This is a genomic window from Alcaligenes sp. NLF5-7, from assembly GCF_024266725.1.
In the GTDB taxonomy this organism is placed as follows: domain Bacteria; phylum Pseudomonadota; class Gammaproteobacteria; order Burkholderiales; family Burkholderiaceae_B; genus Alcaligenes; species Alcaligenes phenolicus.
Map to the genome: position 1 here is coordinate 864,227 of NZ_CP100755.1, position 57,482 is coordinate 921,708.

General features: G+C 57.6%; 53 protein-coding genes and 2 pseudogenes (2 of these 55 running past the window's edge). 22 read left to right on the forward strand and 33 right to left on the reverse strand.

Translation table 11 applies throughout. The annotated features are described in order from the left end of the window. From MID00_RS04065 to MID00_RS04080, 5 genes and pseudogenes are all read left to right on the forward strand, one after another. Positions 1-19, forward strand: partial view of a molybdenum cofactor biosynthesis protein MoaE gene (locus tag MID00_RS04065; RefSeq protein ID WP_254499735.1) — the 3' end only. Its footprint begins 461 nt before the window's first position; only the last 19 of its 480 coding nucleotides appear in the window; its start codon lies off the left edge, out of view; its stop codon occupies positions 17-19. After that, complete coding sequence (gene moaB, locus MID00_RS04070) at positions 12-554, forward strand: molybdenum cofactor biosynthesis protein B (protein ID WP_254499736.1); 543 nt, start codon at positions 12-14, stop codon at positions 552-554. Before MID00_RS04065 ends, moaB begins: the two co-directional genes overlap by 8 nt. A 103-nt stretch (positions 555-657) precedes the next feature. Beyond that, positions 658-1,863, forward strand: a complete 1,206-nt coding sequence (glp, locus tag MID00_RS04075) for a gephyrin-like molybdotransferase Glp (protein ID WP_254499737.1) — start codon at positions 658-660, stop codon at positions 1,861-1,863. Positions 1,864-2,135: 272 nt separating this feature from the next. Next, a pseudogene (locus MID00_RS20655) lies at positions 2,136-2,204 on the forward strand (ESPR domain-containing protein); the annotation flags it as partial. Between the two features lie 126 nt (positions 2,205-2,330). Further along, positions 2,331-12,794, forward strand: coding sequence for an autotransporter-associated beta strand repeat-containing protein (locus tag MID00_RS04080; RefSeq protein WP_254499738.1), 10,464 nt, complete (start codon positions 2,331-2,333; stop codon positions 12,792-12,794). A 34-nt stretch (positions 12,795-12,828) separates the two neighbouring features. Here MID00_RS04080 and mobA read toward each other — a convergent pair whose 3' ends face one another. From mobA to MID00_RS04095, 3 genes are all read right to left on the reverse strand, one after another. Beyond that, positions 12,829-13,428 carry a molybdenum cofactor guanylyltransferase MobA gene (gene mobA, locus MID00_RS04085; RefSeq protein WP_254499739.1) on the reverse strand — a complete coding sequence of 200 codons (600 nt, stop codon included), beginning with the start codon at positions 13,426-13,428 and terminating at the stop codon, positions 12,829-12,831. Beyond that, positions 13,425-14,669 (reverse strand): GTP 3',8-cyclase MoaA, encoded by a 1,245-nt coding sequence (gene moaA / locus MID00_RS04090; RefSeq protein ID WP_254499740.1) that lies wholly within the window; start codon positions 14,667-14,669, stop codon positions 13,425-13,427. The genes mobA and moaA overlap by 4 nt, the downstream gene beginning before the upstream one ends. Positions 14,670-14,738: 69 nt before the next feature. Beyond that, complete coding sequence (locus MID00_RS04095; protein WP_022983231.1) at positions 14,739-15,845, reverse strand: substrate-binding domain-containing protein; 1,107 nt, start codon at positions 15,843-15,845, stop codon at positions 14,739-14,741. A 200-nt stretch (positions 15,846-16,045) separates the two neighbouring features. Here MID00_RS04095 and MID00_RS04100 point away from each other — a divergent pair, with 200 nt between their 5' ends. From MID00_RS04100 to MID00_RS04120, 5 genes are read left to right on the forward strand one after another with little or no spacing between them, the layout of a single operon-like run. Next, positions 16,046-16,552, forward strand: a complete 507-nt coding sequence (locus MID00_RS04100; protein ID WP_009463883.1) for a formate dehydrogenase subunit gamma — start codon at positions 16,046-16,048, stop codon at positions 16,550-16,552. After that, a complete protein-coding gene (locus tag MID00_RS04105) occupies positions 16,549-18,117 on the forward strand; it encodes an NADH-quinone oxidoreductase subunit NuoF (protein ID WP_254499741.1) in 1,569 nt (522 codons plus the stop codon). Before MID00_RS04100 ends, MID00_RS04105 begins: the two co-directional genes overlap by 4 nt. Before the next feature lie 13 nt (positions 18,118-18,130). Continuing rightward, on the forward strand, positions 18,131-21,052 hold the full coding sequence (gene fdhF / locus MID00_RS04110; protein WP_254499742.1) for a formate dehydrogenase subunit alpha: 2,922 nt from the start codon (positions 18,131-18,133) through the stop codon (positions 21,050-21,052). A 32-nt stretch (positions 21,053-21,084) separates the two neighbouring features. Continuing rightward, positions 21,085-21,951, forward strand: coding sequence for a formate dehydrogenase accessory sulfurtransferase FdhD (gene fdhD / locus MID00_RS04115; protein WP_022983232.1), 867 nt, complete (start codon positions 21,085-21,087; stop codon positions 21,949-21,951). Further along, positions 21,948-22,199: a formate dehydrogenase subunit delta gene (locus MID00_RS04120; protein ID WP_009463888.1), complete on the forward strand. Its 252-nt coding sequence runs from the start codon at positions 21,948-21,950 to the stop codon at positions 22,197-22,199. Before fdhD ends, MID00_RS04120 begins: the two co-directional genes overlap by 4 nt. 60 nt (positions 22,200-22,259) lie before the next feature. On the opposite strand, the gene MID00_RS04125 is transcribed toward MID00_RS04120, so the two are convergent. Beyond that, a complete protein-coding gene (locus MID00_RS04125; RefSeq protein WP_009463889.1) occupies positions 22,260-22,721 on the reverse strand; it encodes a universal stress protein in 462 nt (153 codons plus the stop codon). Between the two features lie 87 nt (positions 22,722-22,808). Then, positions 22,809-23,150 (reverse strand): TIGR01244 family sulfur transferase, encoded by a 342-nt coding sequence (locus MID00_RS04130; RefSeq protein WP_009463890.1) that lies wholly within the window; start codon positions 23,148-23,150, stop codon positions 22,809-22,811. Between the two features lie 50 nt (positions 23,151-23,200). Between MID00_RS04130 and MID00_RS04135 the strand changes: the two genes are divergently transcribed. After that, complete coding sequence (locus MID00_RS04135; protein WP_022983233.1) at positions 23,201-23,797, forward strand: GNAT family N-acetyltransferase; 597 nt, start codon at positions 23,201-23,203, stop codon at positions 23,795-23,797. 9 nt (positions 23,798-23,806) lie between these two features. On the opposite strand, the gene MID00_RS04140 is transcribed toward MID00_RS04135, so the two are convergent. Beyond that, entirely contained in the window at positions 23,807-24,565 is a 759-nt protein-coding gene (locus MID00_RS04140; protein ID WP_254499743.1) for a ChbG/HpnK family deacetylase, read from the reverse strand. Between the two features lie 60 nt (positions 24,566-24,625). Here MID00_RS04140 and MID00_RS04145 point away from each other — a divergent pair, with 60 nt between their 5' ends. Then, positions 24,626-25,003, forward strand: a complete 378-nt coding sequence (locus tag MID00_RS04145) for a GtrA family protein (RefSeq protein WP_022983235.1) — start codon at positions 24,626-24,628, stop codon at positions 25,001-25,003. Here MID00_RS04145 and MID00_RS04150 read toward each other — a convergent pair. Together MID00_RS04150 and MID00_RS04155 are read right to left on the reverse strand one after the other, a co-directional pair. Next, positions 24,942-26,612: a glycosyltransferase family 39 protein gene (locus MID00_RS04150; RefSeq protein ID WP_254499744.1), complete on the reverse strand. Its 1,671-nt coding sequence runs from the start codon at positions 26,610-26,612 to the stop codon at positions 24,942-24,944. The genes MID00_RS04145 and MID00_RS04150 overlap by 62 nt on opposite strands. A 142-nt stretch (positions 26,613-26,754) precedes the next feature. After that, complete coding sequence (locus tag MID00_RS04155; protein WP_009463894.1) at positions 26,755-27,774, reverse strand: glycosyltransferase family 2 protein; 1,020 nt, start codon at positions 27,772-27,774, stop codon at positions 26,755-26,757. A gap of 343 nt (positions 27,775-28,117) precedes the next feature. Between MID00_RS04155 and MID00_RS04160 the strand changes: the two genes are divergently transcribed. Together MID00_RS04160 and MID00_RS04165 are read left to right on the forward strand one after the other, a co-directional pair. Further along, the gene (locus MID00_RS04160) at positions 28,118-28,522 is read left to right on the forward strand and encodes a group III truncated hemoglobin (protein ID WP_009463895.1); all 405 of its coding nucleotides are present in this window, start codon (positions 28,118-28,120) and stop codon (positions 28,520-28,522) included. A 2-nt stretch (positions 28,523-28,524) separates the two neighbouring features. Then, positions 28,525-28,977, forward strand: a complete 453-nt coding sequence (locus MID00_RS04165; protein ID WP_009463896.1) for an Rrf2 family transcriptional regulator — start codon at positions 28,525-28,527, stop codon at positions 28,975-28,977. A gap of 84 nt (positions 28,978-29,061) precedes the next feature. Here MID00_RS04165 and serA read toward each other — a convergent pair whose 3' ends face one another. The 7 genes from serA to MID00_RS04200 all read right to left on the reverse strand — a co-directional run bounded on the left by serA (position 29,062) and on the right by MID00_RS04200 (position 36,358). Further along, positions 29,062-30,270: a phosphoglycerate dehydrogenase gene (serA, locus tag MID00_RS04170; protein WP_022983236.1), complete on the reverse strand. Its 1,209-nt coding sequence runs from the start codon at positions 30,268-30,270 to the stop codon at positions 29,062-29,064. Positions 30,271-30,490: 220 nt separating this feature from the next. Continuing rightward, positions 30,491-31,492 (reverse strand): cytochrome-c peroxidase, encoded by a 1,002-nt coding sequence (locus MID00_RS04175; protein ID WP_009462237.1) that lies wholly within the window; start codon positions 31,490-31,492, stop codon positions 30,491-30,493. 274 nt (positions 31,493-31,766) lie between these two features. Beyond that, positions 31,767-32,471, reverse strand: coding sequence for an ABC transporter ATP-binding protein (locus MID00_RS04180; protein WP_009462239.1), 705 nt, complete (start codon positions 32,469-32,471; stop codon positions 31,767-31,769). Next, positions 32,464-33,285, reverse strand: a complete 822-nt coding sequence (locus MID00_RS04185; protein WP_009462241.1) for an ABC transporter ATP-binding protein — start codon at positions 33,283-33,285, stop codon at positions 32,464-32,466. The genes MID00_RS04180 and MID00_RS04185 overlap by 8 nt, the downstream gene beginning before the upstream one ends. Then, complete coding sequence (locus MID00_RS04190; RefSeq protein WP_254499745.1) at positions 33,282-34,244, reverse strand: branched-chain amino acid ABC transporter permease; 963 nt, start codon at positions 34,242-34,244, stop codon at positions 33,282-33,284. The genes MID00_RS04185 and MID00_RS04190 overlap by 4 nt, the downstream gene beginning before the upstream one ends. A 3-nt stretch (positions 34,245-34,247) precedes the next feature. Next, complete coding sequence (locus MID00_RS04195; protein WP_022983237.1) at positions 34,248-35,168, reverse strand: branched-chain amino acid ABC transporter permease; 921 nt, start codon at positions 35,166-35,168, stop codon at positions 34,248-34,250. A 20-nt stretch (positions 35,169-35,188) separates the two neighbouring features. Next, positions 35,189-36,358, reverse strand: a complete 1,170-nt coding sequence (locus MID00_RS04200) for an ABC transporter substrate-binding protein (RefSeq protein ID WP_254499746.1) — start codon at positions 36,356-36,358, stop codon at positions 35,189-35,191. A gap of 325 nt (positions 36,359-36,683) precedes the next feature. Here MID00_RS04200 and MID00_RS04205 point away from each other — a divergent pair, with 325 nt between their 5' ends. The 4 genes from MID00_RS04205 to MID00_RS04220 all read left to right on the forward strand — a co-directional run bounded on the left by MID00_RS04205 (position 36,684) and on the right by MID00_RS04220 (position 39,551). Then, positions 36,684-37,121, forward strand: a complete 438-nt coding sequence (locus MID00_RS04205) for an Ivy family c-type lysozyme inhibitor (protein ID WP_009462247.1) — start codon at positions 36,684-36,686, stop codon at positions 37,119-37,121. Between the two features lie 74 nt (positions 37,122-37,195). Next, positions 37,196-37,390, forward strand: coding sequence for a heavy-metal-associated domain-containing protein (locus MID00_RS04210; protein WP_022983238.1), 195 nt, complete (start codon positions 37,196-37,198; stop codon positions 37,388-37,390). Between the two features lie 229 nt (positions 37,391-37,619). Continuing rightward, a complete protein-coding gene (gene ada, locus MID00_RS04215; RefSeq protein ID WP_254499747.1) occupies positions 37,620-38,684 on the forward strand; it encodes a bifunctional DNA-binding transcriptional regulator/O6-methylguanine-DNA methyltransferase Ada in 1,065 nt (354 codons plus the stop codon). Between the two features lie 117 nt (positions 38,685-38,801). Beyond that, entirely contained in the window at positions 38,802-39,551 is a 750-nt protein-coding gene (locus MID00_RS04220) for an SDR family oxidoreductase (RefSeq protein ID WP_254499748.1), read from the forward strand. A gap of 11 nt (positions 39,552-39,562) precedes the next feature. Here MID00_RS04220 and MID00_RS04225 read toward each other — a convergent pair whose 3' ends face one another. The 10 genes from MID00_RS04225 to ccmA are packed head-to-tail and all read right to left on the reverse strand — an operon-like array spanning position 39,563 to position 46,781. After that, positions 39,563-40,300, reverse strand: coding sequence for a cytochrome c biogenesis CcdA family protein (locus MID00_RS04225; protein ID WP_254499749.1), 738 nt, complete (start codon positions 40,298-40,300; stop codon positions 39,563-39,565). 1 nt (position 40,301) lies between these two features. Next, the gene (gene ccmI, locus MID00_RS04230) at positions 40,302-41,177 is read right to left on the reverse strand and encodes a c-type cytochrome biogenesis protein CcmI (protein WP_022983240.1); all 876 of its coding nucleotides are present in this window, start codon (positions 41,175-41,177) and stop codon (positions 40,302-40,304) included. Continuing rightward, entirely contained in the window at positions 41,174-41,647 is a 474-nt protein-coding gene (locus MID00_RS04235; protein ID WP_009462259.1) for a cytochrome c-type biogenesis protein, read from the reverse strand. Before MID00_RS04235 ends, ccmI begins: the two co-directional genes overlap by 4 nt. After that, positions 41,644-42,174 (reverse strand): DsbE family thiol:disulfide interchange protein, encoded by a 531-nt coding sequence (locus MID00_RS04240; protein ID WP_009462261.1) that lies wholly within the window; start codon positions 42,172-42,174, stop codon positions 41,644-41,646. The genes MID00_RS04235 and MID00_RS04240 overlap by 4 nt, the downstream gene beginning before the upstream one ends. Continuing rightward, on the reverse strand, positions 42,171-44,138 hold the full coding sequence (locus MID00_RS04245; RefSeq protein WP_088451144.1) for a heme lyase CcmF/NrfE family subunit: 1,968 nt from the start codon (positions 44,136-44,138) through the stop codon (positions 42,171-42,173). Before MID00_RS04245 ends, MID00_RS04240 begins: the two co-directional genes overlap by 4 nt. Then, the gene (ccmE, locus tag MID00_RS04250) at positions 44,135-44,584 is read right to left on the reverse strand and encodes a cytochrome c maturation protein CcmE (protein ID WP_022983242.1); all 450 of its coding nucleotides are present in this window, start codon (positions 44,582-44,584) and stop codon (positions 44,135-44,137) included. Before ccmE ends, MID00_RS04245 begins: the two co-directional genes overlap by 4 nt. Next, entirely contained in the window at positions 44,577-44,762 is a 186-nt protein-coding gene (gene ccmD, locus MID00_RS04255) for a heme exporter protein CcmD (RefSeq protein WP_009462365.1), read from the reverse strand. Before ccmD ends, ccmE begins: the two co-directional genes overlap by 8 nt. Beyond that, a complete protein-coding gene (gene ccmC, locus MID00_RS04260) occupies positions 44,762-45,493 on the reverse strand; it encodes a heme ABC transporter permease CcmC (protein WP_009462363.1) in 732 nt (243 codons plus the stop codon). Before ccmC ends, ccmD begins: the two co-directional genes overlap by 1 nt. A 5-nt stretch (positions 45,494-45,498) precedes the next feature. Then, entirely contained in the window at positions 45,499-46,167 is a 669-nt protein-coding gene (gene ccmB / locus MID00_RS04265; RefSeq protein WP_022983243.1) for a heme exporter protein CcmB, read from the reverse strand. Beyond that, complete coding sequence (ccmA, locus tag MID00_RS04270) at positions 46,161-46,781, reverse strand: cytochrome c biogenesis heme-transporting ATPase CcmA (RefSeq protein WP_088451148.1); 621 nt, start codon at positions 46,779-46,781, stop codon at positions 46,161-46,163. Before ccmA ends, ccmB begins: the two co-directional genes overlap by 7 nt. 222 nt (positions 46,782-47,003) lie before the next feature. Here ccmA and MID00_RS04275 point away from each other — a divergent pair, with 222 nt between their 5' ends. Continuing rightward, a complete protein-coding gene (locus MID00_RS04275; protein WP_250756713.1) occupies positions 47,004-47,540 on the forward strand; it encodes an ureidoglycolate lyase in 537 nt (178 codons plus the stop codon). 45 nt (positions 47,541-47,585) lie between these two features. Here MID00_RS04275 and cynR read toward each other — a convergent pair whose 3' ends face one another. Further along, positions 47,586-48,473, reverse strand: a complete 888-nt coding sequence (gene cynR / locus MID00_RS04280; RefSeq protein WP_254499750.1) for a transcriptional regulator CynR — start codon at positions 48,471-48,473, stop codon at positions 47,586-47,588. Positions 48,474-48,581: 108 nt separating this feature from the next. On the opposite strand from cynR, the gene MID00_RS04285 reads away from it, so the two are divergent. Continuing rightward, entirely contained in the window at positions 48,582-49,232 is a 651-nt protein-coding gene (locus MID00_RS04285; RefSeq protein WP_022983244.1) for a carbonic anhydrase, read from the forward strand. Positions 49,233-49,490: 258 nt separating this feature from the next. Next, positions 49,491-51,290 (forward strand): autotransporter outer membrane beta-barrel domain-containing protein, encoded by a 1,800-nt coding sequence (locus MID00_RS04290; protein ID WP_254499751.1) that lies wholly within the window; start codon positions 49,491-49,493, stop codon positions 51,288-51,290. An 85-nt stretch (positions 51,291-51,375) separates the two neighbouring features. Here MID00_RS04290 and MID00_RS04295 read toward each other — a convergent pair whose 3' ends face one another. After that, positions 51,376-52,017 carry a DsbA family protein gene (locus MID00_RS04295; protein WP_254499752.1) on the reverse strand — a complete coding sequence of 214 codons (642 nt, stop codon included), beginning with the start codon at positions 52,015-52,017 and terminating at the stop codon, positions 51,376-51,378. A 491-nt stretch (positions 52,018-52,508) separates the two neighbouring features. On the opposite strand from MID00_RS04295, the gene MID00_RS04300 reads away from it, so the two are divergent. Beyond that, on the forward strand, positions 52,509-54,122 hold the full coding sequence (locus MID00_RS04300; RefSeq protein ID WP_254499753.1) for an ABC-F family ATP-binding cassette domain-containing protein: 1,614 nt from the start codon (positions 52,509-52,511) through the stop codon (positions 54,120-54,122). 88 nt (positions 54,123-54,210) lie between these two features. On the opposite strand, the gene MID00_RS04305 is transcribed toward MID00_RS04300, so the two are convergent. The 6 genes and pseudogenes from MID00_RS04305 to MID00_RS04335 all read right to left on the reverse strand — a co-directional run. After that, entirely contained in the window at positions 54,211-54,561 is a 351-nt protein-coding gene (locus MID00_RS04305; RefSeq protein WP_254499754.1) for a DUF4111 domain-containing protein, read from the reverse strand. Positions 54,562-54,570: 9 nt separating this feature from the next. Then, positions 54,571-54,987, reverse strand: coding sequence for a nucleotidyltransferase domain-containing protein (locus MID00_RS04310; RefSeq protein ID WP_254499755.1), 417 nt, complete (start codon positions 54,985-54,987; stop codon positions 54,571-54,573). Positions 54,988-55,148: 161 nt separating this feature from the next. Further along, positions 55,149-55,466: a DNA-binding transcriptional regulator gene (locus MID00_RS04315; RefSeq protein ID WP_009462341.1), complete on the reverse strand. Its 318-nt coding sequence runs from the start codon at positions 55,464-55,466 to the stop codon at positions 55,149-55,151. Beyond that, a pseudogene (locus MID00_RS20660) lies at positions 55,444-55,853 on the reverse strand (type II toxin-antitoxin system RelE/ParE family toxin). Before MID00_RS20660 ends, MID00_RS04315 begins: the two are co-directional and overlap by 23 nt. A gap of 79 nt (positions 55,854-55,932) precedes the next feature. Continuing rightward, positions 55,933-57,024: a redox-regulated ATPase YchF gene (gene ychF / locus MID00_RS04330; protein ID WP_009461081.1), complete on the reverse strand. Its 1,092-nt coding sequence runs from the start codon at positions 57,022-57,024 to the stop codon at positions 55,933-55,935. A gap of 131 nt (positions 57,025-57,155) precedes the next feature. Continuing rightward, positions 57,156-57,482: the 3' portion of a CPBP family glutamic-type intramembrane protease gene (locus tag MID00_RS04335; RefSeq protein WP_009461082.1), read on the reverse strand. It continues 495 nt past the right edge of the window; 327 of the gene's 822 nt are visible here — the last part of the coding sequence; the start codon falls outside the window, past its right edge; its stop codon occupies positions 57,156-57,158.

Below are 57,482 nucleotides of genomic sequence, written 5' to 3' on the forward strand. Positions count from 1 at the left end.
CACCGACAAGCATGTCTAAAGCCAAGACCGATTTACCCGCTGTTCGCCTGAACGCTGCTGTGCTGACCATTTCGGACCGCCGTGGCCCGGATGATGACACCTCCGGCGATTATCTGGCGGCCAGCCTGACTGACAGCGGCCATTACTGTGTGCAGCGCGCCATCAGCAAGGACAATATTTACGCTATCCGTGCGCTCTTGAGCCAATGGATTGTGGATCCTGACATTCACGTCATCATCTGCAATGGCGGCACCGGCTTCAGCCACAAGAAATCCACGATTGCGGCCGTCACCCCCTTGCTGGATCAGGTCATTACCGGCTTTGGAGAACAATTCCGCTACTTGTCCTATCAGGACATTGGCTCCTCGGCGCTGCAGTCCGATGCGCTGGCAGGAACGGCCAACCGTACCTTGCTGTTCTGCATTCCCGGTTCGGGCGGCGCCTGCAAGCTGGCCTGGGAAAAGATCCTGAAAGAGCAGCTGGACAGCCGACATCGGCCCTGCAATTTTGCCTCGGAATATCTGGAGCCACCCGCCCCTTCAGCCCAGGCTTGACCCCACATGCAACGGTACAGAGCAGCTTGCACGCACGGTGACGACCACACGGCCATCACTCGCTCCAAACCAGAACCCAGTTTTATCGAGTTTCCCCAAACCTATGATCGAATTTGACGTAGCTCAGCAGCGACTGGCCCAGGCAGGGCAAGTCCCCACCCAAACCGAAACCTGCGACTTGTCGCAAGCTTTGGGACGCATTCTGGCCCAGGATATTCAAGCGCAATTGGACATGCCGCCCGCCGACAATAGCGCCATGGACGGCTATGCTCTGCGCCTGGCTGACATTGCCGACGGCAAGGTACTGCCCATTCAGCAGCGCTGCTATGCCGGCGATATTCCTGAAACGCTGAAAGAGAACATGGCGATCCGTATCTTTACCGGCAGCATGTTGCCACCCGGGGCGGATACCGTGGTTATTCAGGAAAACTGCCAGGAAGACGAAGCAGGTGTGCGCATTCTGGAAATGCCCGAGGCTGGTGTGAACATCCGCCGCCGAGGCGAGGACATGCGCATTGGTGAAGTGCTGATCACCACAGGCACCAAGCTGACGGCGGCCCATATTGCCCAACTGGCTGCGCAAGGCCACGCTCAGCTGCAGGTCTACCCGCTGCTGACCGTCGGTATTCTGACCACCGGCGACGAGCTGACCCCTGCCGGCCAGCCTTTGAAAGCCGGCCAGATCTACAACTCCAACGCTCCCATGCTGCGTGCACAACTGCAAGCGCTAGGGGTTGAAACAGTCCACGCGGTTCATGCCAAGGACACGCTGAAAGCCATTCAGGACGCCCTGAAAGAGCTGCTGCAACGCTGCGATCTGGTGCTGACCGTTGGCGGTGTCTCGGTCGGTGAAAAAGACTTTGTGAAACCCGCCATCGAAGGCATAGGCGGCCAGCTGGATCTGTGGAAAGTGCGCATGAAACCCGGCAAGCCGCTGGCGCTGGCCTACATTGATCAGAAACCACTGGTGTGCCTGCCCGGCAATCCGGTGTCGTCCTACGCCGTGTTCTCCTTGATGGTCTCTCCCCTGATTCGTCGTCTGCAAGGTCGCCAGCAAGTCCTGCCCACCACACGCTACGGCATCCTGCAGGGCGAGCGTCACTTTGAAGGTGACCGCGAAGAGTTCATTCGTGTTCAGGTAGATAACGACGAGCAGGGCCGCCTGCTGGTGCGCCCCTTCGATAATCAGGGTTCAGGCGTGATCAGCTCCTTGCCTTGGGCACAGGCGCTGGCCCGCCTCCCTGCCGATACCCACACTGCCCCCGGCGACGTTGTGCGTCTGTATGAATACAGCCAGTGGCAGGCATAAGTTCAGACACTGATCCAAGCTTTGGCCTTGCCATAAGGAACCGCCCTGATCAGGGCGGTTTTTTTTGCTTGAACAAACAGTTCCAGGCTCTTGCCCGCCTGCCCGGCAGCTTCATTTTTTGCTGCGACATCGTCACGTTTAATTACCTGTCATTGCCCCTCTGAGCGTTCAACGACTCTTACCTATACTGGCCGACTGCCTGTCGGTCAGCCATTCACTCTGGCTGTCACTGACTATCCCTTCTTATCAATGTCTCACCCCGGTAGCAGCCAATGAATCACACCTATCGCCTTATCTTTAATCGCCGTCTCGGACTTTGGCAGGTCGTCAGTGAATTGGCTAAAGGGCATGGGAAAGGCCGGGGCCAATCAAGCACGGTATCAGCAACATCCTCAGGTACAAGGCTGCCCATCCAGGAGCGTCAAGCAACATGGCTGCACCATACGCTCAGGGCAGCCCTGCTTGCCATGGCCCTGTCAGGTCAGGCACATGCCGATAGCTTCCACACGGGAGAGATCTTGTGGGACCGTCAAAACCTCTTTGTGGGCAAAACTGGCACGGGTGCTCAACGCATCGAAACCGTCAATTATGGTACCGCTTACCACGAGAGTCGCAGCGTCATCCTGGGCCATGAGATCAGCGGCATTGGCACTATCAGCGTCTCGGGGCTCAACTCCTCCTACCACTTACAACCACCCGCCCCCCACCAGCCCACCGTACTAACCGTGGGCAACGCTGGAACGGGAGCAGTCAACCTGATGCAGTCAGGCGGCCTGAAAACTTACGGTAGCAAGATGATCCTGGGCGCCCAGTCCACAGGCCAGGGCACGCTCACTATCGGTGCCGCTCCCGGAGCGGAGCCCGTTGCCGCCGGTTACCTGGAGGCTGGCAGTGTTGAATTCGGATCGGGCAAGGGGACCGTCAACTTCAACACTTCCGATACCCATCTGTTTGCAAGCCCACTGGTGAGCCTGCCCGGCTCGGGACAGCATGACATCAATCAACTCGCCGGCGTTACCATCCTGACGGCTGACAGCCAGCACTACAAGGGCAAGACCACCGTCTCAGGCGGCACGCTGCTTATCAGAGGCACGCTAAGCGGTGATATGCAGGTAAACGGCGGCACCTTGCAGTTTGGAGATAAAACAGCGGGCCTTCATAACCTCGTCAACAGTGTGAGCGTTCAGGGCTCAGGAAGTACTCTGGCGATAGACTCATCGGCCCAGCTAAGCGTTGATCAGACCCTTGAGCTGGCGAGCAATACCATCCTGGACCTGGGTGTCGCGCAGTCGGGCCAATCCCTCTCTGCCAAACAGCTCAAGATCGGGCAAGGCGTCACACTTGAGCTGAACAATGTCGCCAATGTGGGCGAGAGCGTGCGCACTCTCATCCAGACCAGTGATGGCATTAACGGCGAGTTTTCAACCATCAATGTGGTGGATACCTCCCCCGACAAGGTGGATTACAAGACAGTACAAGTTACCAAGTCCGACGATAGCGCTCGCTTGCTGGCCGCCTCTATCCTTAGCTGGAATGCCAACACTACGGTGGCACATGGCACGTTCACCCTGGCCAAAGCTTCAGACAAATTTACGGTTTCCACAAACCTGAAAGACCAGTCTGGCAACAGCGCCACGAACTGGGACGGCCGCAGCTTGACCAAAGCCGGGCCAGGAACCCTGGTTCTCGCTGGTATCAATACGTATACCGGCGGCACCGTGCTGACAGGCGGGACCCTGGAGGTCGAGCGCGACGAAAATCTGGGTGCAGCCAGTGGCTCACTGTCTTTCAATCAAGCCACCTTGGCCACGACGGCCTCTTTTGACAGCAACCGAAAGGTCACACTCAATCAGGCTGGCGAATTCAACGTTGCCTCCAACACAACACTGGGCCTGAACAACACCATATCCGGTACAGGGGCGCTGACTAAAAGCGGAAATGGCATCCTCGTGCTGAACGCTCAAAACAGTTATGAGGGCGGCACGATCCTGAACGCTGGCACGGTGCAGGTTCAAAACGATGGCAACCTGGGAGACAGCAGCACAACCCTCACTTTCCAAGGGGGTTCGCTGAAGACGACTGGCTCGTTTAACAGCATGCGGAGCATCACCCTTGCGAATGCAGGAAGAATAGACACGGCCACAAACACAAGTGTCAACTTGCAAGGCACCCTCTCCGGGCCTGGCGATCTGATCAAAGCGGGTGATGGCACGCTGCGCTTGAGCGGTAACGCCAACGCCTACGGTAATACTTATATTCGAGCGGGCACACTGATCGGCAACACCAGCTCCATTTCTGGCCAAGTCTCCAACCTGGGCAAGCTGGTCTTTGATCAAGTCGCCAATGGCCGCTTTGACCAGGTCATTTCCGGCTCGGGCTCGGTGCACAAACAAGGCACAGGCACCCTGGAGCTGAATGCAGTCAATCTTTACAGCGGCGACACAAGGGTTTCCGAAGGCACGCTGAGCATCAAACACAACAACAACCTGGGCAGTGCCACGTCCAAATTGATCATGGATGGCGGCACCTTGGCCACCCAACAAGATCTCCACCTGGGACGCTTGGTCCAATTGGATCAGGACAGCCAGTTCAATATTGCTTCTGGCGGTACTCTGCACCTGAACCAAATCGTCTCGGGCACCGGAGCCCTGATCCTGCAAGGTGCAGGCATCCTGGAGTTGAACGCGGCGAACAGCTATAGCGGCGGCACTGAATTGCAAGGCGGGCAACTGCATGTCGCCCGCGATGCCGCCTTGGGGAATGCCACAGGCGGACTCAAGCTGAACGGGGGCACGCTGGTCGCAACACAGACGTTTGATAGCTCACGCGATGTACAGCTGGCGCAAACAGGGCAAATCGAGGTGCGTGCCGACAAAAACCTGGGGCTGAACGGCGTACTCGCCGGCTCGGGCAGCTTGTCCAAGCTAGGCTCGGGCACACTGACCCTAAGCGGTGACAACAGCTTTAGCGGCGGTCTGAACCTGTTGGAAGGCACCGTGAGCATTGATCGCGACGCTAACCTGGGAGACGGCCAAGGGGGGCTGCTCTTTAACGGCGGCGTACTGGCCACAAGCGCCTCTTTTAACTCGGCTCGCGCAGCCGAGTTCAAGCAAGATGCACAGTGGAACATAGCCGATCAGTCACAACTGCACTTGAGTGGCACACTCAGCGGCACAGGCGCCTTGCTGAAAACAGGCAATGGCACGCTACGTCTGAGCGGTCAAAACCAGTACCTGGGCGGCACAGCCATTCATGAGGGCACCCTGGAAGTGGCGCAAGACGCCAATCTAGGGGATGCCAGCGGCAGCATCCGCTTGCATGGTGGGACTTTGCACGCCACGAACTCCTTTACGAGCGCCCGCCAAATAGAGCTGGACCAACAAGAGACCATTACGATCAGCTCGGGTGCCACCCTGGCTCTGACGGGCTCCATTGAGGGCACGGGTGCGCTCCATCAAAAGGGCGGCGGTACGATGGTGTTGAGTGGCGATAATAGCTATCAAGGCGGCACCACCTTGCATGAAGGACGACTAGTCGTCAGCCAGGACAGCAATTTAGGCTCCGGCGCACTGAGCTTTCAGGGCGGCGAACTCGCCAGCACAGCCTCTTTTGACATGAACCGCCAGATCACCCTGAGCCAAACCGCTCATCTGGATGTGGCAGACAACACCGTACTGGGGCTGAACGGAAAAATCAGTGGTAGCGGCAAGCCGGTTAAAGAAGGCGCGGGCACTCTGCGACTGTCCAACACCGCCAACCACTATGAAGGCGGCACAACACTGGCCGACGGTCGCCTGGAAGTGTCCCAGGACGCGAACCTGGGCGCCGCCAGCGGTGAGTTACGTTTTCAGGGCGGCACCCTGGTCGCCGCAGACTCCTTCAGTACTGCTCGCGATATCGTCCTGCTGGATGCTGGAAAGTTTGAGATCAGCCAGGACAACTCGCTGGATCTGAACGGAACGGTATCAGGGGCGGCTGAGCTCATCAAAGACGGCATTGGAACACTGGCGCTGAGCGGTAACAATAACTACCAAGGCGACACCGTGCTCAAGCAAGGCACAGTACAAGTCGCTCGCGACGCCAACCTGGGGGATAGCAACAGCAAGCTGGTCTTCAAGGGTGGCACGCTGGCCACCACCGACTCCTTTAGCTCGGCTCGCGCGGCCAGCTTCCTGGAAGATGCAAGCTGGAAGGTAGCCGATGGCACCACGCTGAGCTTGAGCGGCACCTTAAGCGGCACCGGTGCCTTGAACAAGAGCGGTGCCGGCACCCTGGTACTGAGTGGGCAAAATAGCTACCAAGGTGGCACCCACGTCACTGATGGCACGGTGCAGGTCAGCCAAGACGCTAATTTGGGCGCTCTCCAGGGACAAGTCAGCCTGAACAATGGCACCTTGGCGGTGACTGACTCTTTTGCCAGCACCCGTCAGATTGAGCTGGAACAAACCGGCACGATCGCCGTTAACGCCAACACCAGCCTGAGCCTGAACGGAGCCATCACGGGCACTGGCTCACTGGAAAAAACCGGCACAGGAACGATGATCTTGGCCGGCACCAATACCTATGTAGGCGGTACCGCCCTGCATGAAGGGCGCGTCGTCGTCAGCCAGGACAGCAATTTAGGCTCGGGCGCACTGGACTTCCAGGGCGGCACCTTAGCCACGACGGACTCTTTTGGCATGAGCCGCCAGATCACCCTGAGCCAAACCGCTCATCTGGATGTGGCGGACAACACCGAACTGGGCCTGAGCGGCCAAATCGGCGGGAGCGGCGATCTGATTAAAGAAGGCGCAGGTACCCTGCGCCTGTCCAACACCGCCAACCGCTATGGCGACACACAGATTCTGGCGGGCACCCTGATTGGCAATGCCAGTTCCCTGTCGGGCAATGTGCTCAACCAGGGTACGCTCGTATTCGAGCAAGCCTCGGCCGGACAATTCCAGGGCGAACTGTCGGGGGCTGGCTCTCTGCTCAAGACCGGCGCGGGAGCCCTGACGCTATCAGGTAACAATAGCGGCTATACCGGCCACAGCACGGTGTCCGAGGGCACGCTGACCGTACTGGGGCAGCTCGGTGGCTCGGCCAGCGTCAAGAACGGCACCCTGCAGTTTGGTAACGGCGTAAACGGAGCCGCCAGCCACCTGGTGGGTGACCTGAATATCGAAGGGGCAGACAGCACCTTGTCCGTGCAAGGACCCGCTACCCTCCACGTGGACGGCACCGTCAATTTGCACGACAACACGGTATTGGACATTGCCGCTGGTCCCAACAGCCCCGCACTGGTAGCGGACAGCGTGATCCTGGGAGACCAGGTTGCCTTCACACTGGGTGGCATCAGTCACGAAGGCCAGCTGGACAAAGTGCTGGTGACTACACGTGACGGCATACAAGGCGACTTCGCCTCCATTCAGGTGGGCGGCTTCAATGGCACGGTGGACTATCTCAACCTGAACACACACAAGTCCGCTGACCAGACTCAACTACTGGCCAGCTATGGCCTGAGCTGGACCGCCAACAACAATCTGGCCCACGGCACCTTCACCTTGACCGATGCCAGTAATCGGTTCGTCGTCGGCACGGACTTGAAGGACCAGACAAGCAACAGCGCCACGGGCTGGGATGGCAGCAGCTTGCACAAGGCAGGCGCGGGCACCCTGGTGCTGAGCGGTCAGAACAGCTACACCGGCGGCACAACACTGGCCGACGGTCGCCTGGAAGTGTCTCAGGACGCGAACCTGGGCGCCGCCAGCGGTGAGTTACGTTTTCAGGGCGGCACTCTGGTCGCCACGGACTCCTTCAGTACTGCTCGCGATATCGCCCTGCTGGATGCAGGAACGTTTGAGATCAGCCAGGACAACACACTGGATCTGAACGGAACGGTATCAGGGACGGCTGAACTCATCAAAGACGGCAATGGCACACTGACACTGAGCGGCAACAATAGCTACCAGGGCGACACCGTGCTCAAGCAAGGCACAGTACAAGTCGCTCGCGACGCCAATCTGGGGGATAGCAGCAGCACACTGGTCTTCAAGGGCGGCACACTGGCCACCACCGACTCCTTTAGCTCGGCTCGCGCGGCCAGCTTCCTGGAAGATGCAAGCTGGCAGGTGGCCGATGGCACCACGCTGAGCTTGAGCGGCACCATAAGCGGCATCGGCGCCTTGAACAAGAGCGGTGCCGGCACCCTGGTACTGAGTGGGCAAAATAGCTACCAAGGTGGCACCAGTATCACTGATGGCACGGTGCAGGTCAGTCAAGACGCCAACTTGGGCGATCTCCAGGGACAAGTCAGCCTGAACAATGGCACCTTGGCAGTGACTGACTCTTTTGCCAGCGCTCGTCAGATTGAGCTGGAACAAACCGGCACGATCGCCGTTAACGCCAACACCAGCCTGAGCCTGAACGGAGCCATCACAGGCACCGGCTCACTGGAAAAAACCGGCACAGGGACGGTCGTCTTGGCGGGCACCAATACCTATGAAGGCGGTACCACCCTGCATGAAGGGCGCGTCGTCGTCAGCCAGGACAGCAATTTAGGCTCCGGTGCACTGAACTTCCAGGGCGGCACCTTAGCCACGACGGACTCTTTTGACAGCACACGCCAGATCACACTGAATCAAGCCGGCCATCTGGATGTGGCGGCCAACACGGTACTGGGCTTGAGCGGGCAAATCAGCGGGAGCGGCAATCTGATTAAAGAAGGCGAGGGTACTCTGCGCCTGTCCAACACCGCCAACCGCTATGGCGACACACAAATCCTGGCGGGCACCCTGATTGGCAATGCCAGTTCCCTGTCGGGCAATGTGCTCAACCAGGGTACGCTCGTATTCGAGCAGTCCTCGGCCGGACAATTCCAGGGCGAACTGTCGGGTGCAGGCTCTCTGCTCAAGACCGGCGCTGGCACCCTGGTGCTGAGTGGTCAGAACAGCTACACCGGCGGCACAACACTGGCCGACGGTCGCCTGGAAGTGTCTCAGGACGCGAACCTGGGTGCAGTCAGCAGTGAGTTACGTTTCCAGGGCGGCACCCTGGTCGCCACGGACTCCTTCAGTACTGCTCGTGATATCGCCCTGCTGGATGCAGGACAGTTTGAGATCAACGATGACAGCACGCTGGATCTGAACGGAACGGTATCAGGGACGGCTGAACTCATCAAAGACGGCAATGGCACACTGGCGCTGAGCGGCAACAATAGCTACCAGGGCGACACCGTGCTCAAGCAAGGTACGGTACAAGTCGCTCGCGATGCCAATCTGGGGGATAGCAGCAGCAAGCTGGTCTTCAAGGGCGGCACACTGGCCACCTCCGACTCCTTTAGCTCGGCTCGCTCGGCCAGCTTCCTGGTAGATGCAAGCTGGAAGGTTGCCGATAGCACCGCGCTGAATTTGAGCGGCACTTTAAGCGGCACCGGTGCCTTGAACAAGAGCGGTGCCGGCACCCTGGTACTGAGTGGGCAAAATAGCTACCAAGGCGGCACCAGTATCACTGATGGCACGGTGCAGGTCAGCCAAGACGCTAATTTGGGCGATATCCAGGGACAAGTCAGCCTGAACAATGGCACCCTGGCGGTGACTGACTCTTTCGCCAGCGCTCGTCAAATTGAGCTGGAACAAACCGGCACGATCGCCGTTAACGCCAACACCAGCCTGAGCCTGAACGGAGCCATCACGGGCATCGGCTCACTGGAAAAAACCGGCACAGGGACGGTCATCCTGGCGGGCACCAATACCTATGTAGGCGGTACCGCCCTGCATGAAGGGCGCGTCGTCGTCAGCCAGGGCAGCAATTTAGGCTCCGGTGCACTGAACTTCCAGGGCGGCACCTTAGCCACGACGGACTCTTTTGACAGCACACGCCAGCTCACACTGAATCAAGCCGGCCATCTGGATGTGGCGGCCAACACGGTACTGGGCTTGAGCGGGCAAATCAGCGGGAGCGGCAATCTGATTAAAGAAGGCGCGGGTACTCTGCGCCTATCCAACACCGCCAACCGCTATGGCAATACACAAATTCTGGCGGGCACCCTGATTGGCAATGCCAGCTCCCTGTCGGGCAATGTACTCAATCAGAGTGCGCTGGTATTCGAGCAAGCCTCAGCTGGGCGATTCCAGGGCGAGCTGTCGGGTGCGGGCTCCCTGCTCAAGACCGGTGCGGGAGCCCTGACGCTATCGGGTAACAATAGCGGCTATACCGGCCACAGCACGGTGTCCGAAGGCACGCTGGCAGTCCTGGGTAAGCTTGGGGGTTCGGCCAGCGTCAAGAACGCCACGCTGCAGTTTGGTGACGGCGTAAGCGGAGCCGCCAGCCACCTGGTGGGTAACCTGAATATTGAGGGTGCAGACAGCGCCTTGTCCGTGCAAGGACCCGCCACCCTCCGCGTGGACGGCACCGTCAATTTGCACGACAACACGGTATTAGACATTGCCGCTGGTCCCAACAGCCCTGCACTGCAGGCTGAGCGCGTGATTCTGGGGGACCAGGTTGCCTTCGCACTGGGTGGCATCAGTCACGCAGGCCAACTGGACAAAGTACTGCTAAGCACACGGGACGGCATACAAGGCGACTTCGCCTCGTATCAGGTGGGTGGCTTCAATGGCACGGTGGACTATCTCAACCTGAACACACACAAGTCCGCTGACCAGACTCAACTACTGGCCAGCTATGGCCTGAGCTGGACCGCCAACAACAATCTGGCCCACGGCACCTTCACCTTGAGCGATGCCAGTAACCGTTTCGTCGTCGGCACGGACTTGACGGACCAGACCCCCAACAGCACCACGGGCTGGAATGGCAACAGCTTGCACAAGGCAGGCGCGGGCACCCTGGTGCTGAGCGGTCAAAACAGCTACACCGGCGGCACCACCTTGGCCGGTGGCCGCCTGGAAGTGTCCCAGGACGCGAACCTGGGCGCCGCCAGCGGTGAGTTACGTTTTCAGGGCGGCACTCTGGTCGCCACAGACTCCTTCAGTACTGCTCGTGATATCGCCCTGCTGGACGATGGACGCGTACAAGTCGCCGCAGACACAACACTGACCCTGGCGGGTGCCATCGTCGGTCATGCGGACCTGGTCAAATCCGGTGCGGGATCGCTGCGTTTAAGCAATGAAGCCAATGCCTATCGAAACAGCCGCATTGAAGAAGGAAGCTTGATTGCTCAGGCCGCCACCCTTCCCGGCAACGTGGATAACAAGGGCACCTTGATTTTCGACCAAGCCAGCGACGACACCTATGCCGGCGGTATTTCCGGGACAGGCTCCCTGATCAAAGACGGGGCTGGCACCCTGAACCTGACGGGAGACAGCTCTGCGTTCAAAGGCACCACCACTATTACAGCAGGCAAGTTGGTCTTGAACGGCCACTTGGGCGGCTCCACCACCATTGGGGCCGGCAGCATGCTGGCTGGCAGTGGCGTGGTCGGCTCGGGTGCAGGCAGCAACATCACCGTCACTCAGGGCGGGGTCCTCTCACCGGGAAACTCCATCGGCACCTTGACCATTGACGGCAACTTGAACATCGAGCCAGGCGCCCGTCTGCTCGTCGAGGCCGACCCAGGCAGTACCGCCGCCGACCGAATTCAAGTCACAGGCAAGACAAGCCTGAGCGGCGGCTCGGTCGCCCACATTGGCGCCAACGGCAGCTACGATTTACGCTCCAGCTACACCATTCTGACCTCCGAGGGCGGATTGTCCGGCGAGTTTGGTGACGTCACTTCCGACTTCGCCTTCCTGAACCCCTCCCTGTCGTACGACTACCAGAACGGTCGTGTCGCCCTGGTGCTGGAACGCAATGACCAGGCAATGACCTCCGCTGCACGGACACGTAATCAACAGGCCAGCGCCAAGGCCATAGAAAGCATTGGCATACAGGACAGACATGCTGTCTATGATGCTGTCGCCCAACTACCCAATGACATCGCGTTGCTGCGCGACAGCTTTGACAGTCTGTCGGGCGAATTGCACGCGTCAAGCAAAACCGTATTGCAAGAGGACAGCCGCCAGATTCGTGATGCAGTCAATGAGCGCCTGCGTTCAGCCAGCCGTGCTGTTGCGGCACAAGCCGCCCCTGTACGCAATGATCAGGGGCAGTTGTCAGCCGCCGATTCCAGCGGGACACACAGCTGGATTCAAGGCATGGGTAGCTGGCGCAACATTGACGCCACCGACAATACCGCCCACGTAAGCAGTTCCAGCAGTGGCTTTTTGATGGGTGTAGACACCAATGTGTCTGACTCGACACGTCTGGGTCTGCTTGCAGGCTATAGCCGTAGCGACATCAAGCTACGAGATCGCTCCTCCAGCGCAAGCAGCGACAACTACCACCTGGGTGCGTATGGGGGAACTCAGTGGGGTGCGCTGGGACTGCGCGGTGGTCTGGCCTACAGCTGGCATGATCTGTCCACAAGCCGCTCGGTATCCGTACCTAGGCTGTCAAGCACGCTGAAGGCGGACTACAGCAGCCAGAGCGCCCAGGCGTTTGCCGAGTTGGGCTATCGCATAAAGGCTGAGGCTGTGGCGCTTGAGCCCTTTGCTCAAGTAGCTTACGTGCACCAGAAAAGCAACAGCTTCACGGAAACAGGCGGGCCAGCCGCTCTGCACGCCGAGCGTCAAAGCAGCAACACGACATTCATGACCTTGGGGACCCGTGCCATTACTGAGTTTGAACTGGGTCGCACCCAAGTTAGTGCCCACGGCTCCGTGGCCTGGCGGCACGCCATGGGTACGGTCAAACCCAGCGCGACCCATGCTTTTTCGGCAGGTTCAGCGTTCACCGTCGTCGGAGCCCCGATTGCCAAAGATAGCGCCATGCTGGAAGCCGGCCTGGAGTTCAAGATCAACCCTCAGTCGGCAATCGGACTGGCGTATCAAGGCCAGTTGGCTCGCTCCGCCCAGGACCACAGTGTGCAGGCTCGCCTCAACATCCGTTTCTAAGCGAATCGCTTGAGCACGAGCAAGCAGGGCTGGTTTACCAGCCCTGCGCTGTTTCCAGGTCCTGCGGAGTATTGATATTGAAGAAAGCATGTTCAGGCGCATCGCAGAAATCCACTTCCACCGCGCCTATGCTTTCCAGCCAACTCATGACGCGGCGCTCGCCGCTAAGCAGATATTCTTTCAGGCCCGCCGCCTGATCGCTGCGCAGCAACAGGCATAAGGGGTGGCTACGTTCAGCCCGTGCATAGGCGGCAAGCGCGCCCTGATCTTGGACGGCCTTGATCAAGCGCTGGCCCAGATCCTTGGGAACAAAAGGCAGGTCCACCGGGCAGGATAACGCCCAGGGCGTCGTGATCTGATCCAGCACGCTGGCCAGACCGGCCAGGGGGCCCAGATAGCCCTCCAGTTCCACCGTGTCAGGAACCACACGTCCCCAATGAACATACTGCTCGGGATTACGATTGGCACTGATCAAGACTGGCCCCACCTGCGGACGCAGGCGACGTACCAGATGCTGCACCAAAGGCTGGCCCTGCAAGAGCAGCAAGCCTTTATCGATCTGGCCCGACAAATCAAAACGGCGGGCTCGTCCGCCCGCCAGCACAATACCGCTGATGTCCTGTGTGCTTATCATCCGCCGATATAACTCATTTCGATACGGTCACGACTCGTGGTTTGCTCACCCCGAATCTCGGAATATCGGTCCTGCCGTCCCGTCCAGACGCCGTGCATATAGGCGGCTAACTGTTCGTCGGACGCACCCGAGCGCAATTGCGCCCGCACATCATAACCCTGGGAAGCAAACAGGCACAGAAACAGGCGTCCTTCGGGAGAAAGACGCATGCGCGAACAGTCTCCACAGAAGGGTTGAGTGACGCTGGTGATCACGCCAACTTCGCCCGTCCCATCCTTGAAACGCCAGCGGCTGGCGACTTCGCCACGGTATTGGGCGGCCACTGACTCCAACTCGAAACGGGACTGGATACGTTCCACAATCTCCGCACCGCTGAGCACTTCTTGCAGATTCCAGCCATTGCTGGTGCCCACGTCCATATATTCAATAAAACGCAGAATCTGGCCCGAGCCTTTGAAGTGCTCCACCATGGGCAAGATCTGATCATCGTTCAGCCCTTTGCGCACCACCATATTGACCTTTACCGGGCTCAAACCCACGGCCTGTGCCTTGGCAATGCCATCCAGTACGGTGGAGACTGACACGCCGCTATCACTCAATTGAGTAAAACGGGCATCGTCCAAGGCGTCCAAGCTGACGGTGACACGATTCAGCCCCGCGTCTTTCAAGGCCTGAGCCTTGCGACCCAGCAAGGTGCCATTGGTGGTCAAAGTCAGCTCCACCGCATCACCTTCCGGTGTACGCAGCTTGGCCAACATGGCAATCAGCACTTCAATATTTCGACGCAATAGCGGTTCGCCACCCGTCAGGCGCAGCTTGCGCACGCCCAGAGCAACGGCCTGCCGTGCTACGCGCTCAATCTCTTCAAAACTGAGCAGGGAAGAATGAGGCAGGAACTCGTAGTCCGTGCCAAAGACTTCCCGCGGCATACAGTAGGTACAGCGGAAATTGCACTTGTCAGTCAGGGAAATGCGCAGGTCACGAAATGGGCGGTGACGCTTGTCCAAAGGTTGCCCTGACACAGCGGCAATCCGCACGGTCGGGCGGCGTGCAAGCTCTGCAGCACCCGCTTGCGCCCCCTGCTCGATGCCGGACGGCATAACTCCCGCTCCAGCAGGCTGCGGGTCACTCGGCTCCAAGGGCCGGGCCTCGGAACCTGGGGGAGCTGCTTCTTGATATGGCCTGTACTGAACCTGGTCTACAGACACCGGTTCACGTTTTGGCCCATGCTCATCGCTCATGGTGTTCTCTTTTTCAAGGACAGGGTTCGTCCCCGTCTCATGGTGTGTGTTTTCGTCATGCAATGGGGTCTAACGCCAGAGCATGTCGGCAGCCTGCCCGAATGCCTGTTCCAGCGTCATGATCTGTCCCAAACCCCGTGGGTCGTAACCCACCAGACCTTCCATGAATTGACTATACGCGGAACCGCCAATCACGTTCATCAGTTCCTGCATAGGAGCCTTATCCAGCGCTTCTTGCTCGACCGCAATGAAATAACGCTCCTGGGCCAGGGGAATGAACTCCAGCCCGCATCGACTGGCCGCTGTTTCCACACCCAGGCCGGTATCGGCCATGCCACTGGCAACGTGAGCCGCCACCGCCATATGTGTCAATTCTGTTGTTTCAAAGCCCAGCACCGCATTCGTGTTTACCCCTAACTGCCCCAGCAGCAAGGTCGCCAGAAAGCGGGTACTGGACCCCATCTGACGGTTCACAAAGCGCACATCGGGCCGCAACAAGTCGGCCATGCCGGTGATGTTCTTGGGATTGCCCTTCTCCACAAACAAGCCAGTCCGGCGAGTGGAAAGGAAAATCAGCCTGTGACGCGCCGGAGACAGCCACTGCCCATAACGGCGCATGGCAGCCACCTCGAACTCACCCACCGGAACCTGGAAACCGGCCAGATCGCAATCCCCGCGCTCCAGCGAAGCCAGCGCTTCAATGGCTGTGCGGTAGCGCAGCTCCAGCGGCAGACCATCGTGCTCATTGGCAAAACGCATCAGGCCTTCAATCGCAAATCCGTGACTGGCCTGAAAGCGCAAACGGTCCAGAGGCTGCGCATACAAGCGGCCCAGCTCCTCTTCCAGCTCGGAAGCCATGCTCTCCAGGGTCGGCGTCAGACGCGCATCCAGTCGCCGATTCGCCCACAGCAAACGCTGGGCGAACTCGGTCAGCTTGGTACCTTTGCGCCGGGAGGTTTCCAGCAAGGCCGCATCAAACTGTTTTTCGGCATTACGCAACAAGCCCCAGGCATGTCTGTAGGAAAACTGGCATTCCTTGCTGGCTCCCGCCAAGTGCCCCAGTCGCTCGATGGCACCCAACAAACGCAACACATCCCCCATGGGAAGGTCCACGCCGTCTGCATTTTCCAGAATCCATTCAGAGCGCAGCCGGGCTTTGAATTTCTGTTTGGTCATGTGTTTTTAAGACCAGTGTGTTTTCGTATTTATGTTTTGTGCTGCATGTACCAAACATTATATATGCGAAATATTGCTTATTGAAGTTATGGACTTAAGTGGTTAGATTACAAGGGAAAACACTGTCAAATAATATGCACCGCTGTGCATAAAAAATATGGAGGCGCAGGCACCCTATTCGGGCACCGCGCACACAGGACATGCAAACAACCCCTCATCACCAGGAGCAGGACCTGTCAGGTCTGGCTCCTGAAGAGGTCGCCTTGCAGGCCGTGCAGGAGCACGCCGGCCAGAAAGGTAACCTGTTGCCTATTTTGCACGCGATTCAGGACCGGATTGCCTGTATTCCCGAGTCCGTGGTGCCGGTGCTGGCCGAACAGCTGGCTCTGTCCCGTGCGGAAATCCATGGCGTTATCTCTTTTTACGCCCATTTCCGCACCCAGCCCCACGCGACTCATACCCTGGAAATCTGCCGGGCTGAAGCCTGTCAGGCGCGGGGCGGACTGGAGCTGACGGCTCATGCCCGTCGCCGCCTGAACTGCGACTTCCATGAAAACAGCGACGACGGCCAGTACACGCTGGAGCCTGTCTACTGTCTGGGCCTCTGTGCTCAGTCCCCCGCCGTCATGCTCGATGGCGTACCCCATGCACGCGTCACCCCCGAAAAACTGGATGCCCTGCTAAGCAGCCAGGAGGCCCAGTCATGAGCACCATTACCGTTTACGTTCCGCGCGACACCGCAGCGGTCGCCATGGGCGCCCATGAGATTGCCCAGCAACTGGCGGCCCAGGCTCAGGAGCGCGGTCTGGATGTGCAGATTGTGCGCAATGGCTCGCGTGGTTTGCTATGGCTGGAGCCCATGGTGGAAGTGCAAACAGCTGAAGGCCGCGTCGCTTACGGCCCTGTCCAGACTGAAGATCTGCCCGGTCTGTTCGACGCTGGTTTTCTGCAAGGCGGTGCACATAAGTTGTGCCACGGTCTGACGGACGCCATCCCTTACCTGAAGAATCAGGAACGCCTGACTTTTGCCCGTGTGGGGATTATTGATCCGGTCAGCGTGGCCGATTACCAATCCTGTGGTGGCTTCGAAGGTTTGCGCAAGGCGCTGAGCATGGAACCGGCCGCCATTGTGAAAGAAGTGACCGACTCCGGCCTGCGAGGTCGTGGCGGTGCGGCTTTCCCGACCGGCATCAAATGGAATACGGTACTGAACACCCCGGCACAGCAGAAGTACATTGTCTGTAATGCCGACGAAGGCGACTCGGGCACGTTTTCTGATCGCATGTTGATGGAAGGCGATCCGCTGTGCCTGGTTGAAGGCATGGCGATTGCCGGGCTGGCTGTAGGTGCGACCTATGGCTACATCTACGTGCGTTCCGAATACCCTCTGGCCGTGCAAGCGTTGAACGAAGCCATTGCGGCGGCGCGCGCAGCAGGCTGGCTGGGCAAGAACATTCAAGGCAGCGGCTACGAGTTCGATCTGGAAGTACGCAAAGCAGCCGGCGCCTACATCTGTGGCGAAGAAACCGCCCTGCTCGACAGTCTGGAAGGCAAGCGCGGCATGGTGCGTGTGAAACCGCCTCTGCCCGCCATCAAAGGCCTGTTTGGTCAGCCTACAGTCATCAATAACGTGGTGTCCCTGGCTTCCGTGCCGGTGATTCTGGCCAAGGGCGGTGCTTACTACCAGAACTACGGCATGGGTCGCTCGCGTGGCACACTGGCATTCCAGTTGACCGGCAATCTGCAAAACGGCGGCCTGGTAGAAAAAGCCTTTGGCGTCACCCTGCGCGAATTGCTGTACGACTACGGTGGCGGCAGCGCCAGCGGTCGTCCCTTGCGTGCAGTGCAAGTCGGTGGCCCCTTGGGCGCCTATCTGCCCGAGCACCATTGGGATGTCCCGCTGGACTATGAGGCCTACATGAAGATCAATGCCATGGTCGGTCACGGCGGTCTGGTGGCCTTTGACGACACAGTAGACATGGCCCACATGGCGCAGTACGCCATGGAATTCTGTGCCATCGAATCCTGTGGCAAATGCACACCCTGTCGCATCGGCTCTACGCGTGGTGTGGAGACCATCCAGAAGATCCGTCGCCGCGAAGACATGGACAACCATGTCGAGCTGCTGCGCGACCTGTGCGACACCATGTTCTCCGGGTCCTTGTGCGCCTTGGGCGGCATGACCCCTTATCCCGTCCTGTCCGCGCTGGAACACTTCCCCCAGGATTTTGGACTGGCCCCGCAAACCGAGCAGGACCTGGCCAAGGTCTAAGACGGAGATCACCATGAAAGAAACAGTCGCCGTACGCGAACGTGACCTGGGCACCCCAGCCTCGACCCAGACCGAGATGGTCAACCTGACCATCGATGGCAAATTGATTGAAGTGCCCGTCGGCACTTCCGTGATGCACGCAGCCGCCTTGGCCGGCATCAATATTCCCAAGCTGTGCGCCACCGATTCGCTGGAGGCCTTTGGCTCCTGCCGTCTGTGCCTGGTGGACATTGAAGGCCGTCGCGGCCACCCTGCTTCCTGCACCACCCTGGTGGAAGAAGGCATGGTCGTCCAAACCGAAAACGACACCCTGCACAAGCTGCGCCGCAACGTGATGGAGCTGTACATCTCCGATCACCCGCTGGACTGCCTGACCTGTCCTGCCAACGGCAATTGCGAACTGCAAGACATGGCCGGTGTGGTGGGCCTGCGCAGCGTGCGCTATGGCTTTGATGGTGCCAACCACCTGGACGATACTACCGATAATTCCAACCCTTACTTTGCCTACGACTCCAGCAAATGCATTGTCTGCAATCGCTGTGTGCGCGCCTGTGAGGAAGTTCAGGGCACCTTTGCATTGACCATCGACAAGCGTGGTTTTGAATCGCGTGTCACCGCCGGCCAGAACGATGGTTTCCTGGGCAGCGATTGCGTCTCCTGCGGTGCTTGTGTCCAGGCCTGCCCGACTTCTTCCTTGATGGAAAAGTCGGTTATCGACCTGGGTCAACCCGAGCACGCCGTCATCACCACCTGCGCCTATTGCGGTGTGGGTTGCGGCTTCAAGGCCGAGATGAAGGGCGACAAGGTCATTCGCATGACACCCTGGAAAGACGGCAAGGCCAACCGTGGCCACGCCTGCGTGAAAGGTCGTTTCGCCTGGGGTTACGCCACGCACCAGGACCGTATCCTGAGCCCCATGATACGCAAGAGCATTACCGACCCCTGGCAGGAAGTGTCGTGGGACGAGGCCATCAATTACGCCGCCTCCGAGTTCCGTCGCATTCAGGATCAGCACGGTCGTGACGCGGTGGGCGGTATCACCTCCTCGCGTTGCACCAACGAAGAAACCTATCTGGTGCAAAAACTGGTTCGCGCCGCCTTTGGTACCAATAACGTGGACACCTGCGCCCGCGTGTGTCACTCCCCTACCGGCTACGGCCTGAAGATGACCCTGGGTGAGTCCGCCGGTACGCAAACCTTTGACTCGGTGATGCACACCGACGTGGTGATCGTGATGGGTGCCAACCCCAGCGCCGCTCACCCCGTGTTTGCATCGCGCCTGAAACGTCGCCTGCGCCAAGGTGCCCGCCTGATCGTGATCGACCCGCGCCAGACCGAACTGGTCAGCTCGCCGCACATCCAGGCCGACTACCACCTGCCCCTGCGTCCAGGCACCAACACCGCCATACTGACCGCCATGGCCCACGTTATCGTCACTGAAAATCTGGTGAACGAGGCCTATGTGGCCGAGCGCTGCGATACCGCTGCCTTCAATGAATGGCGCAGCTTTGTCAGCCAGCCCCAGAACTCGCCAGAAGCCATGGCCGAGATCTGCGGTGTATCCGCCGACGACATCCGTGGCGCAGCCCGTCTGTACGCTACCGGCGGCAACGGTTCGATTTACTACGGTCTGGGTGTGACAGAACACAGCCAGGGCTCCACCACCGTAATGGCCATTGCCAACCTGGCCATGGCCACCGGCAACGTAGGCCGCGAAGGTGTGGGTGTGAACCCGCTGCGTGGTCAGAACAACGTGCAAGGCTCCTGCGATATGGGCTCTTTCCCGCACGAGTTCCCCGGCTACCGTCACGTCTCCGACACCAGCGTACGTCAGCAGTTTGAAGAGGCCTGGGGCGTGTCCCTGCAATCTGAACCCGGTCTGCGCATTCCCAATATGTTTGATGCCGCCTTGAGTGGCAGCTTCAAGGGACTGTACTGCCAGGGTGAAGACATTGTTCAGTCCGACCCGAACACCCAACACGTAGCTGCTGCCATGGCCGCCATGGAGTGTGTGGTGGTGCAGGATCTGTTCCTGAACGAAACCGCCAAGTACGCCCATGTGTTCCTGCCCGGTTCGTCCTTCCTGGAAAAAGACGGCACCTTCACCAACGCCGAGCGCCGCATTTCGCGCGTACGCAAAGTGATGGAGCCCAAGGCGGGCATGGCCGACTGGGAAGTCACCTGCGCCCTGGCCCGTGCTTTGGGCTACCCCATGAACTACGAGCATCCCGGCCAGATCATGGACGAGATCGCCCGTCTGACACCGACCTTTGCTGGCGTGTCTTACGATCGCATCCAGGAACTGGGTGGCAGCGTGCAATGGCCTTGCAACGAACAGGCACCTGAAGGCACCCCCACCATGCACATCGACGAGTTCGTGCGTGGCAAGGGCCGCTTCATGCTGACTCAGTACGTACCCACCGAAGAGCGCAGCAGCCGCAAGTTCCCCTTGCTGCTGACCACCGGCCGTATCCTGTCGCAATACAACGTGGGCGCACAAACCCGCCGTACCGACAACGTGGCCTGGCATGCAGAGGACTTGCTGGAAATTCACCCGGTGGATGCCGAAGATCGCGGCATTCGCAGTGGCGACAAAGTCTCGGTCAAGAGCCGTGCGGGAGAGACCGCCCTGCGCGCGACGGTGACCGAACGAGTGCAGCCAGGGGTGGTCTATACTACTTTCCACTTTCCCGAGTCGGGCGCCAACGTGGTCACCACCAACAACTCGGACTGGGCAACCAACTGCCCCGAGTACAAGGTGACGGCCGTGCAAATTCAGCGCGTGACCTCCGAGTCGGCCTGGCAAAATCGCTGGAACCGTTTCCACGATATTCAGCAGCGTCTCCTGCAAGGCGAGACCGTCCCGGCCGAGGATTTGGCCCAGGCGGATCACAGCCATTCGCATGAGCATGCCGAGGCCGTCGCGAAAGTATGATGCGTCCCAACAGGCCCTAAGGAGTTGCCCACGTGAGCCAGGCAGATTTTCGTGATGCTAGCGCCCCTGCCACCGTATGGCGGCAGGCGCGTACCCCAGCTGAAACACAAGCTGACACCCTGCCCCAAGAGGATCAGGATGCGCTGGCGCGCGAACAAGCCGTGGCTCTGGAGTTCAATGGCATCAGCCATAGTGCCTTGTTGTGCAGCCCCAGTGATCTGGAAGATCTGGCCTACGGATTCTCCATGACCGAGGGCATTATTCGTACCGCTGACGATATACGCGGCGTGGATGTGCTGGAAGGCGAGCGCGGCAGCCTGCTGCAAATCGAGATTGCCAGTGCCTGCCAGCATCAACTCAAGGCGCGTCGCCGTCAGCTGGCTGGCCGTACAGGCTGTGGCCTGTGTGGTCTGGAAAGTCTGGACGAGGTACGCCGACAGCTACCCCGTCTGGACGCTCCCGAGCACCGCCCCGATGCTGCCGCCATCTTCCAGGCCCTGGATGCCTTGCGCTCCAGCCAACCCTTGCATCGTCTGACGGGCGCTACCCATGCGGCGGCCTGGTGCAATCTGCAAGGTGATATCCTGGCCGTGCGCGAGGATGTAGGTCGCCATAATGCGCTGGACAAGCTGCTGGGCCACATGCTGCGCAACGATATTGATCCCCGCTCTGGCATGGTGCTGATCTCCAGCCGTGCCAGCTTCGAGATGGTCCAGAAGGCCGCTGCCATGGGCATCAACTTTGTGGTGGCCGTATCCGCCCCCACCGCCTATGCCGTGCAGATTGCCGATGAACTGGGTGTCATGCTGGCCGCCTTTGCCCGTGACCGCAGCTTCACGCTGTACAGCCATCCCCACTATCTGAATTCTGCCGAGTCACGCTCGGCCACATCACCATGAACATTGTTCCTTTGATTCCCATGGCCAACCAGATCGGTCAGTTCTTTGAAATCCTGAGCAATCGGGAGCAAGGACTGCGCGAGATTGCGGAACATATCCAGAAATTCTGGGACCCGCGCATGCGCCGCTCCCTGCTGGATTTTGTGGAACAAAATCCCAGCGGTAAAAGCGAAGATGGCGAGCTGCTGCCTATTGTTTTGCAGGCAGTCGTGACCCATAAACAGCAGCTGGAGCCACGCAGCCAATAAGACGTGCCGCAGACACAGAAAAGCCCGCCTAGGCGGGCTTTTTCTTTGGGCTGAAAACGATTAATCGCTTTCTTTGACGCGGTACACCAGCACGGTATTCTTGGCCATATTCAGCACCTTGATGGTCACGCTACCCAGCAACAGGCGGGAAAGACCACTGCGGCCGTGGCTACCGATAAAGATCAGGTCGCAGCCTTCCTGCTCAGCGACCTGCACAATCCCATCGGCCACATTGAAATTCGATACGGATCTACCAGTGGCCTTGACGCCAGCGGTCTCGGCACGGTCCAGAATCTGCTGCAAGTACTTCTGCGACTGTTCCTTGGCAGTCTTGTCGTAGTCCTCGTCGGTGATGGCGTAGGCAGCAGCCATACCATCAAAACCAACGGTGGCAGCAAATGGCTGCGTCACGTGCAAAGCCAGAACCTCGGCACCAATTTGGCGGGCAAAGGTCACGCCTTTGTTGGCTGCTTGGGAGGAGAGCTCGGAACCGTCAGTTGGAATCAGAATTTTCTTGAACATGGCATAACCCCTTTGAATGGAGACAGATAGCTTACCGCTGCATACCGACACAGGACAAGCTAGTACAGACCTGAACCTTGAGCCAGGTCAGGATTCGTTCAATGCGCGGAACAATACGGCACAGCGAGTACCCGTGCGGCAGTAGGCCAAAGTCGGCCCTGGCAAGGCTTCAAGCAATTGACCAAAACGAGCAACATCAGCAGAAGTAATAGCGCTACCCACTACTGGCTGATATTCCACCTGCAAGCCTGCCGCCTGGGCGGCCTTCATCACGTCTGCCGACAAGGGCTGGTCGGGACCGCCTTCCATATCGGGACGGTTGATGATGACACTTTTAAAACCGGCATCGGCCACGGCTTGCATGTCCTCTCCCGATAATTGAGGGGCGACGGCCAATTGCTCGGTCAAAAACTGGTGCGGGAAGGACATAGAAACTCCTGAAATCGGGATAAACTAAATCAGTTCAAAGGAAAAATAGTATGTTCCCCCCCGATAGTACGCAAGTCCCTTTCTCTGCCTCCCTGCCGCAAGGCAATCACGCCAGTGCCTTGCTGATACGTCAGGCCACGTTGGACGATATGGCAGCGGTACAAAACATCTATGCTTATCACGTACTGCACAGCACGGCGACCTTTGAACAACGCCCACCGGACGAACAGGAAATGCGTGCCCGCTTCACGCAAGTGCGCGAGCAGAATTTGCCCTGGCTGGTCGCAGAGCTGGACGGGCAGATCGTGGGCTATGCCTACGCAGGAACATATCGCTCCCGCCCGGCCTATCGCTTCACGATAGAAGACTCCATCTATCTGGCTCAAGGTCAGATTGGCAAAGGTCTGGGCAAAGCCTTGCTGGAACAATTGCTGCTGGAGTGTGAGAAAGGCCCGTGGCGGCAAATGGTGGCCATCATCTCCGGCCATGACAGCCGGGGCTCGATTGCCCTGCACCGTTCGCTGGGCTTTGCCCATGTAGGTACTCAGCCAGCCGTGGGCTATAAGTTCCAGCAGTGGATTGATGTGGTCATCATGCAGCGCAGTCTGGGTGACGGCAGCCAAAGCCAGCCAGCCCAGACGCCCTGATCTTCCTTCTCAGGCAATGCACAGGCTGTATTGATCCAGCCATTGCTGCATCTCATCGCCAGCCAGCACCTCGTACTCTGCCTGACGTTGCAAGCCCACAGGATCGTCCTGCACGCTGCTCAAGGAGGGATGGCACATCATGCTGTCCCCGTGCTGCATCACCGCCAGCCAGGCTTTGACCAAGGCGCTGTAACGCTCCTTGCCACCCTGAAAGTCGTACACGCCGGTGAAGCCGGTATTCAAGGTGACGCCTTTGGCTCTGGCCAGGCGCAGCAAATCCTTGGAACCCAGCCCGGCAATAATCTGCGCCTTGAATCTGTCTTTAAACGCGAAACTCGTAGCCAGACGCTGGGCGCCGGTATAACGCAGCCAAGGCATGGAAGCGGCATAACGGCGCTCCATTTCTGCCAGCAAGGCCTCGCGTATCATGGGTAGCTGATGCACGTGCTGATGCCCGTCGATATAGTCCGGGCCCTGCCCCATCACCTCCTCAAAACGATCCAGCTGGCGAGCCACGCTATCCTTGACCTTCTGGGCATCCAGACGATGCAGCAGGCTGCGGATAATCACCTGCTTGAGCGGCATGGCATACACGCCCGCTTGGGAAGCAAACTCGGTAAAATTCAGGTGCAAACCTTTTTGCAGCGTGCTCTGGCGCAGTGCTGGTGCATTTTGCACAAAGCTGTCCCCATCGACCAGGCAGGATGTTCCTGTCAGGCGCCGGGCCTGGGCCAATTTCAGTATGGCCTCGTCCACGGCGGGGGCCATGCCAAAATCATCCGCGCATATACTGATCTGCCTGTCCTTGGCCACTGCTCGCTCCGCTTTATGTCTCGTCAAATCATTCTGTTCATACTGGTCGGCACTTTGGCCGCCTTCACACACTGGGGCATTGTAATCGCCCTGGTGCAAACGCTGAGCCTGTCTCCGCTGCTGGCCAATCTTTTTGGCTGGCTGATTGCGTTCCTGGTGTCCTTTGGTGGCCACTACTGGCTGACATTCCGCTCCCAGAATGCCCGCTTTCTGCCGGCTCTGACACGTTTTTTTCTGGTGTCTGCCGCTGGCTTCGCCGTCAACGAAGCCAGCTATGCGTTTTTACTGAATCATTCCGGTCTGCGCTACGACTTGCTGCTGGGCCTGATTCTTATCGGCTTGGCTGTGCTGACGTTTCTGGCTGGGCGGCTTTGGGCGTTCCGCCGCACATAAGCTCGTACTCGTCGTGATCGAAGCGCCATAGAGCAATACGCTGATCTTCATACAGGCGCTGAGCATGGTTAAGCACCTGGCTTTGGCGCACGGCATCTGGCGAGCCGATCAACCAGACGACCGCCTTGCTGTCCCGACATAACTGCTGACGAAGGGTTGCCCGATCTATCAAGGTCAGCGCCCCACGTTGCGGCTCAAAGCGAGCTGCCTCCAGCAGCTCCTTGCGCCAACTATCGGTGCGCATGATTTCCGGATCATCCCAGCGCCCCATCACGCTGATGTTCTTCAGGCCCGGAACATAGAAGCCCAGGTCATAACGGTAATTATTCAGAAAGACGACACGGTCACCCTTTTGGTATTCACTGGCCAGTACACGGCCCAAGGCCTGACTGTTGACCTGTGGGCGCAGCATCATCGTCGCCACGGCAAACGCACAAATCGCAACACAAACACCCAGGCTCCAGACCGCAAAGCGCTCTACCTTTGCTTCTCCATCCCGCTGACTGCGGCGAATCACCACATCCGCCAGAAAAAAAGCCCAAGGGCCAATCGCAGGCAGGACATAGCCCACCAGCTTGGACGAAGGAATGGAAAAGAAAACCAGCACAGTCAGCAATGCCGACAGCATCAAGCCCCGTATCGCTCCCAAACCGTCGGAAGCATTAACAGAACCACGAAAGCGCTTGAACAAGAATGGCGTCCAACCCAAGGTGGCAACAGGCATCAGGGCAAAGTAGAACCAGAAAGGCTGAGGGTTGTTAAAGCCGGCTTCCAGAAAACGCTGGAAGTGCTGATAGACGATGTAATAGTCAAAAAAACCGGGGTAGCGCGCTTGCATGGCCCACATCCAGGGCGTGGCAACCAGCAGCAAAACCCCCAGGCCTGTCACAGAAAACAGACGCAACAAAGTACGCCACTGGCCTCGACCCAGCAGCCAGAACACCAAGATACCGCCGGGGATCAAAATCCCGATCAAGCCTTTTGCCAGAAAAGCCAGGCCTGCGGTGGCATACAGCCCCATCAAGGCCCAACGATAGGAGCGCCCTTGCTCCATCTGCAAGGCAGCATGACCACCCAAGAGCACACAGCTACTGATCAAGGCAGCAACCGTCATGTCCAGATTGGCGTAATGGGAAGCACCGAAAAGCAGGGGGCTGCTGACCAGAATCAAAGCCGTCCAGCCCGCATGTTGCTGGCTGGCATGACGCTTCAAGAACGCGTGCATACCGGCAATCAACAAGGCCGCCATCAAGGCAGGTACCAGACGAGCAGCCACAAAATTCACCCCCAACACTTTCAGGCTCAGGGCAGTCAGCCAATAATGCAAGGGGGGTTTATGGAAAAACGGCAGGCCGTCCAGACGCGGCACCAGATAATCACCGGATTCCAGCATGGACAGGGCCACGCCGACATAACGCCCCTCATCCGGAATCAATAAGGGGTACGCCCCCAGGGTCAGCGCAAACCACAGCAGTGCCAGCAGCCCCACGGACACACTAGAGAGCGTACCCAGGCGCTGGACGCCGCAACGTAAGCAATAGGCCGGTCCACGCGCTTGTCCAAGCGGTAGTGTTGCACCGGAAGAGGAAAAGGAATTATCGATACTCATCGCTCAAAGCCAAACCAATAGGGGTAGGCAGCTACTTGCGTAGCTGTCGAAGCGATCCAGAGTATCGATGTAGCGTTCAATTACAAATGAGAGCAGTTCGCCAATTAAACGATCCGGCCTGCCTTCAAAACCAGGCTTGCCTTCAGCCTTGCTGCGGGTCCTGATCGGGGGTCGCTAACTGCTTCTGGTCAGGTGCCGGTTCAGAGGCCTGAGCCAGTCCCTGCCCACGGCGACGATGCACCAGATACAAGGGCCGGTGCTTGACCTCGGCAAAGATGCTGGCGACATACTCGCCCACCACACCCAGCGAGAGCATATTCACCCCCGCGAAAAACAGTACCACCGTAATCAAGGTTGTCCAGCCCCGAACGGCATCCCCATACAACAAGTGCTTGAAGATAATGAACAAGCCGTAGCTGAAAGACAGCATGGCCAACACTGCACCTAACAAGCTTAACAAACGCAGTGGCCAGGTGGTGAATGCCGTCAAACCATCCACCGCAAAGCGCAATAGTTTAGTGGGACGGAATCGGCTGACACCATGCAAGCGTTCGGCAGGCGAGTAGTAAATGGGCTCGGACGGAAAACCCACCCAGGCAAACAAGCCTTTCATAAAGCGGCTGCGTTCGGGCAAGGCCATCAAGGCATCAACGACGCAGCGATCCATCAGGCGAAAATCGCCTGCATCACGCGGCACACGCAAACCGTTAGAGGTGCGCATCAGCTTGTAAAACAAACTGGTGCCCGCCCGCTTCATCCAGGTCTCGTCGTCACGGGTTTCCCGCACGGCATAGACCATTTCCAGGCCTGTAGACCAGCGCTCCAGCATAGCTTCGATCAAGGCAGGGGGATGCTGCAAATCCGCATCCATGCACACGACTACCTGCCCGCGGCTGGCCTCCAGCCCTGCCGTCAACGCTGCCTCTTTGCCAAAGTTGCGCGATAACTGCAAATAGACCAGTTGAGGGTAAGTTTGACGCAATTGCTCAATAACCAAAGGCGTTGCGTCTGTACTGCCATCGTCAACGAAAATGATTTCAAAGTCCGGAACCAGTTCGCGCAACTTTGCCACCAAAACCGGCAGCAATGCGGGCAGGTTTTCTGCTTCATTCAAACCAGGGATAACGCAAGAAAGCGTTTGGGCCTGTCGTTTTGTAATCATTATTCCTTGAGCACCGTACTGTAACAAAACCATGGTCTAGCCAACAAAAAGTAATCGTAGCCCGCCAGACCGCCTAGTGCAATTTACCTTCGGTGATACTTGTCTTTCTTAAAGAGCACCGTTCAAGACTTGTACAGCCCTTGCAAGCCGGCCAGACTGGCCAAACACCGCAAACGCAACATCCATACGCTGAAACGTGCAAGCAGTGTAGGAAAGCAAGCGTTGAATCAGCGTGAAATCCAGCGTGAAAATGTTCCGTTCCCAAGCGTTTTCTTTCCGGCTTGACCCCGATGAGTCATACCAATAAGATAGATAAAATATATATCTTTAAATTCAAAATATTATGGCTCTCAACCCTTTGTGTACCCGCCAGGAAATTCATGACCTGGTCTGGGACTTTTACGATCGTATCCGCATGGACGATGTCCTTGGCCCCATTTTCTCCGAGCGCATCAAGGATTGGGATACGCATCTGGGCGTAATGGAAGAGTTCTGGTCATCTCTATTACTCAAGACCGATGGCTTCAATGGCAATCCCATGGCCAAGCATTTGTCGCTCAAGCATATTCAGGCCAGCCACTTTGAACAATGGCTACGCCTGTTCAAGGAAACCTGCCAGGAGCGTGAAAACCAGGCCATGGCCGCGCTGGCATTGGAATATGCCCAGCGCATCGCCCGCAGCTTCTGGTTTGGCTACCAGTTCCAGCACAACCCCACTCAAGTGGCCAGCGAGCTGCAACTGCCCTGATCATGCGTCTGACCAACCTTACCGACTACGCCCTGCGTCAATTGATGTATCTGGGTCAGAACGAAGACAGGCTCTGTACCATCGCGGAAATTGCCCAGTACCACCAGATTTCCCAAGCCCATCTGATGAAAGTCACCCACCTGCTCGCCAAGGGCGGATGGATTCAGACACAGCGCGGGAAAAACGGCGGAATGCGGCTGGCCCGTGCGCCGGAAGACATCAATCTGGGCGAGCTGGTGCGCTATACCGAAACCGATCTGGCGGTGGTGGAGTGCCTGGGCAGCGGCACCCACTGCATCCTGAGCGGTCGCTGCAACCTGAGCAACATCCTTAAACAGGCGCTGGTCCAGTTCCTGAGTTATCTGGATAACTACACCTTGCGCGACATTATTGTGCCCGGCAGCAGCCCGGAACAGACGATTGCCTGGCCCACCAAGTCCATGCACTCGGCCTGATAGCAGACGGACGGATAGCAGACGAGCAGACGGCCCCGGACTCAAAAGAATCCGGGGCCGTTTGTTTAGGGTCCGACTACCGCTTCAAGCCGGGAAAATCAGATCGCTCCGTACAGTACCAGGATGGGCACGCACAGCTTCCAGCAAACCCTGCTCGGGCACACGATCCAGATCCGTCATGGCATAACCCAACTCGCCTTGCGTTTGCAGCTGCTGGCGGGTGATGTTGATACCGTGCTGGGCCAGAATATTGTTCAAGCTACCCATCGCGCCGGGAACGTTGCGATGAACATGCAGCAGACGCACAGCACCCTGGATGTCGTAGTAAGACACTTCGGGGAAGTTCACCGCGCCCTTGGTAGCGCCGCTACGCAAGTAGCTAACCAGTTTCTCGGCCACTTCACGGCCAATGTTTTCCTGGGATTCCTGAGTACTACCGCCAATATGCGGCGTCAGGATCACATTAGGCATACCGATCAAGGGGCTCTTCAACGGTTCGTCCACGCTTTTCGGTTCGGTTGGGAACACGTCCAGCGCAGCACCCGCCAGATGACCGCTGACCAAGGCTTGGTGCAAGGCATCAATATCCACCACCGTACCGCGCGAAGCATTGATCAGGATGGAGCCGGGTTTCATGGCCGCAATCGTCTCGGCATTCATGATGTTATGCGTGCCCTGCCCGCCTGGTACGTGCAAGGTGACCACATCGGACTCGGCCAGCATCTGCTTCAGGCTGCCATAGACACGGGCATTGCTCAGCGGCAGTTTGGATTCCACATCATGGTAGAGCACACGCATACCCAGCGCTTCGGCCAGAGTACCGACTTGGGAACCAATATTGCCGTAGCCAATCACGCCCAAAGTCTTGCCACGGATCTCGAAAGCGCCATCGGCACTTTTGTCCCAGAAACCCTGGTGTACGCGCAGGTTCTTCTCGGGGATACGACGTAGCAACAAGATGGCCTCACCCAGCACCAGCTCGGCAACGGAGCGGGTATTGGAGAACGGCGCATTAAAGACCGGTACACCATGGTTCTGGGCTTGGTCCAGATCCACCTGGTTGGTACCAATACAAAAGCATCCCAGCACTTTGAGCTGGTCTGCGTGCTCCAGCACCCGGCTGTCAAACTGGGTACGGGAACGAATTCCGACAACTTCGGCGCCTTTGACAGCGTCCAGCAGCTCCTGACCCGACAAGGCTCCCTTGTAGGTCTGAATATCGGTCAAACCCGCAGCCTCAAAAACTTCACGGGCGCTAGGATGAATGTTCTCAAACAGGACAATGCGACTCATGATGGTTCCAGTCATTGAAATAGTATCTAAATGGTACTATTTTTTTAGCCCGCCTGATCGAGCATCAACAATAACAGCAGGGGATTCTTGTCTTGAACGCCAAGCAAGGTCATGAATCCACAGCCAAATACAAAAACCCAGGCCAGGAAAATAAAAAATCCAGGACCTGGGTCACTTCATGGCGGCCTAGCTCATGAAAAGCCGCCTGAATAGCCTGCTATCAAGAACCAAATGGCACCGGACGTGGTGTGTTGTCACGCGAAGGTGGCAGGATTGGCAGCACGATTTCAGGCTGTTTGCCCGTCAGCGTTTTCAGGAACGCGACGATCTGGGCATTTTCCTCTGCAGAGAAACTGCGACCCAACTGCAGACGACCCATTGTATCCACGGCTTCAGTCAAGGTATTGACGGCACCATCGTGGAAGTAAGGGTAGGTCAGCTCGACGTTACGCAAGGTAGGAACCTTGAAGTTGAAACGGTCAGCATCCTTACCCGTCACAGCCGCACGGCCTTCAGCCGGGTTGGTGGTTTGGTACGGCTCGATCAGACCCATTTTCTGGAAGGAGGTACCGCCCAGATTAGGACCGTTGTGGCAGGCCACGCAACCACTATTCTTGAACAGTTGATAGCCAGCCAGCTCCTGATCGGTAATGGCTTTCTTGTCACCCTTCAACCACAGGTCAAAGCGCGAGTCAGGCGTCACCAAGGTTTCTTCAAAGGCGGCAATTGCGGAGGTGACTTCATCAATGCCGAAGTCGGCCTTGCCAAAGACTTGCTTGAACTCGGCCTTGTACTCGGGGATGGAGCTCAGGAACTCCATGGCCAGTTCGTGTGTGAACGCCATTTCCTTGGGGTTGGCAATCGGGCCACCGGCCTGCTCTTTCAGGTCGCTGGCACGGCCGTCCCAGAACTGGGCCACGTTCAGGCTGGAGTTCAGGACGGTAGGCGAGTTGATGGGGCCTTCCTGCCAGCGATCCCCGATGGAGGTACGGATATTGTCCGTGCCACCCATGCTCAGGTTATGACAGGAGTTACAGGAGATGAAACCAGAACGGGACAGGCGAGGTTCAAACCACAGTTTCTTGCCCAGTTCAACGCGTGCCGGATCAGTGACAACTGCGGCGGGAATCGGCTGTACAGGCTCATTTTCCTGAGCTTGCGCGGCACTGCCGAGCAGTAGACCGGCGGCCAGAGCAGAGAGAGTGAACAGGCGTAATTTCATAACAACTTCCTTATGGGATGACAGAGCTTCCTGCCAGTGAGTGGTCCGGATAGGACCCATAACCCTGCTGGCCTTATGGACATCGTAAGGAATGCCATTTCATTACACATTGATACATCGCAAGGAAATAATCTTTCCAGAGATGCTTAGGGAACTTTCAGAAGAAAGTGCAACTCCTCCGCCACAATCCCCTATAGCGCCTTGACGATAAGCATAAAAAATGCCGCCTGCAATCAAGCAGGCGGCATCTTGGGATTGTTGCAGTTTGTGTTTTTTACACGCCCAGATAACGCGTCCACAAGGTGCGATCAGCCCCCAATGCTTCGGAGTTCCCCTGCCAGACCAATTTGCCACGTTCCAGAATAATGTGGTGATCCGACAAGGCCATCAGCCGCTCGACATATTTGTCGATCAGCAAGATGGTTTGCCCTTCTTCACGCAAGACGGCCAGACAGTTCCAGATTTCTTCACGCACCTTGGGCGCCAGTCCCTCGGAGGCTTCATCCAGAATCAGCAGCTTGGGGTTAGTGACCAGCGCACGGCCAATGGCCAGCATTTGCTGTTCACCGCCCGAGAGCTGGTTGCCCATATTGGACGCACGCTCACGCAAGCGCGGAAAAAAGTCATAGACACGCTCGGGCGTCCAGGTCTTGTTGGCTTTGGGGTTGCGGTTGCAAGCAAAGGCCGTCAAGTGCTCGGCCACGGTCAGGTTGGGAAAGCACTGACGCCCTTCGGGCACAATGGCAATCCCGGCACGGGCAATACGGTCCGGATTCCAGCCCGCAATGGACTGGCCGTCGAACTTCACATCGCCGCCGCGCACCGGCAACTGGCCCAGAATGGTTTTCAGCAAGGTGGTCTTGCCCATGCCATTACGGCCCAGCACAGTCACAACCTGCCCGCTACGAATGGACAGATCTACCCCGAACAGCACCTGGCTGGCGCCATAGCCGCTTTGTAATTGAGTCGTTTCAAGCATGGCTTTCCACCTTGGTTGGAACTGGCGTGTCGTCGTCGCCCAGATAAGCTTGACGCACAGCCTCGTTATCGCGGATTTCGGCAGCCGTGCCGGTAGCAATAATGTGCCCCGCCACCAGCACAGAAATCCGGTCAGCCAGACGGAAAACTGCTTCCATATCATGCTCGACCAGCAACATGGTGGCTTTGCCACGCATGGTTTCGATCAATTCAGTCAGGCGCAGCGTTTCGTCCGGCCCCATCCCGGCCATAGGCTCATCCAGCAGCAGAACTTGCGGACGGCTGGCCAAAGCCAGGGCGAATTCCACCTTGCGCTGCTCGCCATGCGGCAACACACCGGCCTGGGTATGCAGCAAGGACGCATCAATGGCACATTCGGCAGCCAAAGCACGGGCTTGCTCGTACAGCTCGGTTTCCGCCTGACGAGCACGCCAGAAGCGGAAGCTGCTGCCACTGCATGCCTGCAAAGCCAGCACCAGGTTATCCAGCACCGTGTAGTTCTTGAAGATGTTGGTGATCTGGAACGAACGTGCCAGACCGGCAGCCACACGCTGGTGACCCGACAAGGAAGTCACATCCCGGCCACCCAGCAAGAGCTGGCCCGAATCCGGGGTCAAGGTGCCCGACAGCAAATGAATCAGGGTCGATTTACCAGCCCCGTTCGGGCCGATCAAACCATGAATTTCACCGGGCACCAGGTCCAGGGACACATCATTGGTAGCCTGCAAAGCACCAAAGCGCTTCATCAGACCACGGGCTTGCAAAGCGGCCGAGCCGCTGCCCGCCTTGGAGGCGGTTGCTATCGTGTTCGTCATGCTTGCTCCTTGGCAGTAGTAGCGGGATCAGCGGTCGAGCGGACACGCACCAGTCCGGCCAGCCCCTTGGGTGCAAAAAACACCACCAGCAGCAACAAGATACCCAAAGGCATGTGCCAGTACTCGGTCCAGTTGCGCAGCAACTCTTCCAGCACCAACATCACGAACGCACCCAGAGCACCGCCATACAGCAAGCCAATCCCCCCCACCAGCACCATGATGATCAGGTCAGCCGACTGGGTCCAGTTCATCAGGCTGGGCGAGACAAACAGGTTGTGGTTAGCCAACAAGGCACCAGCCAGACCCATGATGGCTCCGCTCAAGGTGTAAGCCGTCAGGCGAATGCGGTAGACGGGGTAACCCAAGGTTGTCATGCGGCTTTCGTTTTCACGCGTGCCCATCAAGGCCTGCCCGAAACGGGCTTTAACCAGACGATTGAACAGGAACAGCACCGCCACCAGAATAGCCAGAACCAGGTAGTAAAAGCTCAGCTCATTGCTCAGATCAATCCCGGGCAAGGAGGAATGGCTGTACATGTTCAGACCGTCCTCGCCACCGTACTGGCGCAAGGAAATGAACAGATAAAAGATCATCTGGGCAAACGCCAGCGTGATCATGATGAAGTACACACCACGAGTACGCAGCGACACGGCACCGGTCAGGAAAGCCAGCAAGCCGGAGATCACCATGGCGGCAGGCCAGGCAATCAGGCCGCTTTGCACGCCTTCGGTAGCCAGGATACCCACGGTGTAGGCCCCTGCCCCGAAAAACGCGGCATGGCCCAGGGCCACCATCCCGCCATAACCCAGCACCAGATTCAAGGCACTAGCAGCCAGGGCATAGATGAAGATACGGCGTACAAACGAAATGTAGAACTCAAGTCCGTACATCGGTGCAATCAAGGGGAAAGCCAATAAGGCCACCAGCACCAGGGCGGAAAAAATACGCGAAGTAGACATACATTAACCTCGCGCCGGGAACAGGCCCGAAGGACGGAAAACAAGAACAACCGCCATCAGGACATAGATCGAAATGGCGGCAATCGTAGGACCGACGCTGGAAGCCACATCTGCCGGGAAAACGTTACGCAGCAACATGGGCAGGAATGCACGGCCAGCGGTATCAACCATACCCACCAGCAAGGCACCTACAAACGCGCCACGAATCGAGCCAATCCCGCCAATCACGATGCAGACCAGAACCAGGATCAGAATGTCCTCGCCCATACCGATCTGAACCGCGGTAATCGGACCCAACAAGGCACCGGCCAGCGCAGCCAGAGCGGCTCCCAGAGTGAACACACCCAGGAACAGAATAGGCACACGCACCCCCATCAGGGTGGCCATTTGTCGATTGGAGGCTCCTGCACGCACCAGCACCCCAGCCCGTGTTTTGGTCACGAAGGCATACAGGGCCAGCGCCATCACCAGACCGACCGCAATAATCATCAGACGGAAGGCGGGATAGAGAAAGTCAGGCAAGAGTTCTACCGGCCCGGACAACAAGGCAGGCATATTCAACATAACGGGGGTTGGGCCCCAAATCATTTTGACCACATCATTGGCGATCAAAATAACGGCATAGGTTCCCAGTACCTGAGCCAGGTGATCACGAGTGACCAGCTTGCGCAGAATGAGAATTTCCAAGGCAATACCGACCAGGGCTGTCACCGCCACCGCCACCACAATGGCGGCGGTAAAAGACCCTGTACGCTGCATGGTTTCCGCGGCCACATAGGCTCCCGCCATATAGAGGGAGCCGTGGGCCAGGTTCATGATATCCATAATGCCGAAGACCAACGTCAGGCCCGCGGCAATCAGAAATAACATCAAACCAAACTGCAAACCATTCAGCAATTGCTCGCTAATCAGAATGAGCGACATGCTTTTACCACCTGTGAATCTTAATTAAGTTTGCATTCTTTGGCGTAGACGTCCTGGTAGGAGTCAAACACCTTGCTGACCATACGGTTCACAAGACGTCCGTCCTGATCCTTGACCACTTCACGCAAGTAGTAAGCCTGCACGGGGAAGTTGTTGTTGCCGTAGGTAAATGGGCCGCGAACCGAGTTGTAGTCGGCGGCTTTCAGTGCCTTGAGCACCGCTTCGCGGTCGGATACCTTGCCATCAACCTGTTTGACGGCGGCGTCAATAGCCAGAATCACGTCATAGGCCTGAGCAGCGTAAACCGATGGATAGCGGCCGTCGTAGGCTTTGCGGAACTCTTCCACAAAGGTCTTGTTGGCAGGAACATCCAGGTCAGGCGACCACTGAGCCGTGTTCAACATGCCCAGGATAGGCTCGCCCACGGCGGGGATGATGTCCTCGTCACCCGAGAAGGCTGGGCCCAGCAACACCACATCTTTATTTAGGCCAGCGGCCACGAACTGTTTGATGAAGTTGATGCCCATGGCACCGGGCAGGAAGAAGAACACGGCCTGGGGCTTGGCCGCACGGATCTGTGCCAGTTCAGCCGAGTAGTCAATCTGGCCCAGCTTGGTGTAGAGCTCGTCGTTGACGGCTTTGCCGTAACCACGCTTGAAGCCGTTCAGGTGATCCTTGCCGGCCGGATAGTCAGGGGCAATGATGAACATTTTTTCGTAGTTGCGATCCGCAGCCACTTTACCGGCGGCCTCGTCAAAGGCGTCGTTCTGGTAGGACACACCAAAGAAGTACGGATTACAACCGGCACCGGCCAGTTGGCTGGGGCCCGGGTTGCTGGTCAGGTAAGGCACTTTGGCCGAGAACAGGGCGGGAGCCACTGCCAGTGCCACGTTGGAACCCACGGGGCCGGTAAAGAAGTCGATCTTGTCGCGCTGCACGAAGCGATTGACCAATTGGCGGGCCTGGTCGGGGTTACCGGCCATATCCTGTTGAATGAACTCGGCCGGGAAACCGCCCAGCTTGCCGTCCAGTTGTTTGATGGCCAGATTAAAGCCATCACGAACTTCACCACCAACGGCAGCGAACGGACCGGATGTGTCCATTGCCATCCCCACTTTGATGGTATCGGCATGAGCCAAAGAACCGCCAAAAGCCGCCGCCAGAGCTACGGTCAATGCAATACGTTTCATGTTATCTCCTTGCGCCACCGCGCTTATAGGCTGTCTTTAAATAAGATGCACAGCAGATCGAACTACAAATTCAACTATGCCAACCATTCATTTATAAATAGTTTAGTTATGAAACAATTTTGCTGGCAAGCTGTGGTTTTTACCTACACCCCTCAAATGCCCTGGTAATTCGACAGGAAACAAAGCCCCGTGCCAATCCCATGGACGGATAAGCACTATAACGACTGTAGGGATAGCCGTTTATGCAGGTTTTCCTTGATTTTGTTAACAATCCCGCACTAAGCGCGCTGCTAAACTGAAGGCTCGCCTCATTATTGGAGATCCCATGCGTATTTCCCATTCTCTGTGCCGCCTTGTCCTTGGCAGCGCCCTGCTCGCCCCTTTCCTGAGCAATGCACAGTCCTCGGAATCCGTTTATCTGGCTGACCTGGCCAAGTCCAACAAGCAAGTGGCCCAGCAGTATCAGAGCCTGATGCAGGACGTCGCCAAAAACGCCAGCTGGGTTAAAGATTTCGGTACGGCTTCGCCGGGCGAAACCGTTTCTCTGGATGGCCGCGACTACCAGGTTTTCCAGGGCTGCAAACCCCATGACTGCACCAGCTCCAGCTACGTAGTGCTACTGGACACTCAAAAGCAGACCATCTCCTACGGTGCTTTTGTGGAAAACAAGGAATCAGGCCCAGGTTTGGCCAGCAGCCAGATTCAATGGCTGGGCAATCCCGAGTTTGATCAGATCCGCCTGATGTCACCGGCCCTGTTTTAAAAAAAACAGCACTTGACCTTGCCCCCGTGGCAAGCCTTAAGCTGACTCCATTGTTTTTATCAAAGGAGTCAGCTATGTCCACCTTCTCCGTACCCGACATGACCTGCGGCCACTGTGTACGCAGCATCACTGAAGCCATTCAGGCTGTCGCCCCTCAAGCCACCGTCAGCACGGATCTGGAAAAACACCAGGTTACCGTTCAAGGTCTGGATGGCGCACAAGCCCTGAAAGTGATTGAAGAAGCGGGTTACACCCCCAGCGCCCTGTAAGCACGACGCGCCTTTCACGGTGCCAGCGCTTCAGAGCCAATAAAAAGGCCGGTTGATACCGGCCTTTTTTCATACTGCTTCGTTTAGCACGCACATACCGTCAACAACTGACAGGCTCTTGTGTGGTGTCAGCCGGGTCTGTCAATATTGACCGCAAGAATCGGAGTGCTTGCGATGAAAGACCCGCGTATTCTGGCTTCGTAATTGATGATGTCAGGATCCCTGCCCTATGACTACGAACCCTGCTTACAAAACCGACGATCAGCGCTGGGCGGCTGTGCAGGCACGAGACCCCGCTGCCGATGGCCAGTTCGTCTATGCGGTGCGTACCACAGGCGTGTACTGCCAACCCAGCTCAACAACACGCTTGCCCAAGCGCGAGAATGTCGAATTTTTCGATTCGCCCCAGAACGCTGAAGCAGCAGGCTATCGTTATAGCCGTAGGGCCCATGGCTCTCAAACCAGCGCCGCAGCCGAACGGGCCGCCATCGTGGCTCGTGCCTGCCGCCTGATCGAAACTTCGGAGACGCCGCCATCGCTGGACACGCTGGCAGCCGCGGTGGGCAAAAGCCCCTTCCATTTTCATCGGCTGTTCACAGCCGAAACAGGTCTGACGCCCAAGGCATACAGCTCGGCCTATCGTGCTCGCAGACTGCGCGAGGAACTGAGCAGTCCGGATACGACCATCACCAATGCGATCTACGACAGCGGATTCAACTCCAACAGCCGATTCTACGAAGCCTCTGAACAGCTGTTAGGCATGCGTGCACGGGACTACCGGGCTGGAGGGGCCGGTGCTGTCATCCGTTTCGCTGTAGGTCAGTGCTCTCTAGGAGCGATTCTGGTAGCCCAAAGCCAACGCGGCATCTGCGCCATCTTGCTGGGCGACGATCCCGATCAACTGGTTCGTGACCTGCAAGATCAGTTTCCCAAAGCCGAAATCATCGGCTGCGACGGCGAGTTCGAGCAATTGATCGCTCAAGTCGTGGGCTTCATCGAAACGCCCTCTATTGGCTTGCACCTGCCACTGGATGTACAAGGAACGGCCTTCCAGGAACGAGTCTGGCGCGCGCTCTGTGAGATCCCGCCAGGCGTCACCGTCAGCTACACCGACATCGCCGAACGCATAGGCTCGCCCAAAGCTGTGCGTGCCGTGGCCCAGGCTTGCGCCAACAACCACATCGCCGTAGCCATCCCATGCCACCGCGTCGTACGCCGGGATGGCGATCTGGCCGGTTACCGCTGGGGGGTAGACCGAAAACGTGAACTGCTACGCCGCGAAGTACAAGACTGATAGTCGGCTACCTGCCCCATCATCAAGAACCGGTTTTGAAGGCAAGAAACGGAGTTCCCCGTCAGGCCAGGACACATACGATGTGAGCTCCCAATAGAAATACAGGAGATTTCACTCATGGCTTTGCTTGATGGAAAGGTTGCCCTTGTTACCGGCGCATCCTCTGGTATTGGACGCGCCATCGCATTGATGTTTGCTGAGCAGGGAGCGGCACTTGTTCTTACGGCAAGGCGTAGCGCATTGCTTGATGCCGTCGCCAAGGAGATCCGGCAGTCTGGCGGCCGTGCCGAGTTTGTGACGGGGGACATTACGCAGGCTGAAACCCATGAGCAACTGATCGAAGCCGCGAACAGCAGATTCGGTGGGCTGGATATTGCGATCAATAACGCCGGTATTGTCGGTGCCCTCAAGCCGCTGGCCGAGATGTCACTGGAAGAATGGCAAACAACACTGGATACCAATCTTGAGGCAGCCTTTCTGGGTGCCCGTAGCCAGATTCCAGCCATGCTCCATCGCGGTGGCGGTTCGATTGTTTTCACCTCGAGCTTTGTGGGCACCAGTGTCGGCCTACCCGGGATGAGCGCTTATGGTGTCGCCAAAGCGGCACTCATGGGACTGGTCAAAGGCATCACTGCAGACTATGCGGCGCAAGGAATACGAGCTAACGCTCTATTGCCTGGCGGAACTGACACAGACATTGCCGGGGATCAGAGCACCAAGGATTGGGCGGCGGGGCTGCACGCCATGAAGCGAATCGCCCAACCTGAAGAAATTGCGTCCGCAGCGCTCTTTCTGGCCAGCTCCATGTCCAGTTTTGTGACCGGATCAGCCCTGTTCGCCGATGGCGGCAATGCTGCCGTGAAGTGATAGACGACGGTTCAGCCCAGTTGTCCTAACACCGGGAATGTCTTGAGCACCCAGATCGCAAACCGCGCCAGCTCGCCGGTTGCCATGGCCCAACCCATCACAATCAGCACCAGACCCGCCCCCCAGCGCACATAGCGCCCGATCTTCCTGATCTGGGTCATGCGCTGCAAGAAGGGGGTCAGGAAGCAGGCGGCCAGGATGAAAGGTACGCCCAGACCCAAAGCGTAGACGGACAACAGGATACTGGCCTTGCCCGCACTGGCCGTGCTGGCTCCCATCATCAAAATGCCCGCCAGAATCGGGCCGATGCAGGGAGTCCAGCCAAAGCCGAACGCCAGCCCCATTACCGTTGCCCCGCCAGGGCCTGCCGCTTTGCCGGATTCAAAGCGATAGTAGCGTTGCAGGCTCATGGGCATGCGCAGCACCCCCATCACACTAAAGCCCGCCAAAGCCACCATGACACCTGCCGCCACATTCAACTCATAGCGATAGGCCATCAACAGCTGACCAAGGTAAGAGAGGCTGGCTCCCAAGGCGATAAAAACCAGCGAAAAGCCAGCCACAAAACAAACGCTGCGGCCCAGTAGCTGGCTGCGCTTGACCTGCGTATACACCTGCCCGTCCCCGGCCAGATAAGACAGATAGCCGGGAACCAAGGGCAAGACGCAGGGGGAGAGAAACGAAGCCATCCCCGCCAGAAACGCCGTTATCAGGGCGATCAGGCCCAAATCCAAAGACACTATTTCCATATCAAGGGGCCGTGGCAGGTTCCGCTGCAGGGGCGGCCGGCATACGCATACGTTCGCGCGCCAGTTGCAAGCCCTGGTTCACGACCTTGGCGGTTTCCGAATCGGGGGGAAACTGCGCCAGCAAACGCTGCCAGTAGTCGATCGCAGCCGGATACTCCTCTTTATGCAAAGCGGCAGCGCCGGCCAGCATCAAGCCCAATGGCTCTTCGGGATACAGCTCCAGCGATCGCTTGACCAAACGACCCGGCAAACCGTCCAAGGTATCGACACCGGCCAGCAGCATGGATTCCGCATACTCAGCCAATGCCGTCGGGTCTCCATCCACCACGGCCATGGCCTTGGCATACGCCTGTGTCGCTTCCTGATGGCGGCCGTAATAGCGATGTGAACGGGCCATCATCAACCAGGCGCCCGGATCGTCCGGGTTTTCTTTCAGACGCTGCTCCAGACGGGCCACCATGGCCTCAATATCCACGGGCTGTGCGTTGGCTTGCTGCTGCACGGCGGCAGGATCGAGCATGGCCGGATTGCCCAGATAAAAGTACAAGGCGATAGCCGCGACCGGAATGCTGACCATCAAGGTCCAGGCCAGCTTCGGTGCGCCTGCTTGCTGCACAGATTCCGTTTTCAGCCCTTCGTTTTCTTCCAGCACACGCTGGCGCAAATCCATCTGCGCCTGTTCAAAGTCCTGGGCAGACAAGACACCGGCCTGCTTGTCCCGTTCGATTTCCTTGAGCTGCTCACGCAAAATCGCCAGATTGGCCTGCTTGTGTTCAACCACACGCTGCACGGCGGGCTTGCGCTTGACGCTCAACATCAAATACACCGCGCACAGCAGCACCAGTAGCGCGGCCACAATATAAAAAACAATAGTCACGATTGTTCATCCCGAGAAGAGCCCTGCAAGAGAGCATCGGCTTGACGACGTTGTTCCTCGGTCAAGGCCGTGTCATCACCCGCGCGGCGTCGACGGCGCAGCGTAAAGGCATAGACCAGAAAGCCAGTCAGCAATAACAGAGCTGGCCCGAACCAGAGCAGCAAGGTGGTGGATTTAAAGGGCGGGCGATACAAAATGAAGTCGCCATAGCGATCCACCATATACGTGCGAATCTGATCGGGGCTGCGCCCCTGCCCCAACTGCTCCATGATCTGCTGACGCAAGTCCACCGCCAGCTCGGCACGCGATGCCGCAATGGATTCGTTCTGGCACACCAGACAACGCAGCTCGGCCGCAATTTCCAGCATCACCGATTCCTGGGCGCCCTGTTCCCCCGACTGGGCCTGCGCCGCCGGCACCAGAAACCACACACTGGCCATCAAGGCCACCATCCATTGACGCATCATCATGGCTGCTGCTCCAAACGACGGATCAAAGGCAACAAGGTTTCCTCCATGGATTCACGCGACACGGGGCCTATGTGCTTGAAGCGCACAATGCCCTGCTTGTCGATCACAAAGGTTTCCGGCACACCGTACACACCGAAATCAATGCCCACACGACCGTCCCTGTCCATGACAGAGACTTCATAAGAATTGCCATTGCGTAGCAGCCACTCGCGGCTTTCTTCAGGTACGTCCTTGTAGTTCAAGCCCACAATCGGCACCTTGTGCTTGGTGGACAGCTCTTTGATGAAAGCATGTTCGGTCAGGCACGGGTAGCACCACGAGGCCCACACGTTCAGCAACCAGACGCGTCCCTTCATTTGCTCACCCGAAAAACTGGCTTCGGGATTGTGCAATTGAGGCAGGCTGAACGCCGGAGCCGGTTTATCGACCAAGGGCGAAGGCACTTCGCTGGGCTTCAAGGTCAAACCAATGCCCAGAAATACCAGCAACAGTACAAAACCGATCAAGGGAACAGTAAAACGGTTCATGCCTGCACCTGCGTATTCATGGCTTTGTTTTGCACAGCGGCACGGGTTTGCTTGGCGCGATAACGTCGATCACTGATTGCCAGCGCACCGCCCAAGGCCATCAGCAAACAACCCAGCCAGATAAAGTCCACCAGAGGCTTGTAGTACAGACGAACACTCCAACCGCCCTGATCAAAGTTGTCGCCCAGCGCCACGTAAATATGACGCAAGCCATTGGCGTTGATGGCCGATTCCGTCATGGGCAAGGCCGAGGACAGATAGGTGCGCTTTTCCGGATACAAGGTGGACACCACCTTGCCATCCTGCAGCAGTTCTACCGTGCCGCGTTCGGCCGAATAGTTCGGGCCCGGCACAATACGCACGCCCTGGAAGCGCGCGTCATACGCGCCCACCTGCGCCGTCTGACCGGGTTGCAACAAGACATCGGTTTCTGTCTCGTAGTGGCTGACCATGGTCACCCCCAGGACAAAGACAGCGACCCCGATGTGGGCCAGGTGCTGACCCAGCCAACTGCGTGGTTGCGAGAACACGCCGGAACGCGTGGCGCGCACACGCTTGACCACATCAAACAAGCTGCCCAAAACAATCCACATGGCCAGACCCGCGCCCAAGGCGGCGGTGCCCTGCCACTGGCCGTACAACAAAGGAATGGCTGCACCCAGCACGATACTGAACACGATCACCAGGGCCAGTTGGCGCACCATATCCATCATGCTGGCACGCTTCCAATTCGCCATGACGCCAAACACGATCAGAACCAGAGCCGGGATCATCAAAGGCACAAACACCTTGTTGAAATAAGGTGGCCCCACGGAGATTTTACCCAGGCCCAGCGTATCCATAATCAGGGGATACAAGGTGCCCAACAGCACCGTGCCCGTCACCACTACCAGCAAAACGTTGTTGACCAGCAGCAAGGACTCACGCGACACCACGGCAAACTGCCCACCTGCTCCGACACGCGGTGCGCGCCAGGCAAACAGGATCAGGGAGCTGCCCACAATGACGGCGAACAGACTCAGAATGAACACACCTCGGGCCGGATCTGTAGCAAACGCGTGTACTGAGGTCAGCACGCCGGAGCGCACCAGGAAAGCGCCCAAAATGGACAGCGAGAAGGTGCTGATTGCCAGCAACACGGTCCAGTTCTTGAAGCTGCCACGTTTCTCCGTGACCGCCAGCGAGTGAATCAGGGCGGTACCCGCCAACCACGGCACAAAGGAGGAGTTCTCTACCGGGTCCCAGAACCACCAGCCGCCCCAACCCAGCTCGTAGTAGGCCCACCAGCTACCTACGGCAATACCCAAGGTCAGAAACAGCCAGGCCGAGGTTGTCCAGGGACGCGACCAACGCGCCCAACTGGCGTCCAGTCGGCCTGCCAGCAAAGCGGCAATCGCAAAAGCAAAGGCCACCGAAAAGCCCACATAGCCCATATACAGCAAGGGAGGGTGAACAATCAGGCCAATATCCTGCAAGAGCGTATTCAGATCCAGACCTTCGGCCGGAACCGGGAACATGCGCTCAAAGGGGTTGGAGCTAATCAACACAAACAGCAGAAAACCGGCGGTAATCAGACCCAAGACGCCCAGCACACGGGCCAGCATGGCTTCCGGCAAGGAACGCGAATAAATGCTGACAGCAAAGGCCCAACCCGTTTGCATGAACATCCACAGCAGCAGCGAGCCCTCATGCCCGCCCCACACAGCAGCAATGCGGTAGAACAAAGGCAGTTTGGTGCTGGAGTTCTGCGCCACATAGGCGACAGAGAAATCAAAGCTCACAAAGGACCAGGCCAGACACAGCAAACTGAAGGCCACCAAACCGAATTGCCAGCGGGCTGCGGGACGTGCAAAAGCCATCCAGGCCAAATTGCCACGCCAGGCACCATACAAGGACACAATGCCTTGGGCCAGCGCCAGTACAAAAGTCAGAATCAGGGCAAAGTGTCCAAGCTCCGGGATCATGGCTGGGCTCCTTGTTTCGCGCGCTCGGCCTGCTCCATGGCATGCATGGCCTCGGGCGGCATGTAGTTTTCATCGTGCTTGGCCAGCACTTCTTCCGCCACAAAATGGCCCTGCTCGTTCAAGCGACCTTGGGCCACCACGCCTTTCCCCTCTTGAAACAGGTCCGGCAAAATTCCCGTATAGCTGACAGGCACCTGGGCCGCGCCGTCTGTCACCACAAAGTTCACGGCCATGCCTTGGGCGCCACCACGGCGGATGCTGTCCATCTGCACAATGCCACCCACCCGGAAGGTCCGGTTTTCAGGGCTTTGCCCCTGGCTGACTTCAGTAGGGGTAAAAAAGAACACCAGGCTGCTTTGGAAGGCATTGAGGATCAGGGCGGTTGCCGCCCCCAGCACGATCAATGCGCCCAGAATCAGGACCAGACGATTTTGTCGCTTAGTCATGGCGCTGGCCCCCCAGGGCGCGCTCGTCACGTACCCGCTGCCAGGCCCGTGCCCGCCCTGCCCGGACGCTGAGCACTTCACCCAGCATCAACACGGTACAGGCCAGCACCGAGCCCCACACATACACGGCATAGCCGCCCATAGCGAAAAAATCGCCCACACTCGACCAATGCATCATCAGCCCTCCGTCAAGTTGCGAACCCAGGCGGTATGCGCCTCACGTTCAAGAATCAAATTGCGCACCCGGTACAGTGCGATGGCAATGCTGTAGCACCACATGGCCAGACTCATCAGCAACATGCCCGTCAGCATGACGGTGGCCATGGATGGCGAGCTGGTCAGCGATACCGAAGCCCCCTGATGCAAGGTGTTCCACCACTGCACCGAGAAATAGATAACGGGCACATTCACCACCCCGACCAGGGCCAGGATGGAAGCGGCTTTGTCAGCGCGACGTGGGTCGTCAATGGCACCACGCAAGCCCATGAAACCCATGTACAAAAACAGCAGCAGCAATTCGGAAGTCAGACGGGCATCCCAGACCCACCAGGCGCCCCACATAGGCTTGCCCCACAGGGCTCCGGTTACCAGGGACAAGACCGTACAGATCGCCCCGGTCGGGGCCAGCGCGGCTGCCATCATGGCGGCGGTGCGACTGTTGAAAACCAGGCAGATCAAGGACCAGAAGCCCATGGCCAGATAGATCAGCATGGACATCCAGGACACGGGCACATGCAGAAAAATGATGCGATAGCCTTCGCCTTGCTGGAAGTCGGTAGGGGCCAAAAAGAAGCCTACATAAGCGCCGACCAGAAACAGCAGAAAGGCCAGGATGGCAGCCCACGGGATAATGCGTCCGGCCAGAACATAGAAGTTTTGAGGAGCGGCGTAGCGATACAGAAAGTTCATGGAATTTACTCAAGAGCAAGGCGCAACGCCGCTGCCGTGGCAGGTGGCGCAAAGAACAAAGCCAACAGTAAAAAAGCGGCCAGAACGGACAGATGCGCTTGCGCACCCAATCCTGCCTGAACCGCTTGCACCGCCCCCGCCCCGAAAACCAGCACGGGCACGTAAAAGGGCAAAATCAATAAAGCCAGCAAAACCCCTGCCGAGCGCAGGCCCAACACCAGAGCCGCGCCAATCGCCCCCAACAAGGTCAGAACGGGCAGGCCCAGCGCCAGGGACAGCATCAGCACGCCCAGGCTGGACGTAGGCAGGCTGAATTGCAGCCCCAGAATCGGAGCCAGCAAAAGCAAGGGCAGGCCTGTCAAAAAGGTATGCGCCAGCACCTTGCCCAAAACCCAAAGGCTAAGCGGCAGGTGAGAAAACAGAACCTGCTCCAGTGCACCATCCTGCTCGTCCTGTTCAAACAGGCGGCTTAGCGACAGCATGGTCGCCAGCAAGGCCGACACCCACAGCACGCCAGGCGCCATCTTGGACAGCAAGGCCGCATCCGCCCCCACACCCAAGGGAAACAGGCTGCACACCACCAAAAAGAAAACCAGTGGAATCAGGACATCGCCGGGGCGACGCATCGCCAGGCGCCACTCGCGCTTCATCAAGGCTAAAAAGAGACTCAACATGCCTGCCCCAGATCCAGATGCTGCACCTTCAAATCCCAGGGCAAGGTCTGGTGGCTAGTTAGAATGACAGCGCCCTGCTTATGCAGATGCTGCGCAATCAACTCGCCCAGAAACTTCTGACCGGCGCTGTCCAGCGCAGTCAGCTGCTCGTCCAGAATCCACAAGGGGCGATTGCTCAGAGACAGGCGCACCAGAAACACGCGGCGACGTTGTCCGGCTGACAGTTGCCGTACAGGCACACGACGGTAAGCCAGCAAACCGCCAGCCAACAACGCTTGGTCGCAAGCGTCCCGCTCTAGGGGAACGCGATCCTGCATAAGCAGGCTGTCCAGATTTTCTTGCACCGACAAGCTGCCATTCAGCCCCGGCGCATGCCCGCCATACACCAGCTGCCGTCGGTAATCGCTATCGTTGCTTTGCACGGGACGGTCGTGCCAGATCAGTTGGCCTTCGTCGGCCTGGGCGATATTGGCCAGGATACGCAACAAGCTGGTTTTGCCGCTGCCATTGGGCCCACTGACCAAACAACATTGGCCAGCTTCAAGCCTTAGGCTCAGCTCGGAGAACACACGACGCTGGCCCCGTCTACAGGTCAGCGAAACAGCTTGAAGCACAGCAACCCCTTGTCAAGAAAGCAAACAGAGCGAAGCCGCCCCTGAAAAAAGGCGGCTTGCTTAGCTCGCTAAGTAAAGACGAGCCCTCTTCAAGACAGGGGATGTTTTACTTAGTTCCACAATACCCACGAGAAACTCAAGCTTATTGATCTAGGCCAATCCGGGTTCAAGGCTGCATTCTTGATAAGATGCTGCCTTAGTACTTTCTTTGAGCAATAAACCATGAGCACCCCAATCACCCTGACTCCCCAGCCCCTCAGCCCCGAGGCTTTTGCTCCTTATGGCTGGATGTTGGGTAAAGGTCTGGCCACGGCGCCAGCGACGGCCGCCTTCAGCAATGCCGCCACTGACTTCTGGCACGAACATGCGTTTGACACAGGTCCAAGCGGTCAGACCGAAGTGCTATGGGTGAATTACCGCATTCAAGACCCCAACATCACGACCCTGGAAAACCACCTGCTGACGCAACAGGCACTGATCCCGCTGACTGGCGAAGTGATCCATATCGTGGCTGACAGCAAGCCCGAAGGGGGTCCGGATTTGTCGACCCTGAAAGCCTTTCGCATTCCTCAAGGGCAAGGCGTCTGCATGCGCCCCGGTTGCTGGCACAGCAGCCGTGTAGCCGGAGGTGAAGTCGCCTGTCTGATGCTGACGCGTATCTCTACCACGGTAGATCTGGTCGCCCATTTGAACGAGGGCGAACCCGCCACGGAAAGCGAGTTGCGCCCTCTGGAACAAAGCGTGGTGGTGGCGCTATAAGGTGCCCGCAGCAGAGCGCGACCATCGCTCTGCCCGACACCCGCATCAAAACGTCGATGCCGCGCCGTATTTCAGCGCCAGCTCAATAAAGGCGCGCATTGCAGCAGATTGATAGGCACCCTTGCGCTGCATCAAAATGGCCCGCCGTTGCGGCGGGGCCGGGTCCAGACTCACAGCCACCAAATACTCGCTATTGCCGGCAATCGCGGCAGGCAACAAGGTCGCCAGACCCGTGCGCCGAACCACCTCGATCACGGCATTGAGCGAGTTCGACTCCATCGAAACCTTCAAATCCAGATCATGCTGACGGCAATGGCGTTCGATCTGCCCACGCGTGGCGAACTCGGGCGTCAACAAAACCAAAGACTCACGCATCAGCGTGTCCCTATCGATGCTGCGGCGCTCGGCCAAGGCGTGCGTGCGGCTCATCACCAACGCCAGCGTCTCCACCAGTAAAGGCTGAAACTCCACGGCAGCCGAAGTCGGCTTTTCAAAAGCGATACCAATATCCAGCTCGTCTTCGACCAATTGCGTTTCCACACGCTCCTGCAGCATTTCCTGCACCACCAGGCGCACATTGGGATAACGGCGGTAAAAGGCCTCTACCAGAGGGCCAATCAAGTAAGACGTAAAGGTAGGCGCCACCGCCACTCGCAAGGAGCCTCGACTCAAATCGCTGACGTCATGCAAGGCCCGCCGCCCTTCTTCCAGATCCTGCAAGGCTTGCCGGGCATAGCGCAAGTAGACCTCGCCCGCATCCGTCAAACGCACAAGACGTCCGGTGCGATCAAACAGTTGTGCGCCCAGATGTTCTTCCAGCTGGCGTACCTGCTGAGACAAGGCCGGTTGAGACACGTGCAAGGCGCGTGCGGCGCGGGTAAAGCTTTGATACTGGGCAACCGCCAGAAAATAATTAAGATGGCGCAAAAGCATAAGGGACCCTTCTATAAGCAAACCCAATGCAAAGCATCAGAAATCGGTATTTTACCTTATGACCCTGAAGGGTTAATCTTCTATCCAAGCCGAACTACAAGGACAAGGATGAAAGACATTATCGACGGTTTCCTGAAATTCCAACGGGAAGCCTATCCCAAGCGCGCCAAGCTCTTCAAAAATCTGGCCACACAACAAAACCCCCGCGCTTTGTTTATCTCTTGCTCCGATAGCCGTCTGGTCCCCGAGCTGGTAACACAACGTGAACCCGGCGATCTGTTCGTGATTCGTAACGCTGGCAACATCGTTCCCTCCTATGGTCCGGAACCCGGTGGTGTGACCGCCTCCGTGGAATACGCCGTGTCCGCCCTGCGTGTATCCGACGTCGTGATTTGTGGACACTCGGATTGTGGTGCCATGACCGCCATTGCCTCCTGTCAGTGCCTGGACCATATGCCCGCTGTAGAACACTGGCTACGCTACGCCGACTCGGCCCGTCTGGTGAATGAAGCCCGCACCCACGCCAACGAGCAAGAACGAATTTCCTCCATGGTGCGTGAAAACGTGGTAGCCCAACTGGCCAATATTCAGACTCACCCTTCCGTGCGGCTGGCCATGTCCGAAGGCCGTTTGACCCTGCACGGCTGGGTCTACGACATTGAATCGGGCACGATCGACGCCTATGACGGTGGCAGCATGAAATTTGTGTCCCTGGCTGACAACCCGGATGTATGTGCTGCTCCCTTGGTACGCCGATAAGTTCCTAGCGGACAAAATAAAAAACGCCATGCAAATGCATGGCGTTTTTTTTGCTACCTGCCTACGTTTATCCCCCTCAAAAACCTGTGCCTGTCTGTGTCAGGAATAAACGCCTCCCCACTATGATGGTCCTGATCCGATGATCTTTTCATCCCTCTGTTCCATCCGGGTCGCGCGTTCATCTTGAACATCACGATATAACAAGCAAAGCGCTGTTCAGAACATGCCGCTCGGAGACTCTTTTTTAATGGCTGAACAATGAAAAAAACATGTCTTGCCCTGGCCTTGATGGCCTTGCATGCCGGGACACAGGCACAAGGCTTCTCCAACACCTACTTTATCGGCGACAGCCTGACTGACAGTGGGCAGTTCGGCTCGCGCTTTACCACCAATCCAGGCCAGGTCTGGTCCCAGGTACTGGCTCAGAAACTGGGAACCGACGCGGCCCCTAGCAGCCAAGGTGGTAACAACTATGCCGTCGGCGGAGCCCGCGTGGCTATCGATGAGCTGCTGGATCCCAGCAAGCCTCCCAGCCCCACTAATCCCCCTTTGCCCGCCATGACCACGCAGACCGCTCAACTGCTGGCCATGCACAATGGACGCCTGGACGGACAGGCCCTGTACACCGTCTGGGGTGGCGCAAATGACTTGTTTGCCGCCGTAAAAGATCCGTTCAATATGTCCCAAATCGTGGCTGATTCCGTCGGCAATCAAGCCGCCTTGATCAACACGCTATCGCAAGCGGGCGCTCGCTACATTCTGGTCCCCAACATTCCTGATCTGGGCATGACTCCAGAGTTCGCCGGCTCCCCTATCAGCGCGGGTATCGCCACCTTGCTCAGTGACAGCTACAACCAGGCGTTTACCCAGCAGCTCAGTTCCAGTGCTGCCAATATCATCCCCTTGAACGTCTCGGCGCTATTGCACGAAGTGGCTGCCGACCCGCAGGCCTACGGCTTCAGCAACGTCAATACAGCAGCTTGCGGCAGTGTGTCCTCTCGCCTGTGTACGCCTGCCGATCTGGTGGCTCCTGGTGCGGACCAAAACTATCTGTTTGCTGATGGTGTCCACCCCACGTCAGGCGGCCATGCTGTTATTGCCGACTATGCCCACGCTGTCGTCAGCGCCCCCAGTCAGGTCGCCATGCTGGCCTCCGCAGCCAATACCGCCGGGCAGATGCAAATGCAGCACATTGACCGTCGTCTTCAAACCGTCAGTTCGTCACAAGACAGGGATCTGGCAGTCTGGTTCCAGGGCGAGGCCATCACGCGTAATGGCAGCAGTGCGAACTCACGTCTGGATGGCGCGCAGGCAGCCTGGAAGCTGGGTTTGGATAAGCGTCTGGCTGATTGGACGATAGGTGCCTACCTGTCTTACGACAATCTGGATAGCGATACGGACGAAAAAGGCACTTATAGCCAGAAGCGTCAGTCCGCTGGTCTGTACGGCCGCTGGCAGACCGAGAATCTATGGGTGAACGCCCAGCTTTTCTACAGCGATCTGGACAATAAAACCCGCCGTCATATCCGTCTGGGTGCCACCACACGCGAACACCAGGCCAAAGCAGGCGGCAGCCAATACGGCGGCAAGATCAGCACGGGTTACGACTGGCAGGCCGGTGCCGTCACCCATGGCCCGCTGTTAAGCCTGAGCATGCAGAAATCCAAGATCAAGGCTCTGTCGGAAGATGGCCGAGGTTTGTCTACCTCCATGGGTTTTGATGCTCAGGACCAGACCTCGGTACAAAGCAGCCTCGGTTACCAGATCAATGTTGCTGTCAGCAATCAGTGGTCCGTTCATGCCTCCGCACAGTGGCTGCATGAATTCAAGAAACCGGCAGAGCTGCTGGGCGCGCGCTTGCAGGACGGCGTCTACAACCACCGCCACTTTTATCTGCCTACGGATCAGGAGCGCGTGCGTGACACAGGCCTGTTGGAATTGGGTGCGACGGGTCAGCTCAGCAATAACTGGACGCTGGGAGCCGGTGTCAGCACCCAAGTGGGTAAAGGCACCAGCGCTCAAACAGCCTTGTATCTGAATACGGCTTACCGCTTCTAAGTTGGCAAGTCTTCAAAACTATTGCGGCATCCTGGCCTGGCCAGGATGCCGCAATTTCAATCTGCTTTATGTACCGAACTGCTAGTCAGCCCAATAAGGAATCCAGGGTCTGATTCAGCGTTTCCAAAGTGGTACCAACCGCCGGTAGCTTTGTCACTTTTCGACCATCCACAAACAGCAAGGTCGGATAGGATTGCGCGCCTAAAGCCCGAGCCAGGGCAAAATCAGCCAAGGCTTGTTCCCGGCCTGAACCGTCAGTCAAATGGCGTCGCACAGCATCTACGTCCAGGCCATTGACAGCAGCAATCCCCTGGCAGACCTCCGGATCAGACAAGCTGCGTCCGTTCAAGTAGAAAGCCTGCTGCAACTCGTGCACCCAATGAATGGCCTGCTCCGGATCTTGCGCTCGCAGCACCGCCAAGGCCGTGGCCGCATCCAGTGAATCCATGACAGTCGAGCCCTCCTCTGCCAAGGCTTTATAAGCAGCCCCAAACGTCGCCCCCGTCATTTGCGCGGTGCGCTCGTTGGATTCGGAAATATAAGGGTAGCGGGACATGGGAGCAGCCCGGTCACCCACGAACAAGCCACCCGAGACAGCGGTAAAAGGAATGCGATGCTTGTTAGCCGCCTCGAACTCGACCATGCGTTCGGCAAAACCCCAGCACCAACCGCAATACACATCCTGCACATACACAATCGAACGAGCGGGTAAATTGAATGTGTTCATGACATTCCCTAAAAATGGTGTAGCTTCCCGGAATGGGAGAGAAACGGCACTCCTGATCCTGGCCCCCAGACATGAAATGACGCAGAGGATAAAAAGACGAGGACTCCACTTTATTGAATAAACGTCAGGAAATAAACTTCATTTCCTGACGGGTGGCAGCCTCTCGCGGCTCGATATTTCAAGCGGCCTGCAGCAGCACAGGCCTCACCGCGCTGAAGCTTGTAAAACAAGATCCCAAAACTGTGAGACAAGCCCAGGCTTCTGAGCCCAAAGCCGCTCCTGTGTTGGAATCACACGACCTTCATGGCTCCCTTGAAAGCCCGACCGGCTTTACCTTCCCGGCAAAATGCTTTTATAGTGTGGCTTCGATTCATTTCCCGTGAGGTATTCGTCCAATGCGCCACTAATGCCGCCGTCTCTTTGACGGCCAGTCTCCACCCACCCCCACTAAGACTCAGGGGGAGTTCCTGGCATTAATGGAAGCATTACGCATGACGAATCCTTATCTGACGCTGGAAAGCGTGTCCTATACCTTGCCGCAAGGCAAGACCCTGTTTTCCCAACTGAACGAAACCTTCGACTCGCGGCGCACTGGCCTTGTCGGACGCAACGGTGCAGGCAAAACCATTCTGGCTCAAATCCTGGCCGGAGAAATTCAGCCTAGCAGCGGCCGTTGCCTGCGCTCGGGAAAAGTGCATTATCTGGCGCAGCAAGTGGCTTCTGTCAGCGGCTTGCGCGTCGCTGATCTTGCGGGCGTAGGCCCAGCGCTGGACGCCCTTGCCCGGATTGAATCCGGCAGTAGCGCCGTAGAAGACTTCAATCTGATCGAAGACCGTTGGGATATTCGACAGCAATTGCAGGAAGCGCTGGAGCGCAATGGCCTGGGTCATCTGACTGCCGAGACGCCTGCCGAAACATTAAGCGGCGGCCAGGCCATGCGGGTGTCGCTGATCAATGCCTTGCTGTCTCAGGCCGATTTCCTGATTCTGGATGAACCCAGCAACCACCTGGATCGCGACAACCGGCTTGCGCTGATTGAGCAGCTACGACACTGGCCCCATGGCCTGCTGGTCATCAGCCATGATCGCCAACTACTGGACACGATGGAGCGCATTGTGGAGCTGTCTTCCCTGGGGCTACGTAGCTATGGCGGCAATTACAGCCACTACGCCGAGCAGAAAGCCTTGGAGCAGCAAAGCGCCATGGACCAGCTTGAGCACCGCAAGCTGGAGCGTCAGCGCGCAGAAAGCACCATGCAAGAGCAGCGTCAACGTCAGGAGCGTAGACAGGCACGCGGGAATCAACAGGGCAAGCAGGCCAATCAGGCCAAAATCCTGCTGGACAGGCAAAAAGGTCGCAGTGAAGCCACCACCGGCAAGCTGCGCCAGCAACACGTGACGGCTCAAAAGCAGTTGGCACAACGCGTACAGGAGGCTGCCGAGTTGATCGAGCAGGACAGCGCTATCAATCTGCACGCCCTGCCCTTGATGCCGCTGACCCGCCAGCGCGTTGTGGAACTGGATGAGGTGAAGCTCCCCTATGTCCCGGCCAACCAAGCCCTGGTCACACTGCTGTTAAGCGGCCAGCAACGAGTAGGAGTCATAGGTCCGAACGGCTGCGGCAAATCCACGCTGCTCAAGGTCATTGCAGGCCAATTGGAGCCCCTTGCTGGCCACTGCAAAGTAGTGCCACAACATGTTTACCTGGATCAGGGCTTGGCCGATCTGGACCCGCAGCAAACCGTGCTGGAACAAATACAGGCAGTCAACCGCAAAAGCAGCGAGGGCGATTTACGCATGCGTCTCGCACAGCTGGGACTGGACGCCCAAAAAGTCACCGGCCCCAGCGCTGCCCTGAGCGGTGGCGAACGCCTGAAAGCCGCCCTGGCCTGCGTGCTGTACGCAGATCCTCCACCACAACTGCTGCTTCTGGATGAACCCAGCAACCATTTGGATCTGCCTTCAACCTTGGCCCTGGAAACCATGTTGAGCAGCTACCAGGGCACGCTGATGGTGGTCTCGCACGACGATGCCTTCATGAACAATCTTGGGCTGACGGAACGGCTGGAATTCAGTGAAGAACGCTGGAGATTGCTACCTTGGTAGCGGCGCAAAACATAAGTGGCGCTCCCCCGCTATCTGAACGACAACCACTTATAGCGGTGGGACCGAGGGCCAAATTCAGGGCGCACTCTTACAAAACCTGCTTAATGTTCCCAAGTAGTGCCTGCGCCAAACGCTCTGCTTCCTTGCCCCTTGTGTCCCAGCGATCAACCACCGCACCCACATAGGCCAGACGCGCATACTCCAAAGTCTTGGCTAGCTCCGCAGGTAGTTTAGGGATAGCCCACTCAGCAGCCTGCTCCTTAGTCACAAAATCCCCATGAACACCTGTTCGCCACATGCGCGCCAAGGTCAGCAGAACATTGCGCTCGTCTCCACGCAGCCCTTCATACAAGGGATCTACACCCTCCCGCATTGCTTGGCGTATATGCTCGATCGGCGTGGCAGGCATATCGGCCAGCACATCCCTACCCCACAACAACTGCGCCTGCTAGCGGGCCTGGGCCAAGAGCAAGGTGTATTCCGGGTCAGCAGCGGCGTCGGACAAGTAGCCCTCCTTGAAGGCATCCCGCAGCCATTCACCGTAAATGAACTCCACCTGGGCCGGATGAACATTGCGTTGAATATCTGCCAGACGACACACCACCAGCTCGATACAACGCGGACCACCAGGCGTGGCCGGATGAGGGGCTGAAACAGACAATAAAGCCGCAATCAGATCCTGACGCTGTTCATCTGACAGGGGGGCATCAACGACCGCCAATATATCCAGATCGCTTTGTGGCCGGAGCCCTCCGGCCACAGCGGAACCGTGCAAATACAAAGCTTGCAGATCAAGGCTCAGGATTTGTTGCACAAGCGCCAAGGCAGATTGCAACTGGTTGTTTGGATTTTCTGAGGCCAACATTCGACAAGATCTCTTCATAAGCAGTATTAGCGACATAGAACAAGCATTGGGACTAGCAGGCTGCTCCCCCAATGCAGCCCTGCCAGCTCCGAGGACCCAAACGCTTAACGCGTCGCTGGACAGAAGATCGAATACCGATTGGTCAAACAACGGAGAGAGAATCAAGCAATTGCTTGAATGCCCTTCTTCTCAACCACCGTCAACAAACGCAATGCTGGGCCGCCCGGTTTTTTTACACCACGCTCCCAGTCGGAAACCAGGTTTTTACTGACATTCAAATAGAGTGCAAACACAGGCTGCGAAAGATGCTCACGTTCACGCAAAGCGCGAATGCGCTCAGGTGTCATAGGCAAGACTGGTGTTAAACAAGACTCATCAAACTCACGCATGGTTTGTTTGTCAATAGCGCCAACTTCCTGCAAGGCCTGCATCGTTTCATGGATTGCTGCGTAAGCTTCACTTCGATATTTTTTTGTCATTATCATGTACCTCCGTAAATTGCCCCTTGCTGATCAACTGGGCCAAATAGGCTTCTGACAAACCCAATACATAAGCGGCAGCCTTCTTGAACGCCGCTTCTTCATCCGCATCAATATTGGCGCGATCACTTTTAGCAAAGCCATATACAAAGAAAGCCAGCTCGTTTGTACGGTAGAAAGTCCGAAATCCGCCCGCCTTGCCTTGACCACTACGGGTCACACGCTGCTTGACCAGGCCCCGCCTAGATCTGCATCGACAAGTCCACGCTCTGCTCGTGTTATTGCATCCAAAAGCGCCAGATCCGCAATGCCCTGTTTGCCGGCGAACCGCTCGAACCATGCATTTTTGAAAACTCTCACCGCGGCCTCAAGCGTGATTAATAACACTAAGTGTTATAGATATTAGCAAAAAAAAGCAGGTACCTGATCCCAGGCACCTGCCACATCTACAACACTTGCAAGAAGCTTAGACGTTAAACAAGAAGTTCAGCACGTCACCATCTTTCACAACGTATTCCTTGCCTTCAGCGCGCATCTTGCCGGCTTCCTTGGCACCTTGTTCGCCCTTGCAGGCTACGAAGTCGTCAAAGGCGATGGTCTGTGCACGGATGAAGCCGCGCTCAAAGTCGGTGTGGATCACGCCTGCAGCTTGGGGGGCGGTATCGCCCACGCGGATGGTCCAGGCGCGGACTTCTTTAACACCTGCAGTGAAGTAAGTTTGCAGGCCCAGCAGGCTGTAGGCGGCGCGGATAACGCGGTTCAGGCCTGGCTCTTCCATGCCCAGATCGGACAAGAACTCAATCTTGTCAGCGTCGTCCAGTTCAGCGATTTCAGCTTCTACGGCAGCACATACAGCCACAACAGGAGCGCCATCAGCGGCAGCATAGTTCTGCACGGCTTCCAGGTGTGGGTTGTTGGTGAAACCGTCTTCTTTCACGTTGGCCACGTACATGGTGGGCTTGGCGGTGATGAAGCCGTAGGATTTGATCTGGTGCAGTTCGTCTTCGTCCAGCTTCAGCGAACGCACGGACTTGCCTTCTCCCAGTGCTTTCTCGATACGCTCCAGCAGGGCTACCAGCTTGGCAGCGTCTTTATCACCCGAGCGAGCCAGTTTCTGGTTACGGTGCACGGCTTTCTCAACCACGCCCAAGTCGGCCAGCGCCAGCTCGGTGTTGATGATTTCGATGTCAGCCAAGGGGTCAACCTTACCGGCAACGTGAATGACGTTGTCATCGGCAAAGCAGCGCACCACGTGCACGGTGGCGTCGGTTTCGCGGATGTTGGCCAGGAACTGGTTACCCAGGCCTTCGCCCTTGGAAGCACCGGCGACCAGACCAGCGATGTCTACAAATTCCACCACGGCAGGCAAAATGCGCTCGGGGTTCACGATCTTGGCCAGATCTTGCAAACGCTGGTCAGGAACTTCGACCACACCGACGTTCGGTTCGATGGTGCAGAAGGGGTAGTTTTCAGCCGCAATGCCGGCTTTGGTCAGAGCGTTGAACAGAGTGGATTTACCAACGTTGGGCAAGCCAACGATGCCGCATTGCAGTGCCATGAGTATCCTGAAAATCAAAGAGTTATATAAACGATGCGCTATTGTAGCGCCCTTGGGCGCTACAGAGCCTGCAGACAGATCAGAACAGTCGTGCCGGGGACACAGGATAGCGCCTTGAGACGCGGGCTTGTCTAGACTGGAATGCCGTCAAACAGCTTGAGCAGGCCAATAATCAGCAAGACCGGGCCACCATTGAAGATGGCATGCAGCACGATCGATGCACCAATGCCTCGACGCACTCGCAGCCAGGCCAATACCAACCCTGTCAAACATTGGGGCAGCACCAGCATGGGCAGCAAATACCAGCTCATACTGTTGAGTTGGAAGTTATACAAATGCAGCGCTCCAAAAGCCAGCGTTGCACCATAAAACACCCAGGGAAAGAAACGCCAATAGCGTCGCATGGATGAAAAGCGCCATGCCCTTCCCTGCAAGGCGCCCACCAGTTTGCGCCACCA

Excerpts from the sequence above, each read along its gene's own strand:
- ychF (WP_009461081.1), bottom strand. The coding sequence starts at position 57,024 with ATGGCACTGCAATGCGGCATCGTTGGCTTGCCCAACGTTGGTAAATCC.
- MID00_RS04300 (WP_254499753.1), top strand. The coding sequence starts at position 52,509 with ATGACGAATCCTTATCTGACGCTGGAAAGCGTGTCCTATACCTTGCCG.
- mobA (WP_254499739.1), bottom strand. The coding sequence starts at position 13,428 with ATGATAAGCACACAGGACATCAGCGGTATTGTGCTGGCGGGCGGACGA.
- MID00_RS04080 (WP_254499738.1), top strand. The coding sequence starts at position 2,331 with ATGGCCCTGTCAGGTCAGGCACATGCCGATAGCTTCCACACGGGAGAG.
- ccmB (WP_022983243.1), bottom strand. The coding sequence starts at position 46,167 with ATGTTGAGTCTCTTTTTAGCCTTGATGAAGCGCGAGTGGCGCCTGGCG.
- MID00_RS04120 (WP_009463888.1), top strand. The coding sequence starts at position 21,948 with ATGAACATTGTTCCTTTGATTCCCATGGCCAACCAGATCGGTCAGTTC.
- MID00_RS04175 (WP_009462237.1), bottom strand. The coding sequence starts at position 31,492 with ATGAAATTACGCCTGTTCACTCTCTCTGCTCTGGCCGCCGGTCTACTG.
- MID00_RS04125 (WP_009463889.1), bottom strand. The coding sequence starts at position 22,721 with ATGTTCAAGAAAATTCTGATTCCAACTGACGGTTCCGAGCTCTCCTCC.
- MID00_RS04130 (WP_009463890.1), bottom strand. The coding sequence starts at position 23,150 with ATGTCCTTCCCGCACCAGTTTTTGACCGAGCAATTGGCCGTCGCCCCT.
- MID00_RS04225 (WP_254499749.1), bottom strand. The coding sequence starts at position 40,300 with ATGGAAATAGTGTCTTTGGATTTGGGCCTGATCGCCCTGATAACGGCG.
- MID00_RS04185 (WP_009462241.1), bottom strand. The coding sequence starts at position 33,285 with ATGACGAACACGATAGCAACCGCCTCCAAGGCGGGCAGCGGCTCGGCC.
- MID00_RS04315 (WP_009462341.1), bottom strand. The coding sequence starts at position 55,466 with ATGACAAAAAAATATCGAAGTGAAGCTTACGCAGCAATCCATGAAACG.
- MID00_RS04180 (WP_009462239.1), bottom strand. The coding sequence starts at position 32,471 with ATGCTTGAAACGACTCAATTACAAAGCGGCTATGGCGCCAGCCAGGTG.
- fdhF (WP_254499742.1), top strand. The coding sequence starts at position 18,131 with ATGAAAGAAACAGTCGCCGTACGCGAACGTGACCTGGGCACCCCAGCC.
- MID00_RS04290 (WP_254499751.1), top strand. The coding sequence starts at position 49,491 with ATGAAAAAAACATGTCTTGCCCTGGCCTTGATGGCCTTGCATGCCGGG.
- MID00_RS04285 (WP_022983244.1), top strand. The coding sequence starts at position 48,582 with ATGAAAGACATTATCGACGGTTTCCTGAAATTCCAACGGGAAGCCTAT.
- MID00_RS04220 (WP_254499748.1), top strand. The coding sequence starts at position 38,802 with ATGGCTTTGCTTGATGGAAAGGTTGCCCTTGTTACCGGCGCATCCTCT.
- MID00_RS04200 (WP_254499746.1), bottom strand. The coding sequence starts at position 36,358 with ATGAAACGTATTGCATTGACCGTAGCTCTGGCGGCGGCTTTTGGCGGT.
- MID00_RS04155 (WP_009463894.1), bottom strand. The coding sequence starts at position 27,774 with ATGATTACAAAACGACAGGCCCAAACGCTTTCTTGCGTTATCCCTGGT.
- moaB (WP_254499736.1), top strand. The coding sequence starts at position 12 with ATGTCTAAAGCCAAGACCGATTTACCCGCTGTTCGCCTGAACGCTGCT.
- MID00_RS04105 (WP_254499741.1), top strand. The coding sequence starts at position 16,549 with ATGAGCACCATTACCGTTTACGTTCCGCGCGACACCGCAGCGGTCGCC.
- MID00_RS04210 (WP_022983238.1), top strand. The coding sequence starts at position 37,196 with ATGTCCACCTTCTCCGTACCCGACATGACCTGCGGCCACTGTGTACGC.
- cynR (WP_254499750.1), bottom strand. The coding sequence starts at position 48,473 with ATGCTTTTGCGCCATCTTAATTATTTTCTGGCGGTTGCCCAGTATCAA.
- serA (WP_022983236.1), bottom strand. The coding sequence starts at position 30,270 with ATGAGTCGCATTGTCCTGTTTGAGAACATTCATCCTAGCGCCCGTGAA.
- MID00_RS04150 (WP_254499744.1), bottom strand. The coding sequence starts at position 26,612 with ATGAGTATCGATAATTCCTTTTCCTCTTCCGGTGCAACACTACCGCTT.
- MID00_RS04245 (WP_088451144.1), bottom strand. The coding sequence starts at position 44,138 with ATGATCCCGGAGCTTGGACACTTTGCCCTGATTCTGACTTTTGTACTG.
- MID00_RS04095 (WP_022983231.1), bottom strand. The coding sequence starts at position 15,845 with ATGACCAAACAGAAATTCAAAGCCCGGCTGCGCTCTGAATGGATTCTG.
- MID00_RS04165 (WP_009463896.1), top strand. The coding sequence starts at position 28,525 with ATGCGTCTGACCAACCTTACCGACTACGCCCTGCGTCAATTGATGTAT.
- MID00_RS04275 (WP_250756713.1), top strand. The coding sequence starts at position 47,004 with ATGAGCACCCCAATCACCCTGACTCCCCAGCCCCTCAGCCCCGAGGCT.
- MID00_RS04160 (WP_009463895.1), top strand. The coding sequence starts at position 28,118 with ATGGCTCTCAACCCTTTGTGTACCCGCCAGGAAATTCATGACCTGGTC.
- MID00_RS04145 (WP_022983235.1), top strand. The coding sequence starts at position 24,626 with ATGTCTCGTCAAATCATTCTGTTCATACTGGTCGGCACTTTGGCCGCC.
- MID00_RS04240 (WP_009462261.1), bottom strand. The coding sequence starts at position 42,174 with ATGAACCGTTTTACTGTTCCCTTGATCGGTTTTGTACTGTTGCTGGTA.
- ccmD (WP_009462365.1), bottom strand. The coding sequence starts at position 44,762 with ATGATGCATTGGTCGAGTGTGGGCGATTTTTTCGCTATGGGCGGCTAT.
- ccmC (WP_009462363.1), bottom strand. The coding sequence starts at position 45,493 with ATGAACTTTCTGTATCGCTACGCCGCTCCTCAAAACTTCTATGTTCTG.
- MID00_RS04100 (WP_009463883.1), top strand. The coding sequence starts at position 16,046 with ATGCAAACAACCCCTCATCACCAGGAGCAGGACCTGTCAGGTCTGGCT.
- glp (WP_254499737.1), top strand. The coding sequence starts at position 658 with ATGATCGAATTTGACGTAGCTCAGCAGCGACTGGCCCAGGCAGGGCAA.
- MID00_RS04295 (WP_254499752.1), bottom strand. The coding sequence starts at position 52,017 with ATGAACACATTCAATTTACCCGCTCGTTCGATTGTGTATGTGCAGGAT.
- MID00_RS04195 (WP_022983237.1), bottom strand. The coding sequence starts at position 35,168 with ATGTCGCTCATTCTGATTAGCGAGCAATTGCTGAATGGTTTGCAGTTT.
- MID00_RS04205 (WP_009462247.1), top strand. The coding sequence starts at position 36,684 with ATGCGTATTTCCCATTCTCTGTGCCGCCTTGTCCTTGGCAGCGCCCTG.
- moaA (WP_254499740.1), bottom strand. The coding sequence starts at position 14,669 with ATGAGCGATGAGCATGGGCCAAAACGTGAACCGGTGTCTGTAGACCAG.
- MID00_RS04310 (WP_254499755.1), bottom strand. The coding sequence starts at position 54,987 with ATGTTGGCCTCAGAAAATCCAAACAACCAGTTGCAATCTGCCTTGGCG.
- MID00_RS04140 (WP_254499743.1), bottom strand. The coding sequence starts at position 24,565 with ATGGCCCCCGCCGTGGACGAGGCCATACTGAAATTGGCCCAGGCCCGG.
- MID00_RS04135 (WP_022983233.1), top strand. The coding sequence starts at position 23,201 with ATGTTCCCCCCCGATAGTACGCAAGTCCCTTTCTCTGCCTCCCTGCCG.
- MID00_RS04190 (WP_254499745.1), bottom strand. The coding sequence starts at position 34,244 with ATGTCTACTTCGCGTATTTTTTCCGCCCTGGTGCTGGTGGCCTTATTG.
- MID00_RS04235 (WP_009462259.1), bottom strand. The coding sequence starts at position 41,647 with ATGATGATGCGTCAATGGATGGTGGCCTTGATGGCCAGTGTGTGGTTT.
- ada (WP_254499747.1), top strand. The coding sequence starts at position 37,620 with ATGACTACGAACCCTGCTTACAAAACCGACGATCAGCGCTGGGCGGCT.
- ccmE (WP_022983242.1), bottom strand. The coding sequence starts at position 44,584 with ATGACTAAGCGACAAAATCGTCTGGTCCTGATTCTGGGCGCATTGATC.